The 54,440-nt window shown below is 70.6% G+C and carries 56 protein-coding genes and 1 tRNA gene (1 of these 57 running past the window's edge); 23 read left to right on the top strand and 34 right to left on the bottom strand.

The genetic code is table 11. The features are described 5' to 3' along the window. Nucleotides 1–297, top strand: partial view of a hypothetical protein gene (locus ACIBQ1_RS55330; RefSeq protein WP_397290953.1) — the end only. Its footprint begins 348 nt before the window's first position; the window shows 297 of its 645 coding nt (coding positions 349–645); the start codon falls outside the window, past its left edge; its stop codon occupies nt 295–297. 7 nt (nt 298–304) lie between these two features. Beyond that, nucleotides 305–1,897, top strand: coding sequence for a hypothetical protein (locus ACIBQ1_RS55325; protein WP_397290951.1), 1,593 nt, complete (start codon nt 305–307; stop codon nt 1,895–1,897). Between the two features lie 21 nt (nt 1,898–1,918). Here ACIBQ1_RS55325 and ACIBQ1_RS55320 read toward each other — a convergent pair whose 3' ends face one another. Beyond that, entirely contained in the window at nt 1,919–3,166 is a 1,248-nt protein-coding gene (locus ACIBQ1_RS55320; RefSeq protein WP_397290949.1) for a hypothetical protein, read from the bottom strand. Nucleotides 3,167–3,371: 205 nt separating this feature from the next. On the opposite strand from ACIBQ1_RS55320, the gene ACIBQ1_RS55315 reads away from it, so the two are divergent. Further along, complete coding sequence (locus ACIBQ1_RS55315) at nt 3,372–3,920, top strand: helix-turn-helix domain-containing protein (RefSeq protein WP_397290947.1); 549 nt, start codon at nt 3,372–3,374, stop codon at nt 3,918–3,920. On the opposite strand, the gene ACIBQ1_RS55310 is transcribed toward ACIBQ1_RS55315, so the two are convergent. From ACIBQ1_RS55310 to ACIBQ1_RS55265, 10 genes are all read right to left on the bottom strand, one after another. Beyond that, entirely contained in the window at nt 3,902–4,681 is a 780-nt protein-coding gene (locus ACIBQ1_RS55310) for a methylated-DNA--[protein]-cysteine S-methyltransferase (protein ID WP_397290945.1), read from the bottom strand. The two genes, ACIBQ1_RS55315 and ACIBQ1_RS55310, sit on opposite strands and share 19 nt — an antisense overlap. Continuing rightward, nucleotides 4,678–5,238, bottom strand: a complete 561-nt coding sequence (locus ACIBQ1_RS55305; protein ID WP_397290943.1) for an RNA polymerase sigma factor — start codon at nt 5,236–5,238, stop codon at nt 4,678–4,680. Before ACIBQ1_RS55305 ends, ACIBQ1_RS55310 begins: the two co-directional genes overlap by 4 nt. 86 nt (nt 5,239–5,324) lie before the next feature. Next, nucleotides 5,325–5,627: a DUF1416 domain-containing protein gene (locus ACIBQ1_RS55300; RefSeq protein ID WP_355391046.1), complete on the bottom strand. Its 303-nt coding sequence runs from the start codon at nt 5,625–5,627 to the stop codon at nt 5,325–5,327. Then, entirely contained in the window at nt 5,627–6,466 is an 840-nt protein-coding gene (locus ACIBQ1_RS55295; RefSeq protein ID WP_397290941.1) for a sulfurtransferase, read from the bottom strand. The genes ACIBQ1_RS55300 and ACIBQ1_RS55295 overlap by 1 nt, the downstream gene beginning before the upstream one ends. Then, on the bottom strand, nt 6,463–6,876 hold the full coding sequence (locus ACIBQ1_RS55290; RefSeq protein ID WP_397290939.1) for a DUF4395 domain-containing protein: 414 nt from the start codon (nt 6,874–6,876) through the stop codon (nt 6,463–6,465). Before ACIBQ1_RS55290 ends, ACIBQ1_RS55295 begins: the two co-directional genes overlap by 4 nt. A gap of 171 nt (nt 6,877–7,047) precedes the next feature. Beyond that, nucleotides 7,048–7,497: a thioredoxin family protein gene (locus ACIBQ1_RS55285; protein ID WP_397290937.1), complete on the bottom strand. Its 450-nt coding sequence runs from the start codon at nt 7,495–7,497 to the stop codon at nt 7,048–7,050. A 28-nt stretch (nt 7,498–7,525) separates the two neighbouring features. Continuing rightward, entirely contained in the window at nt 7,526–8,365 is an 840-nt protein-coding gene (locus ACIBQ1_RS55280; RefSeq protein ID WP_397290935.1) for an anti-sigma factor family protein, read from the bottom strand. After that, a complete protein-coding gene (locus tag ACIBQ1_RS55275) occupies nt 8,362–8,874 on the bottom strand; it encodes a sigma-70 family RNA polymerase sigma factor (RefSeq protein ID WP_397290933.1) in 513 nt (170 codons plus the stop codon). The genes ACIBQ1_RS55280 and ACIBQ1_RS55275 overlap by 4 nt, the downstream gene beginning before the upstream one ends. A 37-nt stretch (nt 8,875–8,911) precedes the next feature. Continuing rightward, on the bottom strand, nt 8,912–9,577 hold the full coding sequence (locus ACIBQ1_RS55270) for a DUF2993 domain-containing protein (protein ID WP_397290931.1): 666 nt from the start codon (nt 9,575–9,577) through the stop codon (nt 8,912–8,914). A 72-nt stretch (nt 9,578–9,649) separates the two neighbouring features. Beyond that, the gene (locus ACIBQ1_RS55265; RefSeq protein ID WP_397290929.1) at nt 9,650–9,901 is read right to left on the bottom strand and encodes a MoaD/ThiS family protein; all 252 of its coding nucleotides are present in this window, start codon (nt 9,899–9,901) and stop codon (nt 9,650–9,652) included. A gap of 176 nt (nt 9,902–10,077) precedes the next feature. Here ACIBQ1_RS55265 and ACIBQ1_RS55260 point away from each other — a divergent pair, with 176 nt between their 5' ends. From ACIBQ1_RS55260 to ACIBQ1_RS55250, 3 genes are all read left to right on the top strand, one after another. Further along, the gene (locus ACIBQ1_RS55260) at nt 10,078–10,770 is read left to right on the top strand and encodes a response regulator transcription factor (protein ID WP_355391069.1); all 693 of its coding nucleotides are present in this window, start codon (nt 10,078–10,080) and stop codon (nt 10,768–10,770) included. A 99-nt stretch (nt 10,771–10,869) separates the two neighbouring features. Continuing rightward, nucleotides 10,870–14,331, top strand: coding sequence for a tetratricopeptide repeat protein (locus ACIBQ1_RS55255; protein ID WP_397290927.1), 3,462 nt, complete (start codon nt 10,870–10,872; stop codon nt 14,329–14,331). Nucleotides 14,332–14,433: 102 nt separating this feature from the next. Further along, nucleotides 14,434–14,802, top strand: a complete 369-nt coding sequence (locus ACIBQ1_RS55250) for a hypothetical protein (RefSeq protein ID WP_397290925.1) — start codon at nt 14,434–14,436, stop codon at nt 14,800–14,802. Nucleotides 14,803–14,893: 91 nt separating this feature from the next. Here ACIBQ1_RS55250 and ACIBQ1_RS55245 read toward each other — a convergent pair whose 3' ends face one another. Then, nucleotides 14,894–15,562, bottom strand: a complete 669-nt coding sequence (locus tag ACIBQ1_RS55245) for a 2'-5' RNA ligase family protein (protein WP_397290923.1) — start codon at nt 15,560–15,562, stop codon at nt 14,894–14,896. Between the two features lie 261 nt (nt 15,563–15,823). Here ACIBQ1_RS55245 and ACIBQ1_RS55240 point away from each other — a divergent pair, with 261 nt between their 5' ends. After that, nucleotides 15,824–16,423 carry a dienelactone hydrolase family protein gene (locus ACIBQ1_RS55240; RefSeq protein WP_397290921.1) on the top strand — a complete coding sequence of 200 codons (600 nt, stop codon included), beginning with the start codon at nt 15,824–15,826 and terminating at the stop codon, nt 16,421–16,423. A 109-nt stretch (nt 16,424–16,532) separates the two neighbouring features. Here the strand turns inward: ACIBQ1_RS55240 and ACIBQ1_RS55235 are convergent, their stop codons facing one another. The 3 genes from ACIBQ1_RS55235 to ACIBQ1_RS55225 form a co-directional block, all read right to left on the bottom strand. Further along, nucleotides 16,533–17,228 (bottom strand): zf-HC2 domain-containing protein, encoded by a 696-nt coding sequence (locus ACIBQ1_RS55235; protein ID WP_397290919.1) that lies wholly within the window; start codon nt 17,226–17,228, stop codon nt 16,533–16,535. Nucleotides 17,229–17,375: 147 nt separating this feature from the next. Continuing rightward, complete coding sequence (locus ACIBQ1_RS55230; protein ID WP_397291041.1) at nt 17,376–17,873, bottom strand: sigma-70 family RNA polymerase sigma factor; 498 nt, start codon at nt 17,871–17,873, stop codon at nt 17,376–17,378. Nucleotides 17,874–18,069: 196 nt separating this feature from the next. Continuing rightward, entirely contained in the window at nt 18,070–18,450 is a 381-nt protein-coding gene (locus ACIBQ1_RS55225; RefSeq protein ID WP_397290917.1) for a VOC family protein, read from the bottom strand. 84 nt (nt 18,451–18,534) lie between these two features. Between ACIBQ1_RS55225 and ACIBQ1_RS55220 the strand changes: the two genes are divergently transcribed. Beyond that, entirely contained in the window at nt 18,535–18,993 is a 459-nt protein-coding gene (locus ACIBQ1_RS55220; RefSeq protein WP_397290915.1) for a MarR family winged helix-turn-helix transcriptional regulator, read from the top strand. Nucleotides 18,994–19,006: 13 nt separating this feature from the next. Here the strand turns inward: ACIBQ1_RS55220 and ACIBQ1_RS55215 are convergent, their stop codons facing one another. Together ACIBQ1_RS55215 and ACIBQ1_RS55210 are read right to left on the bottom strand one after the other, a co-directional pair. Beyond that, nucleotides 19,007–19,396 (bottom strand): hypothetical protein, encoded by a 390-nt coding sequence (locus ACIBQ1_RS55215; protein ID WP_397290913.1) that lies wholly within the window; start codon nt 19,394–19,396, stop codon nt 19,007–19,009. Nucleotides 19,397–19,866: 470 nt separating this feature from the next. Beyond that, entirely contained in the window at nt 19,867–22,749 is a 2,883-nt protein-coding gene (locus ACIBQ1_RS55210) for a helix-turn-helix transcriptional regulator (RefSeq protein ID WP_397290911.1), read from the bottom strand. 173 nt (nt 22,750–22,922) lie between these two features. Between ACIBQ1_RS55210 and ACIBQ1_RS55205 the strand changes: the two genes are divergently transcribed. Continuing rightward, nucleotides 22,923–26,648: a S8 family serine peptidase gene (locus ACIBQ1_RS55205; RefSeq protein ID WP_397290909.1), complete on the top strand. Its 3,726-nt coding sequence runs from the start codon at nt 22,923–22,925 to the stop codon at nt 26,646–26,648. Between the two features lie 64 nt (nt 26,649–26,712). Here ACIBQ1_RS55205 and ACIBQ1_RS55200 read toward each other — a convergent pair whose 3' ends face one another. Beyond that, nucleotides 26,713–27,138 carry a MarR family winged helix-turn-helix transcriptional regulator gene (locus ACIBQ1_RS55200; protein ID WP_397290907.1) on the bottom strand — a complete coding sequence of 142 codons (426 nt, stop codon included), beginning with the start codon at nt 27,136–27,138 and terminating at the stop codon, nt 26,713–26,715. A gap of 62 nt (nt 27,139–27,200) precedes the next feature. Between ACIBQ1_RS55200 and ACIBQ1_RS55195 the strand changes: the two genes are divergently transcribed. Then, entirely contained in the window at nt 27,201–27,836 is a 636-nt protein-coding gene (locus ACIBQ1_RS55195; RefSeq protein WP_397290905.1) for a maleylpyruvate isomerase family mycothiol-dependent enzyme, read from the top strand. Here the strand turns inward: ACIBQ1_RS55195 and ACIBQ1_RS55190 are convergent. Next, nucleotides 27,799–28,395: a histidine phosphatase family protein gene (locus ACIBQ1_RS55190; RefSeq protein WP_397290903.1), complete on the bottom strand. Its 597-nt coding sequence runs from the start codon at nt 28,393–28,395 to the stop codon at nt 27,799–27,801. The genes ACIBQ1_RS55195 and ACIBQ1_RS55190 overlap by 38 nt on opposite strands. Nucleotides 28,396–28,427: 32 nt before the next feature. On the opposite strand from ACIBQ1_RS55190, the gene ACIBQ1_RS55185 reads away from it, so the two are divergent. The 3 genes from ACIBQ1_RS55185 (at nt 28,428) to ACIBQ1_RS55175 (ending at nt 32,663) form a co-directional block, all read left to right on the top strand. Beyond that, nucleotides 28,428–29,396 carry a DNA polymerase domain-containing protein gene (locus ACIBQ1_RS55185; protein WP_397290901.1) on the top strand — a complete coding sequence of 323 codons (969 nt, stop codon included), beginning with the start codon at nt 28,428–28,430 and terminating at the stop codon, nt 29,394–29,396. 109 nt (nt 29,397–29,505) lie between these two features. After that, nucleotides 29,506–31,005, top strand: coding sequence for a M28 family metallopeptidase (locus tag ACIBQ1_RS55180; RefSeq protein WP_397290899.1), 1,500 nt, complete (start codon nt 29,506–29,508; stop codon nt 31,003–31,005). 158 nt (nt 31,006–31,163) lie between these two features. After that, nucleotides 31,164–32,663 (top strand): M28 family peptidase, encoded by a 1,500-nt coding sequence (locus ACIBQ1_RS55175; RefSeq protein WP_397290897.1) that lies wholly within the window; start codon nt 31,164–31,166, stop codon nt 32,661–32,663. A 101-nt stretch (nt 32,664–32,764) separates the two neighbouring features. On the opposite strand, the gene ACIBQ1_RS55170 is transcribed toward ACIBQ1_RS55175, so the two are convergent. The 5 genes from ACIBQ1_RS55170 to ACIBQ1_RS55150 all read right to left on the bottom strand — a co-directional run bounded on the left by ACIBQ1_RS55170 (nt 32,765) and on the right by ACIBQ1_RS55150 (nt 37,087). Continuing rightward, nucleotides 32,765–33,376 carry a hypothetical protein gene (locus tag ACIBQ1_RS55170; protein WP_397290895.1) on the bottom strand — a complete coding sequence of 204 codons (612 nt, stop codon included), beginning with the start codon at nt 33,374–33,376 and terminating at the stop codon, nt 32,765–32,767. A gap of 67 nt (nt 33,377–33,443) precedes the next feature. Then, nucleotides 33,444–34,118 carry a hypothetical protein gene (locus tag ACIBQ1_RS55165; RefSeq protein WP_397290893.1) on the bottom strand — a complete coding sequence of 225 codons (675 nt, stop codon included), beginning with the start codon at nt 34,116–34,118 and terminating at the stop codon, nt 33,444–33,446. A gap of 133 nt (nt 34,119–34,251) precedes the next feature. Continuing rightward, the gene (locus tag ACIBQ1_RS55160) at nt 34,252–35,259 is read right to left on the bottom strand and encodes a hypothetical protein (RefSeq protein ID WP_397290891.1); all 1,008 of its coding nucleotides are present in this window, start codon (nt 35,257–35,259) and stop codon (nt 34,252–34,254) included. Next, the gene (locus tag ACIBQ1_RS55155) at nt 35,256–35,777 is read right to left on the bottom strand and encodes an RNA polymerase sigma factor (RefSeq protein WP_397290889.1); all 522 of its coding nucleotides are present in this window, start codon (nt 35,775–35,777) and stop codon (nt 35,256–35,258) included. The genes ACIBQ1_RS55160 and ACIBQ1_RS55155 overlap by 4 nt, the downstream gene beginning before the upstream one ends. 89 nt (nt 35,778–35,866) lie before the next feature. Then, entirely contained in the window at nt 35,867–37,087 is a 1,221-nt protein-coding gene (locus tag ACIBQ1_RS55150; RefSeq protein ID WP_397290888.1) for an MFS transporter, read from the bottom strand. A gap of 274 nt (nt 37,088–37,361) precedes the next feature. On the opposite strand from ACIBQ1_RS55150, the gene ACIBQ1_RS55145 reads away from it, so the two are divergent. From ACIBQ1_RS55145 to ACIBQ1_RS55135, 3 genes are all read left to right on the top strand, one after another. Beyond that, a complete protein-coding gene (locus ACIBQ1_RS55145; protein WP_397290886.1) occupies nt 37,362–37,901 on the top strand; it encodes a hypothetical protein in 540 nt (179 codons plus the stop codon). A 96-nt stretch (nt 37,902–37,997) separates the two neighbouring features. Further along, nucleotides 37,998–38,384 (top strand): hypothetical protein, encoded by a 387-nt coding sequence (locus tag ACIBQ1_RS55140; RefSeq protein WP_397290884.1) that lies wholly within the window; start codon nt 37,998–38,000, stop codon nt 38,382–38,384. A gap of 302 nt (nt 38,385–38,686) precedes the next feature. Next, on the top strand, nt 38,687–40,339 hold the full coding sequence (locus ACIBQ1_RS55135; protein WP_397290882.1) for an FAD-binding dehydrogenase: 1,653 nt from the start codon (nt 38,687–38,689) through the stop codon (nt 40,337–40,339). A gap of 329 nt (nt 40,340–40,668) precedes the next feature. Here the strand turns inward: ACIBQ1_RS55135 and ACIBQ1_RS55130 are convergent, their stop codons facing one another. Then, nucleotides 40,669–41,652 carry an NAD-dependent epimerase/dehydratase family protein gene (locus ACIBQ1_RS55130; protein WP_397290880.1) on the bottom strand — a complete coding sequence of 328 codons (984 nt, stop codon included), beginning with the start codon at nt 41,650–41,652 and terminating at the stop codon, nt 40,669–40,671. Between the two features lie 180 nt (nt 41,653–41,832). Between ACIBQ1_RS55130 and ACIBQ1_RS55125 the strand changes: the two genes are divergently transcribed. Together ACIBQ1_RS55125 and ACIBQ1_RS55120 are read left to right on the top strand one after the other, a co-directional pair. After that, entirely contained in the window at nt 41,833–43,200 is a 1,368-nt protein-coding gene (locus tag ACIBQ1_RS55125; RefSeq protein WP_397290878.1) for an ATP-binding protein, read from the top strand. Between the two features lie 41 nt (nt 43,201–43,241). Beyond that, a complete protein-coding gene (locus ACIBQ1_RS55120) occupies nt 43,242–43,547 on the top strand; it encodes a pyrophosphatase (RefSeq protein WP_397290876.1) in 306 nt (101 codons plus the stop codon). Between the two features lie 101 nt (nt 43,548–43,648). On the opposite strand, the gene ACIBQ1_RS55115 is transcribed toward ACIBQ1_RS55120, so the two are convergent. Beyond that, nucleotides 43,649–45,436: a bifunctional metallophosphatase/5'-nucleotidase gene (locus tag ACIBQ1_RS55115; protein WP_397290874.1), complete on the bottom strand. Its 1,788-nt coding sequence runs from the start codon at nt 45,434–45,436 to the stop codon at nt 43,649–43,651. A gap of 162 nt (nt 45,437–45,598) precedes the next feature. On the opposite strand from ACIBQ1_RS55115, the gene mshD reads away from it, so the two are divergent. Further along, nucleotides 45,599–46,537: a mycothiol synthase gene (mshD, locus tag ACIBQ1_RS55110; protein ID WP_397290872.1), complete on the top strand. Its 939-nt coding sequence runs from the start codon at nt 45,599–45,601 to the stop codon at nt 46,535–46,537. Here mshD and ACIBQ1_RS55105 read toward each other — a convergent pair. The 3 genes from ACIBQ1_RS55105 to dcd form a co-directional block, all read right to left on the bottom strand. Then, nucleotides 46,512–47,516: an anion permease gene (locus ACIBQ1_RS55105; RefSeq protein ID WP_397290870.1), complete on the bottom strand. Its 1,005-nt coding sequence runs from the start codon at nt 47,514–47,516 to the stop codon at nt 46,512–46,514. The genes mshD and ACIBQ1_RS55105 overlap by 26 nt on opposite strands. An 8-nt stretch (nt 47,517–47,524) precedes the next feature. After that, a complete protein-coding gene (locus ACIBQ1_RS55100; RefSeq protein WP_043625094.1) occupies nt 47,525–48,142 on the bottom strand; it encodes a DUF47 domain-containing protein in 618 nt (205 codons plus the stop codon). A 171-nt stretch (nt 48,143–48,313) separates the two neighbouring features. After that, the gene (gene dcd, locus ACIBQ1_RS55095; RefSeq protein WP_397290868.1) at nt 48,314–49,003 is read right to left on the bottom strand and encodes a dCTP deaminase; all 690 of its coding nucleotides are present in this window, start codon (nt 49,001–49,003) and stop codon (nt 48,314–48,316) included. Here dcd and ACIBQ1_RS55090 point away from each other — a divergent pair. Then, nucleotides 48,989–49,062, top strand: a tRNA-Gly gene (locus tag ACIBQ1_RS55090). The genes dcd and ACIBQ1_RS55090 overlap by 15 nt on opposite strands. A gap of 101 nt (nt 49,063–49,163) precedes the next feature. On the opposite strand, the gene ACIBQ1_RS55085 is transcribed toward ACIBQ1_RS55090, so the two are convergent. Then, nucleotides 49,164–49,793 (bottom strand): site-specific integrase, encoded by a 630-nt coding sequence (locus ACIBQ1_RS55085; RefSeq protein ID WP_397290866.1) that lies wholly within the window; start codon nt 49,791–49,793, stop codon nt 49,164–49,166. A gap of 290 nt (nt 49,794–50,083) precedes the next feature. Here ACIBQ1_RS55085 and ACIBQ1_RS55080 point away from each other — a divergent pair, with 290 nt between their 5' ends. Next, on the top strand, nt 50,084–50,431 hold the full coding sequence (locus ACIBQ1_RS55080; RefSeq protein ID WP_397290864.1) for a hypothetical protein: 348 nt from the start codon (nt 50,084–50,086) through the stop codon (nt 50,429–50,431). A gap of 792 nt (nt 50,432–51,223) precedes the next feature. On the opposite strand, the gene ACIBQ1_RS55075 is transcribed toward ACIBQ1_RS55080, so the two are convergent. Next, on the bottom strand, nt 51,224–51,736 hold the full coding sequence (locus ACIBQ1_RS55075) for a hypothetical protein (protein WP_397290862.1): 513 nt from the start codon (nt 51,734–51,736) through the stop codon (nt 51,224–51,226). Nucleotides 51,737–52,211: 475 nt separating this feature from the next. Here ACIBQ1_RS55075 and ACIBQ1_RS55070 point away from each other — a divergent pair, with 475 nt between their 5' ends. Beyond that, nucleotides 52,212–52,442, top strand: coding sequence for a DUF433 domain-containing protein (locus ACIBQ1_RS55070; protein WP_103961631.1), 231 nt, complete (start codon nt 52,212–52,214; stop codon nt 52,440–52,442). After that, nucleotides 52,439–52,807, top strand: a complete 369-nt coding sequence (locus ACIBQ1_RS55065; RefSeq protein ID WP_188195486.1) for a DUF5615 family PIN-like protein — start codon at nt 52,439–52,441, stop codon at nt 52,805–52,807. The genes ACIBQ1_RS55070 and ACIBQ1_RS55065 overlap by 4 nt, the downstream gene beginning before the upstream one ends. 295 nt (nt 52,808–53,102) lie before the next feature. On the opposite strand, the gene ACIBQ1_RS55060 is transcribed toward ACIBQ1_RS55065, so the two are convergent. The 3 genes from ACIBQ1_RS55060 to ACIBQ1_RS55050 all read right to left on the bottom strand — a co-directional run. After that, nucleotides 53,103–53,516, bottom strand: coding sequence for a type II toxin-antitoxin system VapC family toxin (locus tag ACIBQ1_RS55060; protein WP_397290860.1), 414 nt, complete (start codon nt 53,514–53,516; stop codon nt 53,103–53,105). Next, complete coding sequence (locus tag ACIBQ1_RS55055) at nt 53,513–53,773, bottom strand: CopG family transcriptional regulator (RefSeq protein WP_397290858.1); 261 nt, start codon at nt 53,771–53,773, stop codon at nt 53,513–53,515. Before ACIBQ1_RS55055 ends, ACIBQ1_RS55060 begins: the two co-directional genes overlap by 4 nt. A 424-nt stretch (nt 53,774–54,197) precedes the next feature. Next, nucleotides 54,198–54,440, bottom strand: a 243-nt coding sequence (locus tag ACIBQ1_RS55050; protein ID WP_397290856.1) for a helix-turn-helix domain-containing protein, incomplete at its 5' end; no start/stop codon positions are given.

Raw genomic sequence — 54,440 nt, 5'->3', positions numbered from 1 at the left:
GCCCAGCCGGTGCTGCTGACCGCCGACGGGAAGCGGTTCGACGCCACCGACCGGGTGAACAACGACCTCACGATGGCCATGTCGTGGATGCAGCCGGACATCTGGCGGAGCGGGCGCTTCTTCTTCGAGGTGCCGCCGTCCGCGCTGCCGGGGGCGCACGTCGAGTTCGGGCTGAACGAGGGGTTCGTGGTGGAGCCGTACCAGCCGGAGGTCGAGGTGGATCTCGGCCTGGACGACGAGGGCGCGCGCAAGCTCGTGGCCTCGCCTCAGGACGTCTACTCGACCGACAAGAAGTGATCGCCAGATGAGCACGAACGAGCGCGACTGGTTCTCGCCCAGGAACGACCCGCGGCGCGAGGACGATCAGGCACCGCCCCCGCCCAGCGTGGAGCCTCCCCCTGGCCTCGCCGCCCCCTCAGGCCACGGCAACCCGCCGCCCGCCCAGGGGCAGCGCTCCGGGCACGGCCTGCCTCCCGTGCACGACCCGCGCCTGGATGAGGAGCCGTCGCCCGAGACCGCGCCGATCCCCCGGGTGCCGTCGGCGGGTGACCTGCCAGGCCACCACGGACGCCATGGCGGCCGCGGAACGCCGCCTCCGAGCCACGACGCGCTGGAGGGGCGGCCGGGCGGGCCGCCGGTGGCGATGGGCCGGCCGGACGCGCCCCACGAGCCCATGGGCTGGCCCGGCGCACACCAGGAGGCCACGGGCCGGCCCAGTGCGCCTCAGGAGGCCCTGGAGTGGCCCAGCGCGCCGCAACAAGGCCCGGCGCACGCCCAGAGCCCCCAGAGCCCCACGCACGCCCAGGGCCCCGCAGACGCCCAAGGCCGGCCGTACGCCCCGGGCCCGGCACACGCCCAGGGCCCGGCGCAAGGGCACGGCCCGGCGCACGCCCGAGGCCCGGCGCACGACCAGGGCCCGGCACATGCGCAAGGCCCGGCATACGACCAGGGCCCGGCACACGCGCAAGGCCCGACGCACGACCAGGGACCGGCGCATGCGCGAGGCCCGCAGCGGCGGCCGGGGTTGCCGCCTCGCCCCACCCCGCAGCAGCCGCGTGCCCGGCACGCCGCCCAGGCCGACCAGCAGGTGTGGCCCCCGGCCTCCCGCGAGCCCGTAGGCGGCGCTACGCAGCCCCTGCCGGCCGTCCAGGTCCCCATGTCCATGTCGCCCCAGCAGGGCGCCACCACGCCGGTTCCTCGACACCAGAACCCCCTTCCGCCCGACCGGGCGCCGCAGGAGGCCCACGAGGCGCCCGGGCCGGAGACGGCGTCCGGCGCCCCGCAGGATTCCCCGCCCGGGGAGCGGCGGGAAGCCGCCCCCGGGGGACGCAGGAAGCGCACGGTGCTGGTCGCCGTGGCCGCCGTCGTCGTGTCGCTGGTCACCGTGGGCGTCCAGTCGTACGACGGCTACCTCTTCTTCGAGAAGACCACCACCAAGGAGACCAAGGAGACCGTCGTCCCGGTCGGCCAGGCGGCCAGGGTGAAGAACATCGAGTGGCGGGCCACGGTCACGCGCATCAAGATGCCCGAGGGCCTCCCGTACGGCCCCGAGGTGACCGCGCTGCGGGTGGACATCACCAAGAAGGTCCTCGACGCGGGCAGCGCCACCAAGACCGGCCTGTTCACCGAGGCCAAGCTGGAGGACCGGACCGGCCGCACCTGGGTCGTGAACATCGACCAGCAGACCTCCGATCGGCCGACGGACCGGCTGGAGGTCGGCAAGGAGTACAAGATCCTGGCGGCGGCGGTGGTGCCGACCGCGGTGGCGAACGAGGTCGAGCTGTCCTTGAGACCCAGCAACTACCGCTCCGACACGCCCACGGCGGACCTCTTCAAGCGGGACACCGTGAGCAAGCTGGAGGGCGACGTGGACGTCCTGCGGTTCAAGCGGCGCTGACCGGCCGCCCCGGGGACGGGCTCAGACGTCGTCGAACGGCTCGCCGTTGAGGCGGGCCCTGGTGGCCGCGATGTCGTACGTGGCCGCCAGCAGCGCCATCGTGAGCACGGCCACGATCATCTCGCGCACGAAGCTCAGCGGCGGCCCCTGGAACATCCACACCCACTCCTGCTGGGTGCCGATGAGCCAGCGCAGCCCGCGCTCGGCGTACTCCCCGGCCACCAGCAGGCCCACGTAGCACAGGCACATCATGCCGAACAGCGGGGCACCGGCCTTGACCACCATCCGCAGGGAGTTGGCCAGCGGCAGCCAGCGGTCCCTGAACCCGCCGGTGAGCTGGTCGAACGACTTCTGCGTGAGGTCATGGGAGCCCTCCAGCCGGTCCACGCTCCTCTCCAGGCGGGTGCCCTTGACCAGGGCGCGGGTCTCGTCGGAGTAGGAGCCGAAGACGAGCATCGCCACGGTGAGCCAGGCCAGCGGGACGGCGACGGCGTCGAGGAAGAACGGCCAGACATCGCCGAAGAAACCGGTGACGTTCTCCCACAGCGGCACGTTCTTCTGCGCCTCGGCCCAGAGCTCCTCCGTGCCGGCGACCACGTTGCGGTGCGCGACCCAATCGGAGCGCGCGGTGCCGATGTAGAGGGTGGCGTTCAGGCCGTAGAAGACGAAGGCGAACTCCGAGAAGGCGGCGCAGAAGCCGTAGAACCTACCCTTGCCCCCGGTCTTCTCCAGGAGCTTGGCGAAGAGCAGCTTCAGCCCGAACATGGCGGCCATCGCCCCCAGCGACACCCGCCAGTCAAGGTCCGTGAGCCCCCGGCCGACCTGGGACTGCTCCCCGAAGAAGGACTGGTCCAGCTGGTCGTAGATGTGGTGGAACATGTCCATCTGGTAGACGTCCCTGGCGTCCTCCCTCTGGAACCCCCACGCCAGGTAGAGCACGGCGAAGGCCGGGGCCACCCGGTCGAGCACCCGGAAGAAACGCTCGTCCCGCATGCCCTCCCCGGTCCTCGCGCGCATCTCCCACAGGGCGTTGCGCAGGGAGTACAGCATGCCGGCGGTGACCGTCATCACCGACAGGATGATCAACGTGAGGAACGTCATCACGAGGACCAGGCGGATCTGCCGGAAGTCGCCGTAGGCGACCTCCGTGGCGGCGTACAGCAGGGCGTAGCGCGTCAGCTGGCCGGCGGCGTACCAGAGGATCAGGGGCAGGGCGCATTTCCCCGCCAACCGGAGGGCGTGCAGGGGAAGCGAGTACGGCGACGGCATCCCCTGAGCCGACGTTGGCCCAGGTCGGGGAGGTGCCGCCACACCTGTCGAACCGGACATCTGCAGAATCGTAGCGGTCTGTCCCTTGTGTCGCAGCAGCAACCCCAGAAAGCGCGTTTCAGTGCGGGTGTGGTCCCTGGGCAGTGACAAAAGAATTATCGGCGGGGAAATGGCGGTCACGAGGCGCGGCGCGTGCCATTGCACTATGGAGCCGCGGCCCGCACTCGACGCCGATCCCCACGTCGTGGGAGATCGCCTCCGGCGGTTGCGGCACGAGCGCGGCGTGTCGCTGTCGGAGCTCGCCAGGCGCGCGGGCATGGACAGGGACGTCCTGTCGGACCTCGAAACCGGCAAGATCGACGCGTCGGCGGAGGTGCTCTGGGCGATCACCGCCCAGCTCGGGGTGCCGATCGGGGCGATACTCGACGCGCCGCCCGAACAGCAGATCATGCGGGGCCGGGCGATGGAGGCCGAGCTGCTGGAGGTGTTCGAGGACGACCGGGTCACGTACGAGCTCTACCGGGTGATCGTCCCGCCGGGCCTCACCCAGACCTCGCCCGCCCACCACGAGGGCGTGAGCGAGCACGTCACGGTCTTCACCGGCACGCTCAGCGCGGGCCCCATGCGCGAGCCGCTCACGGCCGGACCGGGCGACCACATCTCGTGGATCTCCGACGTGCCGCACGGCTACCGCGCGCACGGCCCCGACGTCGTACGCGCCACCCTCCTCATGCGCTACCCGATCAAGCCCTGAGCGCCGGCGGGCCGGCACGTGCGGCACGGCCGGTAGCCGGCGGCCCTGGCCTGGGCGACTGTGCGGAAGCCGTGCCGGTGCCGCGGCGTGATGCGCCGGGCGTTGTGACAGGTCGGGAAGCAGACCACGCCCGTGGTGTCGCTGGCCAGGTAGAACACCCGGTCCCCGGCCAGCTCCCGCACCCGCTCCAGGTCGGCGCCCTCGGCCAGCAGCAGCCGTTCCTTGGCCGCCGGGCCGAACACGTAGTCCCCCACGACGCCGTCCGACCGCGTGACGCGGTGACACGGGATGAGCAGCGGCACGGGGTTGCGGCCGAGCGCCGTGCCCACCGCGCGCACCGCCCCGGGCCGGCCGATCCGCTCCGCGATCCACGAGTACGGCCTGACCTCGCCGCGCGGGATCGTCCGGGCCGTCTCCAGCACGTCGCGCTGGAAGTCGCTCAGCCCGCGCAGGTCCAGCCGCACCTTGCCCAGGCGGCCCGTGCGCAGCGCGGGCAGCAGCCCGGCGGGCGGACGTCCGGCGGGCAGCAGCGGGCGGGCGAATCGCCTCCTGAACGCCTCGGCGAACCCGTCACCCGAGTGCACGTAGGCCACGCCCTGGTCAGTGAACGCGACCCGCAGCTCCCCTATCGGGCTCGGGACGCTCACCCAGCGGGCGGCGATCCGGTCGAGCAGCCCTCCGGGCGCGTCGGCGGCCAGGGCCGCCAGCCCCGCCAGCAGCCCGTCGGACGCCCGGCCGGTGGACAGTGGATCGTGGGTCATCGGGCACCTCCCAGTGCGCGTAGCCGCCGCAGCCCCCGCGACACGTGCGACTTGACCGTGCCCTGGGGGATTTTGAGCACGGTGGCGATCTCGCTGACCGGCAGGTCGACGACGTGCCTGAGCACCACCGCGACCCGCTGCTCCTCGGGCAACTGGCCGAGCAGCCCGGCCAACTCGTCGCCGGTCTCGCGCAGCACCGCGGCCTCCTCGACGTCCTGACCTGGGTCGGCCTCTTCGACCGGCTGGTCCTGCAGCTCCGGTGGCGGCTTGCGGGACCTTTTCCTGGCGCAGTTGCGCCAGATGTTCATCAGGATCGTCATCAGCCAGGCGCGCGGCTGGAGCGTCGCGATGCGGTCACGCTCGTATCCGGCCAGCGCCCGATAAGCGCGCAGGAACGCCTCCGCGGTGAGATCCTCGGCGTCGGCCCAGCGCCCGCTCAGCCGCAGCGCGGTCGAGAAGACCAGGCCGCGGTAGGCGCCGTACAGCTCGGCGAACCCCTCGTCGAGGTCGTCGAGCAGCGCCTTGCGCACCGGGTCTGGACAGTCGGTTTCTCTCACACCGGCTACAACACCGCCGCGCCCGGATCCGTTGCAGCCAAAAGACCCGCGTCCGGCAGGACGCGGGTCTTTTTACGTCAGCGGGCTCAGACGGCGACCGCGAGCGAGGAGACCTCGCCCAGCTTGGCCTCCACCTTGATGTCCCTGGTGACGCCGCCGCCCGCGATGATGCGGACGGTCCAGTCGCCGGGGGCGGCGAAGAAGCGGAAGACGCCCTCGTCGGACACCACGACTTCGCCGGTGAACTCGCCGGAGTGGTCGAGCAGACGCGCGTACGCCGTGCCGGCGCCGGTCACCACGCCCTGGATCACGGCCTGGGTGGACAGGTCGATCCCGGCGGGCAGAGCGATCGTCTGCTCCGGCGCTCCGCAACCCTGTGCAGTCGTCATCAGCGGGCCTCTCCCAGCTCGATCGGCACGCCCACGAGCGAGCCGTACTCGGTCCACGAACCGTCGTAGTTCTTCACGTTGTCCTGCTCGAGCAGCTCGTGCAGCACGAACCAGGTGTGCGCCGAACGCTCGCCGATGCGGCAGTAGGCGATGGTGTTCTTGCCGAAGTCGACCCCGGCCTCGCCGTAGAGCGTGCGCAGGTCGTCGTCGGACTTGAACGTGCCGTCGTCGTTGGCGGCCTTGGACCACGGGATGTTGCGGGCGGTGGGCACGTGGCCGGCGCGCTGCGCCTGCTCCTGCGGGAGGTGCGCGGGAGCGAGCAGCTTGCCGGTGAACTCGTCGGGCGAGCGCACGTCGACCAGGTTGAGCTTGCCGATGGCGGAGACCACGTCGTCGCGGAAGGCGCGGATCTTGGCGTCCTGCTCCTGCGCCACGTACTGCGTCTTGGCCCGCTCCGGCACGTCACGAACCAGCTCGCGGGAGTCGAGCTCCCACTTCTTGCGCCCGCCGTCGAGCAGCTTGACGTTCTCGTGGCCGTAGAGCTTGAAGTACCAGTACGCGTAGGCGGCGAACCAGTTGTTGTTGCCGCCGTAGAGCACGACGGTGTCGTCGTTGGAGATGCCACGGTCGGACAGCAGGGCCTCGAAACCGGTCTGGTCCACGAAGTCGCGGCGCACCGGGTCCTGCAGGTCCTGTCGCCAGTCGACCTTCACGGCGCCACGGATGTGGCCTTTGTCGTAGGCGCTGACGTCTTCGTCGACCTCGACGAGGACGACCCCGGGGGTGTCGAGGTTGGCCTCGACCCAGTCGGCGTCCACCAGGGCGGCGGAGCGGCTCATTTGGAAACCTCCATTTTGGCGGCGGGCAGTAGACGGCGAATGAGCAGGTACATCTCGCAGCCAAGGCAGAATCCGAAGGCTGCGTTGAGGAAGGCGGCGAGGAGAGCCGCAGCCGTGGCCACGAGGGCCAGCGGCGTGATCCCGGTGAGATATCCGACCAGGCCCGCGACCGCGAAGACCAGCCCCACCGCCTGCGCGAAACGCGGCGGGCGGGCATCCTCGGTCTCCTTGGGCGCGCTCTTGACGAGCGAGCGGAAGAGCATCGTGTACGGCGAGCGCGACACGACTCCGAGTGCGAAGACCACCGCCTGGACGGCGAGGAGCCAAACACTCCCCGTCACCAGGACGAGGGCGAGTACCAGGGTGGTGATGGCCGCGCCGAGGCGCAGCGCTCTAGGGTCGGCACGCATCGCGGGATGCTCCTGAAGGGTCGATGGGGCGGACCGGATGTCCGCGGGATCGTCCTCAGGCAGCGCGACAGAGCGCGGTGGTCACGCGGCAGAAATCAACCGCGCGCCGCTTCGTGAGCAGCTCTGTCGTTGGGTTCATGCCGAAGACACTACTCGGCGTCTCGTCATCTGTCACATCTCGTCCGGTTGCTGAGACGATTCGTGAGACGGCGGCGGCGACACGGCGGCGGCGAGGGCCGCCAGGACGTCCGCCTTGCGGGGCTGGCCGGCGGCCCTTTTCACGATCTTTCCGCTGGTGTCGAGCACGAGGACCGTCGGCGTGCGCATGACGTCCAGCCGCCGTACGAGGTCCAGCCGGGACTCGGCGTCGATCTCGACGTGGGTCACCCCCGGCACGATCCCGCTGACGTCGGCCAGGATCCGCCTGGTCGCCCGGCACGGCTGGCAGAACGCGGTGGAGAACTGCACCAGCGTCGCCCGCTCGCCCAGCCCGGCGCCGAGGTCGGCCTCGGACAGCCGGTCGCCACCCGTGTCACGCACCCGTCCGTCGCGGCGCAGGCGAACCACCCCGATCACAGAACCGAGCGCCAGGGTCGCCAGCGCCACCCACCAACCAGTCATCGACTCATGCAACCACGCGAGCCCGCGTTTACTTCCGCACCGGGATCTTGATGAGCACCTTCTCCTTCTGATCGACCACGTAGAACGCGGCGATCTCCGACATCGGCAGCGTCGTCGACCGTTTGAAGACGGCCTTGTCCTGGTACGCCTCCCGGCTGACCGTCCAGCTCTCCGTCAGGTCGCGCCGCCCGTCGGCGGCCACGACGAGGAGGCTGCAGGTCGAGTCGACGGGCACGCCCCGCACGCTCACGTCCAGCTCCGTGCCGCCGTCGCCGGGCCAGGCCGACACCGTGGCGTGGTAACCCTCGGCCCGGTTCACGCCGGAGAACTTCAGGCCCTCCGCCGTCTTGAACGGCGACGCGCTCGGGGCCTTGGTGGGCCGCTTGGGCATGGCCGACGGCTCGGCCAGGCGGCTCAGCGGCGCCTGGTCGCTCTGCGCGGCCGAATCCCGCGCACCCTCCGGTGACCCGGTCTGCGCGCTTCCCGCCTCCTGGGTGGACATGGGGGCCGCCGCGGCGGACGTCTGCTGCTGCTGCGCGCTGCTGTTCACGACCGTCACGATCGTGCCGCCGAGCGCCAGCACCGCGACGGAGGCGGCCGCCACCAGCAGCAGCCGGCCGCGCCTGTTCCGTTTGGCGCGGGCGTTCAGCAGCCGGTCGAGCACCTGCCGCGGCGGGCTTGCCACCAGCTCCACGTCGCGTTCGGACACCTTGCCAAGAAAGGAGGCCACGCCTTCGAGGTCGAGCAGCTCACGGCCGCACTCCTCGCAGGTCGCCAGGTGGTGGTCGATCTCCAGCGCCTCGTCGGGGTCGAGCGCGCCCAGCGCGTGCGCGCCCAGGGCGAGCCTTACCTCCTCGCACGTCATCATGGCGCCAACCCCCGCTCTTCGAGGGCCAGTTTGAGCGCCCGCAACGCGTAGTAGGTGCGCGATTTGACCGTGCCCGGCGGTATGCCCAGCGTCGCCGACGCCTCCTTCACCGATCGCCCCCGATAGTAGACCTCCAGCAGCACCTCACGGTGCTCCTGCCTGAGCGCGGCCAGCGCCTCGGCCACCGCCCACGACTCGACGGCGCGTTCCAGGTCGTCGTCCGCCGGCAGGACGGCCAGCGCCTCGTCCCCGGTCTCCTGCGGTCTGGCCTTCTTGGCCCGATGCTGGTCGACGACGAGATTGCGGGCCACCGTGAACAGCCACGCGCGCACCGGCCGCCCCGTGAGGGCGTCGGGATGTCGCCAGGCCCGCAACAGGGTCTCCTGCACGACATCCTCCGCCCGCATGGAATCACCGGTCAGCCGCAGGACGTAGCCGTAGAGTGGCCCGGCATGCTCGTCGAAGAGGGTCCTCACGAGTTCCTCGTCCGCGGTGCCGGCTGTGCTCACACCCTCTTCACGTACATCCGGCCGGACCGGTTCAGAGTCATCCACGGATCGGCACGTCAGACGCTTCGGCCGAGAACTCCAATCCATCGGCCACGCTTTTGACCCCGGTCACCTTCACGTCGAAGGGCAGCTTGCCCTTGAACGGGATCGTGTAGGAGACGAGCTGCGCGAGCTGGTCGGGCACGCCCTCGATCTTCTCGGCCCGGATCTTGATGCCGCCGTCGGCCAGCTCGACCCGCATCTCGGCGTTGAACTTCACCTTCTGCACCCCGACCGTCACCTCACCCGACGCCGTGAGCCGGTTCCCGTTGCCGCCGATCTTGACGCCACGGGGGGCGTACTTGTCGATCGTCGCCCTGGTCAGGGTGCCGCTGACGGTCACGCGCCCGGCCTTGATGTTGGCTCTGTTCTGCAGGACGTCCGCCAGGGGCGCCGTCACGTCATAGGCGGCGCCCCGGAGGTTCTTGACCGGCACGCCACCATAGGTGAAGGTGCCGAGATCGAACCGTACCTCGGGATAGCGCCCGGAGACGGCCTGAGTGAGAAAAGGGATGCCCTCGATCGTCACGGTCGGCTTGCCCGAAAGGTCGGACGCGGCCGCGATGCGGTTCGCGAGGTCGCGCTCCACCCCGGCCACGGCGACCCGGTCGACGGCGACAAGGAGAATGACCAGCACGATCAGGAAAATGATCAGCTTCCGCATGGGGCTCCCTGTCTGTGGCGGGGGTCAAGAGCCTATCGACTGGCCTCCCTCATTCCCCCACGAAGCGGTTCCTCACCCGCCGGCGAACGGCGGCAGCACCTCCACGGTCGCCCCGTCCGCGAGAACGACCTCGTCATGAGGGCGTCTGCCGACCGGGGAGCCGTCCACGAGGAACGAGCAACGCCTCACCACACGTGCCAGATCTGCATGGTTTTGTGTGATTTTCGTCATGAGTTCACCAAGAGTGGCCGCGTCGAACGGCTCCTCCGCCACCCCGGCCGCCTCCTTCGCCGCAGCCCAATAACGTACTTTTCCCGTGGCCATGGGCACCTCACAATCGCTTTCCGGTCTATTGTGCGTCGCCCTTAACAAGGTTGTTTCGGGAGACGCGCTGTTCATCTGCTGGACGCGCAATGGACGCCACTTACTCGTGGGATATCCTCACCTACGGGACCTGGGCGACGTAGCCCCCGGGTCCTTGCGTGTTTGAGGAGGCCGTAATGAGCAACCTGCTCCTGCTGACCAACGCCCTCGAGCCGTCCGCCGAGGTGCTTCCGGCGCTGGGCTTGCTGCTCCACTCGGTCCGGGTCTCGCCCGCTGAGGCGTCCGCGCTGATCGACACCCCTCCCGCCGACGCCGTCCTCGTCGACGCGCGGAAGGAGCTCGTGCAGGCCAAGAGCCTGTGCCGGTTGATCCGCACGACCGGCATCGACTGCCCGCTCCTGGTGATCGTGACCGAGGGCGGGCTGGCCGCGATGACCGCCGAGTGGGGCGTGGACGACGTGCTGCTCGACAGCGCGGGCCCGGCCGAGGTGGAGGCGCGCCTGCGCATGGCCACGGGCCGCATCTCCCAGGCCGCCACGGAGGACGTGCCCGACGAGATCCGCAGCGGCGACCTGTCGATCGACGAGGCCACCTACACCGCGCGGCTGCGCGGCCGGGTGCTCGACCTCACGTTCAAGGAGTTCGAGCTGCTGAAATACCTCGCCCAGCACCCGGGCAGGGTCTTCACCCGCGCCCAGCTGCTGCAGGAGGTCTGGGGTTACGACTACTTCGGCGGCACCAGGACGGTCGACGTCCACGTGCGGCGGCTGCGCGCCAAGCTCGGCACCGAGTACGAGTCCCTCATCGGGACGGTCCGCAACGTCGGCTACCGCTTCGTCCCCGACCGGCAGGACAGCGCCGCCGTCTGATCGTTGACAGAGGCGCCCGGCGATGTGACAAATGGTCGTTGAGGCTGTTTCACGTCTGTCATACGAGGACACCGCCGTCCCCGGATTGGGGGTGTCGGGGTGGGTCTGTTCCGGTCGTTGGTGGACGAGGGCGCCAGGCCCCGCGTGTTCCGGCGTAACGAGACCATTTGCTCGCCGTTGCGGCCCGCCAACCGGGTTTACCTCATCGACTACGGCTACGCCCGCGAATACACCCCCGCGGGCGAGCGCGAGGCCATCCACGACCTGCGCGGCGACGGCGACCTCATCGGCGAGCTGGCCTTCTGGAACCCGGCCGAGCGCGCCAAGGTCGACGCGCTGACCGAGGTGCGGGCCTGGCCCATCGACATGCGCCGGCTGCGCGAGCACGCCGCCGCCAGCCCGGCCGTGGCCACGGCGATGGTGCAGGAGCTGTTCGCCAGGAACGTGGCCGCCCGCAGGCACGAGTCGCTGGCCCGCGCCACCGTCGGCGCCCGGCTGGCCGTCTGGCTGCTGCACCTGGACGAGCGTTACGCGCTGGCCTCGGAGTCGGCGCCGCCGCTGTCCATGGAGACGCTGGCCGACCTCGTGGGCAGCTCCCCCGACGTGGTGCAGCGCCAGCTCATGCAGTGGGTCCAGCGGGGCTGGCTGGTACGGCCCGGCTACCGGCGGCTGCGCATCGAGGACCCGTCCGCGCTGCGCGCCCTGGCGGGCGGCTGGGAGCACCTGTCCCAGCCGTGGCAGGGGCGGGTGACGCCGTTCCTGACCAGGCCGGGGGCGCTCGCGGAGCCGCTGCCCGTCGGCGAGGTGCCGAAGCCGCGCCAGCTCCCCGCCGACGTGCCCGACTTCACCGGGCGGCAGCAGAGCCTGGACCTGCTCACCGCCTGGCTGGAACGGCCCAGGCGGACGAACACCATGATCGTTCAGGGACTGCCTGGTGTGGGCAAGACCGCGCTGGTGACGCACTGGGGGCACCTGCACGCCGACCGGTTCCCCGACGGGCAGATCGTGATCGACCTGCGCGGGCAGTCGCCGAGCCAGCCGCCGATGTCGCCGGCCGAGGCGCTGGGGCAGATCCTGCGCTCGCTCGGGGTCGGCGAGCACATGCCCGCCGACGACGAGGCCGAGCTGACGCTGCTCTATCGCAGCCGGATCGCCGGGCGCAGGCTGCTGCTCATCCTCGACAACGCCGCCGACCCGGCGCAGGTGCGGGCGCTGCTGCCGGGCGGCAAGGACTGCGTGGTGCTGGTGACCAGCCGCACGCGGATGGCGCCGCTGCGGGCCACCGGGCACGCCGACCTCATGGACCTGCCGGTGCTGGACCCGGGCAACGCGGTGGCGCTGCTGGTGGCCGTACTCGGGGAGCACTCGCCGCGGGCCGCCGACCGGGACGCGCTGGCCGAGCTGGCCAGGGTGTGCTCGTACCACCCTTTCGCGCTGCGGATCTCGGCGGCCAAGCTGGCCGAGAACCCCGGGCTGAGCGTGCAGCACCGGGTCCAGGAGCTGCGCAGGCCGGGCACGCTCCTGGTGGGCGATCCGGAGGAGGCGTTCAGGTCGGCGCTCGACCTGGCGTACGAGTCGCTGAGCCCGGGGCAGCGGCGGGCGTTCCGGCACGTGGGGCTGCTGCCGGGCCGGGACTTCACCCCCGAGGTGCTGGCCGCGGCGCTCGGCGCCCCGGTCGGCGAGGCCGTGGCGGCGGTGGAGGGGCTGCACCGGGCGTACCTGGTCGAACCGCTGGCCGGGCCGCGCTACCGGGTGCACGACCTGGTCAAGCGGCTGGCCAGAGAGCTGGGCAGGCACGCCGAGGCCGGCGTGCGGGAGGCCAGGGCGCGGCTGCTCGACCACTACCTGGCGGTGGCGACCGACCCCGCGACGGCGCCCGAGTGGTTCGAGGCCGAGCGGCGCTCGCTGGTCTCGGCCGTGCGGCTGGCCGAGGAGAGCGGCGCCCAGGGGATGGCCTGGCGGCTGGCCGAGGCCGTGTTCGAGCCGTTCAGGAAGCTGCGTTACAACGAGATCAACCTGGAGATCCAGCAGGCCGGGCTGACCTCGGCGACGCAGGTGAGCAACCGGCGGGCCATCGCGCGCATGCGCAGCAACCTGGGCTCCATCCACCGGGACATCGGGCCCTCGACGCTCGCGGCGAGGTTCATCGGGGAGGCGCTGGAGGAGTTCGCCTCGCTCGGCGACGCGGAGGGACAGGCCCGCGCGCTCAACGACCTGGCCGAGGTGCACGGCATCGCGGGTCACAACGAGGAGGCGCTGAAGTGCGCGGGCGAGGCGCTCGACCTCTACCGCGAGATCGGCGACCTGGCCGGGGTGGCGAGCTGCCTGCACACCATCTCGCAGCTGCACGTGACCCAGGAGCGGTACGAGCCGGCGCTGCAGCACGCGGGCCAGGCCCTGGAGGTACGGGAGGAGCTCGGCGACCGCAGGGGCACCGCGCAGAGCCTGATCATCCTGGCCACGGTGCAGCGGAACCTGGGCGAGCCGAACGCGGCGCTGTCCGAGGGCCTGGAGGCGCTGTCGATCTGCCACGAGCTGGGCGACGAGCACGCCGAGGCCGAGACGCTGCTCTGCCTGGCCGAGATCTACGACCTGCTGCGGCTGCCGCACGACGCGCAGCGGGACGCCGAGCGGGCCCTGGCCGGGTACACGGCGACGGGCGACCAGCACGGCTGCGGGCGCGCCCTGTGCGCGCTCGGCCGGATCGCGCGCAACGGCTCCCGGTACGACGAGGCCCTCGCCTACTACGAGCAGGCGCTGGCCGTGCAGGTGGAGCTCCACCACGAGCAGGGCAAGGCGGAGACGCTCGGGGACATCGGGCTGGTGCACTGGCGGCTGTCCGACTACCTGCGGGCCGACGACTACCTCAACCAGGCGCTGACGATCAGCCGGGTGATCCGCGACGAGCCGGTGGAGGCCCGCATGCTCAACCGGCTCGCCAGGGTGCGGCGGCGGCAGGGGCTGCCGCACGTGGCGTTCGTGTACGCGCTCGAAGCCCTGGACATCGTGCAGGGCCTGGGGAACCGGCGGGCCGAGGCGGACGTGCAGGAGACGATGGCGAACACGTACCTGTCGCTGGGGCAGCACCGGCCCGCGCTGCGGGCGGCCAAGGCGTCGCTGGCGATCAGGGAGGAGCTGCGGGACAACCGGGCCAGCGCGCTGCTGTCGATGGCGCAGGCGCTGCACACGGCGGGCAAGCCGCAGGAGGCGCTGAAGCTCGCGTGGGAGACGGTCGAGCTGCAGAACGAGACCGGCACCAAGGACCGGTGGGCGGCGGCGCTCACGACGCTGGCCATGGTGCTGCTGGACCTGGATCTGGCCGAGGAGGCGCTGGTCTACGCGCGGCAGGCCAGGGACGTCCATCTGGAGTGCGGGACCAGGCGGGATCTGGGGTGCGCGCTGCGGGCGCTGGGGCTGATCTCGGCCAGGCTGGGGAACCGGGGCCCGGCCGGCGGGCATCTGCGGGAGGCGCTGCGGCTGCTGGAGGAGGTGGGGGACGTCTTCGAGGTACGGCGGGTGTCGGAGGATCTTCGCGAGCTGGGGGCCAGCCTCACACCCTGAAATGTCGCTAAAAGTCGTGAAATCTCGGGTGTGAGGTCGCAGATCTTCTCCGGAAATTTCCGTTAGCTGGTGCGACCAGCTACTCCAACGGGGGTGATCCGGATGCTCAAGAACCATCTGCGTCGAGACCTTCAGTGGCTCAAACGCCAGGCGCGCAAGGACAGGCGGATCACTGTGGTCCTGCTCACCGGCGTGCCGGCCGCCTGGGCACGCCAGCTCCCGCCGCCGGACCTCATGGACGGGTCCCCGATCCTGCTGGCGCTCTCGCTGGGGCTGCTCGGCGGGTCGGGGGCGGCCTGGGTGATGTCGGCGTACTTCGTCACCAGGTCCCTCAAGGCGCGCAGGGAGCCGGCGGAGGAGCTCCGGTGGATCTCCAGGATCAGCCGGGGCAAGGAGTGGGCCTTCTGCGCGCTGAGCGCCTATGTGGCCTGGCACCTGCTGCAGTTCGTCACCGCGGTGGTGCTGGGCTGATCCGGACGACGGCGGGGCGCCACCCTTGGATTGGGGCCGGGTGGCGCCCCGCCGTCATGCCCGTGGATTGGGGCCGGGTGGCGCCCCGCCGTCACGCCCGGCCCAGCCGGGCCTCCTCCAGCGCCTTGACGTGGATGCCGGAGTCCGCGAGGGCGAACTGCACGATCTCCGCCGTGTCCAGCTCGGCCAGGCCGAGGTCGGCGTCGGCGTGGGCGTCGCACCACTCGACGATCCGGCGGGGGTTCGCGAGCGGGCCGGCGAAGTGGACGAGGCTGACGTACCAGCGGTCGCGTACGCGTCCGTGCTCCAGGTCCCGCACGCCGCGGGCGGCCATCGCGCGGGCGAACCGCTCCCACAGCCTGGCCAGCGTGTCGTCCTCGGGGTGGCCGCAGACCAGGACGCCGCCGGGATGGGGGCTCACGCCCGCCAGCCGTATCCGTGCGGGCCGGACGCCCCGCGCGGCCTCGGCCAGGGCGTCCCGGTAGACCGCGCGGAGCGGGTCGCCGGCCGGGATCCGGTCGCGGTAGGGCTCCAGGGACCTGAGCGTGACGTGCAGGGTCCGCCGGCCGTGCACCCAGTGTCCCGGCGCCTCTATGGTCCCGGCCAGCGCCGCCAGCCGGTCCAGCACCTCGCCCGAGGGGCGGAGCACGGCCGCCGCTCCCCACCGCCGCGCGCCCTCCACCATGGGACTGTCGTGGGTCGCCCGGCCCGCCAGCAGCGCCGCCCGCCCCTTGATCTGAAAGTCGGCGAAATCGGACATCCGTGCAGTATGCCTGATCACGCCATACTGTCGCGGTGGAAACGTGGTGCGAGAGGTGGCTCGGGGCGGTCCCGGTCCGGGAGCTCTTCCGGGCGGGACACCTGTCGGCGGTCCGGGGGCTGGAGCTGTCGGACGGGCGCCGGCCCGGGAGAAGGCGGCTCGGTGCGAGATAGAGCCGGGCTCAGGCGGGAAGTGGCAGGTGGACGGCAGTCGCGGGCGGGGGCCCTTGAGCGGGCCGTCGCCGGCAGAAAGGTGGGGCACGTGTCCGGCGATCTGGTCGTTCCTGACGCCGCTCGTGGAGTGGTGGTGTTCGCGCACGGCAGCGGCAGCAGCCGGCTCAGCCCGCGCAACCGTTACGTGGCCGCGGCGCTCAACCAGGCGGGGCTGGGCACGCTGCTGTTCGACCTGCTCACGCCCGCCGAGGAGGCCGACAGGGCGAACGTCTTCGACATCGGGCTCCTGGCCGAGCGGCTGCTGGAACGTACGGAACGGCTGCGCGGGCAGGAGGAGGCGGCGGGGCTGCCCATCGGCTACTTCGGGGCCAGCACCGGCGCGGCGGCGGCGCTGTGGGCGGCGGCCGAGCCGGACAACGCGATCTCCGCGATCGTCTCGCGCGGCGGCCGGCCCGACCTGGCGGGGCCTCGACTCGCGGCGGTACGCGCGCCTACGCTGCTCATCGTGGGCGGCCGGGACCCGATCGTGGTGAAGCTGAACGAGGAGGCTCGGCAGCGCCTGCGCGCCGAGAGCCGGATCACGGTGGTGCCCGGGGCGACCCACCTGTTCGAGGAGCCCGGCGCGCTGGAGGCCGTGGCCGGGCACGCCAGAGACTGGTTCACGACCCATTTCATGGGGCCGGGATGAGCGGGACGCCCAGGTTCAGGTGGTCGACCGTCTGCCTGGAGGCGCTCGACGAGCCCGCGCCGGCCGCCTTCTACCGCGACCTGCGCGCGGGCCTATCGGCACTGTGAGGTCACACTGGGATGGTGGCCAGGCTCCTGCCGTCGAAGGTCTCTACCGTGAAGTGGTTCAGCTCCGACTCCGGGAGGCTGGTGCCGCCGTGCAGCAGCAGGGGGTCGGGGGACCCGGGCACGCCGTACCCCTTGTCGGGGACGCCCCAGCTCGCCACCACCTCGGAGCGGCCGTCGTTGCCCACGGCCAGGAGGCGGCACTGCAGCGGGCCCTTGACGCCCTTGAGCTCCAGCGCGACGTGGCTGCCCCATCCCTTGTCCTCCAGGCCGACGAGGGCGGACACGCCGGTGGCCTTGTCGGTGGCGGAGTAGGTGTGGCCGGTCATGAGGAGCGCGCGGGCCGGGCTGTGGATGCTGTCGGGGTTCGGGCCGCTGGTCAGCGAGCTGACCGCGAGGAAGACGCCGGCCGCGACGAGCACGCTGGCGGCGGCGGACATGAACGTGCGGTGCAGGCGCCGGCGGCGGCGTTCGACGGCCGCGCGGTGCACCAGGAGGGATTCGACCTCGGGTTCGGGCGGGTTGGGCAGGAGGTCGTCCGGGTGGACGGTCTTGATCAGCTCCCCCATCGCCGCGAACCCCCCGGCCTCTGCCGAGCAGCTCGGGCAACCCCGCAGGTGGCGCTCGAACTCGGCCTTCTCCTCCCCGCTGAGCAGGCCGAGCGCGTACGCCGCGACGTCCTCGTGACGCACCTCGTTCATGGCCGCGTCACCCCCCTTTCGGCGTGACGCGGCTCCCTCATGAGCGCGTCACCCCCCTCGCGGTGGCTTTCGTAGTGACGCGCCTCCCACGTCATGGCAACGTCACCCCCCTTTCGCTGTGACTCTTGTCGTGACGCGCCTCCCACGTCATGGCAGCGTCACCCCCCTTTCCTCCAGCGCCACGCGTAACGCGCGCATGGCGTAGTACACGCGGGACTTCACGGTGCCCACGGGCACCCCGATCGTCTCCGCCGCCTCCTGGAGCGAGCGGTCCAGGAGGAACGTCTCCGTGAGCACCTGGCGATGGGCCGGCGACAGCGACATCATCGCGTCGGTCACGACGATCTCGCGCAGCAGCCGCTCGTCCTCGGCGGCCACCGCGTTGACGCGTTCCGGCACGTCCTCGACGGTGTCGAGCGGGCGCGAGCCGGAGCGGCGCCGGTTGTCGATGACGACGCGGCGGGCCACCGTCGCCAGCCAGGGCATCAGAGAACCGGACTCGGTACGCAGGTCGGGGAGGTTGCGCCAGGCGCGCACCAGAGTCTCCTGCACGACGTCCTCGGCCCAGCGCCGATCGCCACCCGTCAACCGGACGGCGAAGGCCATCAGGGGGGCGCCGTATTCGCGGTACAGGGCTCGGACCATGGCCTCATCGGTCACGCGGTGATTCACCCGCGACTCCTCGCACTGCGGATACCAGGGAATATCCCGCCGATATTGGAACCCTCACTCTAGCCACCCAAGGGGGCCAGGTGATGGCACTTTGCCCTTCTCACCGCACCACAGGATTTACCGGCTAAATCATGCTTTGCCCACGGGCGGCGCGCCGGCAGCCGGTGACTCAGCGATCTTCGGGCACGGCGGTGAACAGCTCGTAGCTGTGACCGTTGGGATCGCGCACGTAGACGCCCCGGCCGCCCGCCAGGTGGTTGATGGCACGGTCCCAGCCGTTCATGGGGCCGGAGCCGTAGTCGATCGCCGGGTCCTTCCCGAGCCGCTCCATGACCGCGTCGAAGGTGGCGTCGTCGACCAGGAAGGCGTAGTGGCCGGGGTGGGGCTCGCGGCGGTCGTCGAAGTCGAGCGTGAGGTCGTCGTTGACGCCGACGGGCGCGAACGGCCCGGCGGGCGGGCCGACCCGCAGCCCCAGCAGGTCGGCGAAGAACGTGGCCGCCGCCTCGCGGTCGGCGGCGGGGACGATCAGGTGGTTCATGACGATGGCCATGACGGCATCCCTTCCGAGAAGTTGCATGCGAATCGCACATAATCATACGTGCGATTCGCATGCAAGCTGCCGTAGGGTGAGGGTATGAGCGAAGATCCCGACGGGGGGCCGGCGCTGTTCCGCCTGGTGCGCTTCTGGTCCCGCCGGTGGGCCGGGCGGGCGTCGGAAGAGCTGACCGGGGAGCTGCGTCACGTGCAGCACATCCTGGTGGTGGAGGCCGTGCACACGACCGCGCGCGCCGGCGGGGGCGCGCCCGAGCCGCCCACGGTGGGCACCGTCGCGCACCAGCTCGGGCTCGATCATTCGGGCGCCAGCCGCATGGTCAGGGACACCGTCGAGGCGGGCTACCTCGCCCGCGACACCTCCGAGCGCGACCGGCGCCGCGCCTCCCTGCGGCTCACCGAGAGCGGGCACGCGCTGCTGGCCGGGTCCAGGCAGTGGCAGCGCCGGGCCTTCGAGGAGCTGACCGCCTCCTGGGACGAACCTGACCGGCGGCAGTTCGCGACCTACCTGCGACGGCTGGCGGACGACCTCGGCGCCTGAGCCTCTGGCCGGCTCAGGCGCCGCCCGGCTCCAGCAGCCGATCGAGCCTGAGACCGAGGTCGATCATCTCGCAGCGCAGCGAGTCGATCTTCCCGAGCAGGTCCGACCGAACGGTCTTGAAGTTCTGGTTCATCTGCAGGCGGAGGCCGGCGACCTCCACGATCAGAGCCTCGAAGTCCTGGCTCACCTCGGTGCGGACGTCCGCGATCTCGGCCCTCAGCTCGGCGGCGTCGATCGACGCCTGCGTGACGTGGGGCGGCAGGTCCCGCCGATGGGGGCCGGACTGGGCAGGGACGATGTCGTTGTGCCGGGGGCGTCGGTCAAGGCTGCCGTCGGAGCGCAGGGTCGCTTCGAGAGCTTCCACCCGGAGCTTCAGGTCGAGGATCTCCGCCTCTACGTTCACGCACTCCTACCTTCGCTGCGGTCGGAAGGATCCCGTCCTGGGCGGCCGGGGCCCTGCTTCGTGTGAGCACATGATGGCAAGCCGTTCATGATCAGGGGCGATCGATCGTTGAAGCGGGTACGGTTTTTTCCCCGCCGGCAGGTGTGCTGTCCTCCCGAGACGTGCAGATTCGACCCCGTTCGCAACGGTGATGCCGGAATGGTGACGGCCATCGCATGGACGCTCCCGCGAAAGAGCCACGTTTCACGTTCGCGGAGAACTGGCGATGGCCGCACGCAACAGTCTGCTGTCCGGCCGATCCCCGGTGAAGGCTCACCGTGACCGGTGACTCCTACTTGTTGGGCCCGCACCGCATGACCGTACTTTCGGCCGGTGTGGCGGGCGGGTGGCGGCTCCTGGCCTGGGCGGCCTGCGCAACCGGGTCGAGATCGTCGCCTGGGCCTGGGAGCGCCGCCTGGTGGACTGAGCCGTCACAGATCGGCCGGACGGCCCTCGGCCAGGGCCCGGAGCTCCCTGCGCGACGGGAGGCCCAGCTTGCGCAGCGCGCTGGCGATGTGGCTCTCCACCGTCCGCCTCGACAGGAACAGCTCGGTGGCGATCTCCTGGTTCGTCTTCCCCTCCGCCGCCAGCAGCGCCACCTCCCGCTCCCGTGACGACAGCGTCTGCCCGTGGGACGGCCGTCCGCCCCGCCACGGATAGGGGATCGGCACCCCGTTCTGCCGCATGATCCGGGTGATCCGGGCGATGTCCCGGTCGGCCCCCATCGCCGCGTACAGGCGCAGCGCCGCTTCGAGCAGGGGCCCGCCGTCGCCCGTGCCGCGTTCGCAGCGCCACCGGCCCAGGCGCTCACCGGCCTGGGCCTCCTCGTAACGCAGCCCGGCCTCCTGGAGGGTGGCGAGCGCCGCGTCGAGCAGCCGGTCGGCCTCCGGCGGGTCCTGGGAGACGACGGCGCGGGCGGTCAGCAGCGCCGCCCGTGCGATCGGGGCGTCGGCGCCTTCGAGGCCCGCGCTCAGCTCGTCCACGAGCTCCACGGTCCCGGATGTCCGGCCGAGCGCGTCCACCAGGCACAGGACGGTCTCCGCGCCCCACACCCAGTTGCCCTTGGCCCGTACGAGGGAGAGCGCGGCGGTGGCGTGTGCGGCGGCGCCGGCGACGTCGTCCAGGGTCAGCAGGAGGCGGGACAGCGTCATCTTGGCGGGGATGAGCGGCCACACGGCGCCGACCCGCTCGGCGACGGCGATCACCTCGCCCAGGCACGCCACGGCCTCCTCGGCCGGGCCCGTCGCCGCCAGCAGCGCGCCGCGCAGCAGCCCCGCCTCCATCGACGCGGCCGGGAAGGCGGCCGTCCCCGAAACCGGGGAGGCGGCCCAGCCCGGCGCGCCGCCCAGGCGGCGGACCCGGGCCTCCAGGCCCTCCCACCGCCCCGCCGCCCGATCGACCGCGGCCGTGACCAGCTCCACGACCTCGGCCACCCGCAGGTACTCGGCCTGGTCCGCCACCCGGCGACCCTCCGCCAGCAGGGCCTCGGCGCGCTCCAGCCGCCCGATGTGCAGCGCGCCCTGGGCCCAGTTGAGGCAGGCGCGGGCGTGCTCCCGGGGCACGCCGCGGAGCCGGTCGTCGCGCAGCAGGTCGTCGATGAGCCGCAGGCTCTCCGGGTCCCCCTGCTCCAGCAGCAGGGACGCCCGCGCGATGCGTACCGCGATGTCCACGTCGGGGTCCCCGCTGCGGCGGGCGGCCCGCTCGGCCTCGTCGCACCTCGCGGCGTGCTCGCTCACGTGCCGGTCCACGACGGTCTCGGGCGCGGCGAGCACCGCCAGCGCGCGCCCCAGCAGCGCGGGCCGGTCGCCGAGGTCGCCGACCGCGCGTTCGATCTGCAGGTGGCCGGCCCGCGCCTCCCCCTGCTGGCGCAGCAGCCGGCCGAGCGCGAAGCGCAGCTCTCCGCGCAGGTGGGCCGGCAGCGGCTCGGTGGCGAGGAGGCGTTCGAGCATCGGTACGGCCTCCGCGTGGGCCAGGCCGTCCACCGCCACCCGGCCCAGCTTGACGGCCAGCCGCACCCGCGTCTCCCGGGGCAGCGAGCCGACCTCCAGCGCCTGGAGCAGGAAGCGGGCCGCCGTGGCGTCGTCCCCGTGGGACAGGGCGGTGCCGGCGGCGGCCTCCGCGTTCGCCACGAACTCCTCGGTGCGGCCCGCGAGCCGGAAGTGGTGGGCGAGCCGGGCCACCGGCCTGGGATCCGGCCCGGCCTCCAGGGCCTGCGCGGTCCTGAGATGCAGCCACCGCCGCTCCGGCGCGGTCACGAACTCGTACACGATCTGCCGCGCCAGCGCGTGCCTGAACCGGGACCGCCCGTCCTCCTCGTGCAGCAGCCCCACGGCCTGCGCCGACGCGAGGGCCTTGACGATCTCCAGGGGGCCGCGGCCGGTGACCTCCGCGAGCAACCGGTCGTCGGGCGTCGTGCCGATGACCGCGGCGGCCCCGAGGATCTCCCGCGCGGGGCCGTCGAGGGAGGACAGGCGCTGCAGCACGACGTCGCGCAGGACGGTGGGTACGGCCAGGGCGGCCAGGACGTCGGGGCGGCCGGGGATCTCACCGGCGGGCAGGTGCTCGAGCAGCGTGCGGAGCACCTCCTCGACGACGAACGGGATGCCGCCGGTCTTCTCGTAGAGCAGGGCGGCGAACGTGCCGGGGAGCTCGGCCTTCAGGATGCTCCGCGCGAGCTCCTCGACCTCGGGCGGGCTGAGCGGCGTGAGACGGACCACCCGCGCCGGGCCGGACGGCGCGCGGGCGAACGCCTCGCGGATCGGCAGCGCCCCCGACCCGGTGCGGACCGTGAGGATCACCGAGACGTCGCGGGGCTGGTGGGCGGCCAGGAAGGCGAGGAAGTCGTGCGTGCCGCCGTCGGCCCAGTGCACGTCCTCCAGCACGAGCACCAGCGGGCTGAGGTGGTCGAGCAGGGCCACGGCCGCCCTGAACACCCGGTGCCGCTCGGCCCGCTGGTCCGGTAACGGGGGCAGCGGCGGCGGCAGGCGCTCGGCGAGCTCGGGGAGGAGCGGCGCGAGCGCCCCCACGACCGGGCTGACCGGCCGGGACGTGGTGAGGTCGCCCGCCAGGCGGAAGGCGTCGAGCAGCGGGGACAGCGGCAGGGGCTCCTGGAGCTGCTCGCACTGCCCCACGAGCCGGCGCGCGCCGGACGCGGCGAGCAGCTCCCCCACCAGGCGGCTCTTCCCGATACCCGCCTCCCCCTCGATGAGGGCGAGCGAGGGCGGAGCGGCGATGACGGTACGGAGGAGCGCGAGCTCGGAGCGCCGCCCGATGAGCACGTCGGAGAGGGAACCCGAGGGGGCGACGAGGGGCATGCGGACAACCCCCTACCTGCCGATATATCAGAGAAAAACAGGCTACCGGATCTCCATCTCGCGATAGGTGCCGCCCAAAAATCCGTATGCGGTACGGATGTCCCTCTCGTCCGTCCTCATTAGCGTCGGCGATCGTTCCGCGTGATCAGCGGGCGATGCACAGAGGGGCGACGATGGACCTGTCCGAACCTACGCGTGGCCGCCGCTTACTCGTAGCGGCGACCGCGCTGATCGCGGTGGCCTGGCCGGGCGCGGCCGAGGCGCAGACCGCGCCCGAAGAGCAGAAGACCTACATCGTGCAGATGTCGGCGGACCCCGTCGCCACGTACGAGGGCGACGTGGCCGGGCTGTCCACCACCAAACCGGCGCAGGGCGAGAAGATCGACCCGGGCTCGGCCGACGTGACGAAGTACGTGGACCACCTGCGCGGCCGGCACGACGCCGCGCTCAAGAAGGTCGGCGGCGGCCGGAAGCTCTACGAGTACGTCTACTCGTACGGCGGCTTCGCGGCCGAACTGACCGGCTCCCAGGCCAGGGAGCTGCGGGCGATGCCCGACGTCGTGGCCGTGACCGAGGACAGGAAGGTGACGGTCCAGACGTCCTCGACGCCGCACTTCCTGGGCCTCGACACCCGCGGCGGCCTCTGGGACCGGCTCGGCGGCCCCACCGGCGGCAAGCACGGCAAGGGCGCCGGCGACGGCCTGGTCATCGGCGTGATCGACACCGGTGTCACGCCGACCGCCAAGAGCTTCGCCAACCCCGACGGCAGCGGCAAGCCGTACAAGCCGATCCGCGGCTTCCACGGCGCGTGCCCGCAGGCGAGCCCGGCGGTGTGCAACGGCAAGGTGGTCGCGGCCCGGCACTTCGACGCGGCATGGGGCGGCGACGCCGGCGTGAAGGAACTGCTGCCGTGGGAGTTCACCTCGCCGGTCGACTACAACGGGCACGGCACGCACACGGCCTCGACGGCGGCCGGCAACCACGCCGTGCCCGCGACGGGGCCGGCGGCGGCGTTCGGCGCGATCAGCGGCATCGCGCCGCGCGCGCGGGTGGCCGTCTACAAGGCGCTCTGGTCGGCGCAGGACTCCTCGACGGCCAACGGCTACTACTCCGACCTCGTCGCCGCCGTCGACCAGGCGGTCGCGGACGGCGTGGACGTCATCAACTACTCGGTCTCGGGCACGAGCACGGACTTCCTCGACCCGGCCGAGATGGCGTTCCTGGCGGCCGCGCAGGCCGGCATCTTCGTCTCCGCCTCCGCCGGCAACGACGGCCCCGCCGCCTCCACCGTCAACCACCCCTCCCCGTGGGTGACCACGGTGGCGGCGGGCACGCACAACCGCGGCACGCAGGGGTCGGCGACGCTCGGGAACGGCACGGCGTACAGCGGGGCCTCGCTGGCGGCGGCCAAGGCCGGCCCGGCGCCGCTCGTCGATGCCACGGCGGCAGGGCTGCCCGGCGCCGACCCGACCATGGTGGCGCAGTGCTACGCGGCCAGGAACAACGGCGGCAAACCGGTCCTCGACCCCGCCAAGGTGCAGGGCAAGATCGTCATCTGCGACCGCGGGGTGACGCCGCGCGTCGACAAGAGCCTGGCCGTGGCCGAGGCGGGCGGCGTCGGCACGATCCTCGTGAACGTCGACGAGAACTCGCTCAACGCCGACTTCCACCCGATCCCCACCGTGCACCTCGCGGTGAAGGACCGGCAGGCGGTCAAGGACTACGCCGCCGCGGGCGGCGCGACGGCCACGGTCGACCAGGCGAAGATCACCGACGACGTCCCGGCGCCGTACCTGGCCGCGTTCTCCTCCAGGGGCCCGCTCAGCGCGGGCGGCGGTGACCTGATCAAGCCCGACCTGACCGCTCCCGGGCAGGACATCCTGGCCGCGACGGCGCCGCCGGGCAACAACGGGGCCGAGTTCGGCCTGTCCAGCGGGACGTCCATGTCCGCTCCGCACGTCGCCGGGCTCGCCGCGCTGCTGAAGGACCTGCACCCGGGCTGGTCGCCCATGGCCGTCAAGTCGGCCCTGATGACCAGCGGCACCGACGTCCTGGACGGGCCCGGCACGGACCCGAAGGTGATCTTCGGTCAGGGCGCCGGCCACGTGGCCCCGAACAGCGCCGCCGACCCCGGCCTGGTCTACGACAGCGGGGTGAAGGACTGGGCGGCGTTCCTCTGCGGGACGACCCAGGGCATCGACCCGAAGGTGTGCGACGCGCTGAAGAAGAAGGGGTACTCGCTGGACCCCAGCGACTTCAACGGCCCGTCGATCTCGGTCGGCCGGCTGCCCGGCACGCAGACCGTGACGCGCTCGGTGACCAACGTCGGCCGCTCGACCGCCACGTACACGGCCTCCACCGCCGGGCTGGCCGGGATCACGGCCAAGGTCACGCCGAGCCGGCTCACGGTGCGGCCGGGGCAGACGAAGTCGTTCACGGTCACGTTCACGCGGACCACGGCCCCGATGAACGCCTACACGGGCGGGCAGCTCACCTGGAAGGACGGGCGGCACAGCGTACGCGTGCCGGTCCTGGTCCGGCCGGTGCCCGAGAGCTGGTCGGCCACGTACGGGGCCGCGGGCGGCTCCGACTCCGCCGAGTTCATCGCGCTGGCCCCCAAGGGTGAGCGGGTGTACGTGACGGGCGCCAGCTTCGGGACGTCCCCCGGCGCGCTCAGCCCGAGCATCGCCACCGTCGCCTACGACGCGGCCACCGGCGCCCGGCTGTGGAGCAAGGGCTACAAGGGCCCCGCGGGGACCTACGACGAACCGGCGGCTATCGCGATCAGCCCCGACGGGAGCAAGCTCTTCGTCACCGGCATCAGCGCGGGCACCGACACCGGCAACGACGCCGTCACCATCGCGTACGACACCGCCTCGGGCGCGCAGCTGTGGGCCGCCCGGCACACCGGAACCGGCAACCTGTCGGACTTCGCCAACGCGGTCGCGGTCAGCCCGGACGGGAAGAGCGTCTACGCCACCGGCATGAGCACGCTGGCCGAGGGCGGCAAGGACGACTACTTCATCGTCGCGTACAACGCGGACAGCGGAGAGCGCACCTGGCTGCGGTACTACGACGGGCCCGGGGCCGGCACCGACGACGCGAGGGAGATCGAGGTGACCCCGGACGGGTCCAAGCTCTTCGTCACCGGCCAGAGCCAGGGCGTCTCCGGCACGGGCTTCTCCGACTGGGGCACCGTGGCCTACGACACGGCCACCGGCGACCAGCTCTGGACCGCCCGGCACAACGGCCCCGCCAACGGGATGGACATCCCCTCCGGCATGGCCGTGGACGGCAAGGCCGTCTACGTCACCGGGTCCAGCGAGGGCCGGGGCACGCAGACCGACCTGGCCACGGTCGCCTACGACGTGGCCACCGGGAAGGAGCTCTGGACGGACCGCTACGACGGGCCGGCCCACGGCAGCGACACCCCGCACGCCATCACCCTCGCCGCCGGCAAGGTGTACGTGACGGGCAACACGGAGGGCGAGGGCACGAGGTCCGACTTCACCACGATCGCCTACGACCCGGGCACGGGTCAGCGCGCGTGGGTGCAGCGGCGCGACGGGCAGGCGAAGGGCGAGGACTACGCCTGGGACGTCGCGGCCACCCCGGACGGCTCCAGGGTCGTCATCACGGGCGAGAGCGCCGATGACGAGGCTGGAGGCAGCGACTACGTGACGGTCGCGTACGACTCGGCCACCGGCCAGGAAGTGTGGACGGGGCGCTACGACGGGGCGGCCGGGGCGTCGGACCGCTCGCACGCCCTGGCCGTGGACGCGGCGGCCGGCATCCGCATCTTCGTCACCGGGGCCACGGCCACGGCGGGGAGCGCGATGGGCTCGTACGAGATCGACTTCGGCACGGTCGCCTACTTCAACCCCTGGAAGAAGCCCTGACCCTCGCGCCTGCCGGGCTGATCCCCACCCGGGAGGAGCGGGAGACGATGGCGAAGTCGGCCCCCTAGAACGCGTTGACGACGCGGCTCAACGTGGTGTTCAGCTCGGCGAGGCCGTCCTCGCCGAGCAGGACCGCCAGGCGCCGCTCGACGTCGTCGATCGCGGCGTAGCCGACCCGCAGCGCCTCGTCGCCGCGCTCGGTGAACTCGATGAGCTTGGCGCGGCGGTCGGCCGGATCGGGCACCCTGCGCAGGTAGCCCAGCTCCTCCAGGTCGTCGACCAGCGCCCCCATCGCCTGCGGGGTCATCTGCGCCTTCTCCGCGAGCCTGCCCAGCCGGATGCCGTCGTGCTCCATGTGGAAGAACACCGCCGAGTGCGCGGGCCGGATGCGGGCGTCATACGTCCTGCCCGCGTCGAGCACGACGTCCTGCAGCCGCAGGTACGCCTCGTAGAGCAGGGCTATGACGTGCGGTGGATGCGTGGCGGCCAAGGCTCTTCTCCAATTGCTCAGGAAGCCTTATATTAAAGCCACCTTAGCAATTGGGGGTTGCGATGAACCAGGAAGACATCTGGGCCGCCCTCGAGATCGAGCGACGCGGCGTGGCCGACCTGCTCGGCTCGCTGTCCGCGGACGACTGGGAGCGGCCGTCGCTCTGCGCGGGCTGGCGGGTCCGCGACGTGGCCGCCCACCTCGCGCTGGCCACCAGGGTGAGCCTCCCGCGGGCGATGGTGGACTTCGTCCGGGCGCGCGGGAGCTTCGATCGCTTCGTCCGCGACACGGCGATCCGCCACGCCAGGCTGCCGGTCGGCGAGATCGTCGCGCAGGTGCGCGAGTCGGCCACCTCGCACCGCAGGGCGCCGTCGACCAAACCGCTCGACCCGCTCTTCGACGTGCTGGTCCACGCCCAGGACATCGCCGTGCCGCTCGGCCTCGACCGGGCCATGCCGCCGGAGGCGGCCCGCGCCTGCGCCACCCACATCTGGGAGCGCGGGTTCCCCTTCCACCCGCAGCGGCGCCTGCGCGGCCTCCGGCTCGTGGCCACGGACGTGGACTGGTCGGCGGGCGAAGGGGACGTGGTCGAGGGGCCCGTACAGGCGCTGCTCCTGCTGCTCAGCGGGCGGCCGGCCGCGCTGACCGGCCTGCGAGGAGCTACGGACGCAGCTCGGGCGGGAATCCGGTCCACCTGAGCTCGGGCGGCAGGTGTGCCATGTCGTTGTAGAAGAGCAGCGCGGACGGGCGGTCCGGCGCGTACCGGATGACGGTCAGGGCGGCGTTGCAGTGGTTGAGCCCGAGCCAGCGCCAGCCGGGGGCGTCCAGCGCGGCGCGGACGAGCCAGCCGATCAGGAAGTTGTGCGTGACGACGAGCTCGTGGCGCTCCTCCTCCACCGGCCCCGTGAACAGCTCCTCGGCCTGGCGCACGAGCTTCGCGCCGCCGTCCGCCGGGAACTGGCCGAGGAAGCCCAGGAACCGGTCCGCGTGCTCCGGGGGCAGCTCGCTCCTCGCCGGCACGTACGGGAGGTAGTCGCCGGCCGCCTCCGAGACGCGCACGGGCACGCCGGGAAGGTGCTCGGCGATCAGGCGCGCGGTCTGGGCGGCCCTCGGGAGCGGGCCGTGGTGGACGGCGGAGAGGGGGACGTCCTTCAGCCGCTCGCCGAGCAGCGCGGCCTGGCGGCGGCCGTTCGCGCTCAGACCGGTCTCGTCCGGCGTCGCCTCTCCGTGGCGGGCGAGGTAGAGGTAGCGAGTCATCGGGCTCCAGTTGTTGACCTCGGACACACGTCATGGGCATCGTAGGGCGGGTGGCCGGCGATGAGACGCGCGACGGGGTGTCGCTCACCAACCTCAACCAGCCCCTCTTCGACGGGGCGGGTGCGACCAAGCGCGACCTGGTCGACTATCTCGACGCGGTCGGCGACCGGATCATCCCGGTCCTGCGCGACCGGGCGCTCTCGGTCATCCGCGTACGGCCGGGGCAGGAGCCGTTCGTGCAGAAGAACCTGCCCAAGTACGCCCCCGAATGGGTGCGGTCGGTCTCCGTGTGGGCCGAGGCGTCGCGCAGGCAGGTGACGTACGCGCTCTGCAACGAACGCAGGACGCTGCTCTGGTTCGCCAACCAGCGGGCGGTGGAATATCACCCGGGGCTGTTCGTGGGCTCTCATCCCACCCACATGATCCTCGACCTCGACCCGCCGGACGGCAGCGACTCCTTCGAGCTGGCCGTGCGCGGGGCCTTCCTGGTGCGCCAGGCCCTGGACGACGCCGGGCTGACGGGCGCGGTCAAGACCAGCGGGGCCAAGGGCGTGCACGTGTTCGTGCCCGTGGCCGAGGGAACCGGCGTGGAGGACCTGGCCGCGGCCACGCGCGCGCTGGCGGCCCGCGCCGAGCGGGTGGACCCGGCGCTGGCCACCACGGCGTTCATCCGCGAGGACCGCGCGGGCAAGGTGTTCATCGACTCGACCAGGGCGGGCGGGGCCACGGTGGCGGCCGCGTACAGCCCTCGCATCCGTCCCGGCGCGCCGGTGTCGTTCCCCGTGGCGTGGGAGTCGCTCGATCAGGTCGTGCCCGCGGACTTCACCGTCCACACGGCCGCCGCGCTGCTCAAGGACGCCGACCCGTGGGCCGAGTCCATGCCCGAGCCGCAGCGGCTGCCCGCCGACCTGGTCGAAGAGGGGCACACGATCCCGGTCGCCCGCGTACAGGCGATGCACGAGGGCAAGCGGCGCGCCCGCGCCCGCCGCTCATCTTCGTGATTTGTCCGGATATTGACGCACTAGTGGGCCTTCTCAGTGATCCCCTGCCGGGTTACGTTCACGTGGCGGCTCGGGGGAATCATCGCATTCGTCCACCAGGGGAACCCTTATGCGTCGAATCGCCATCGCACTGATCACCGCGCTGGCCCTACCGTTGGCCATGACCACCCCGGCCGGCGCCGGGGGCCTCGACGACCTCTTCGCCAAGCTGCTCGTCAAGCAGGTGAAGGGCCCGAACGCCAAGAAGCACCTCAACGCCCTTCAGGCGATCGCCACCGCCAACGGCGGCACGCGCGCCGCGGGCACCCCCGGCTACGACGCCTCCCGCGACTACGTGGCGGGCAAGCTGCGCAAGGCCGGATACAAGGTCACCCTCCAGCCGATCAACTTCGTCGAGAGCTGGACCGAGAACTCCCCGCCCACGCTCAACCTCACCGCGCCCGGCTCGAAGACGTACGTGCCGAACGAGGACTTCTTCTCCTTCCAGCCCTCCCCCGCAGGTGACGTGACCGCGCAGGTCCAGGCCGTGGACCTGACGCTGCCGCCGACCCCGACACCCACCTCGACCAGCGGCTGCGAGGAGTCCGACTTCGCCGGCTTCGTGGCCGGCCGGATCGCGCTCATCCAGCGCGGCACCTGCGCCTTCGCCCTGAAGATCCGCAACGCGGGGCGCGCCGGGGCGTCCGGGATCATCGTGTTCAACGAGGGCCAGCCGGGCCGGACCGACGCGTTCCCGCTGGACATCGGCGAGTGGCGGGCCGGGGTCCCGATGGTCTTCGCCGACTTCGCGGTCGGCAACGAGCTGGCGGCCACGGCCGGGGCGACCGTGCGGCTCAAGATGGACTCCACCCTCGTGCTCGGCACCAACGACAACGTGATCGCGGAGTCCCGCTTCGGCGACCCGCGCAACGTGGTGATGGCCGGCGCCCACCTCGACAGCGTGCCCGCCGGGCCCGGCATCAACGACAACGGCTCGGGCTCCGCGTCCATCCTGGAGGTCGCCGAGGAGATGGCGCACTTCCCGGTGAAGAACAAGGTCCGCTTCGCCTTCTGGGCGGGCGAGGAGATCGGGCTGCTCGGGTCCGACCAGTACGTGGCGTCGCTGTCCGAGGCGCAGCGGGACCGGATCCGGGTCTACCTGAACTTCGACATGGTGGCCTCGCCCAACTACGCGTACAAGCTGTACGACGGGGACAACTCCGACAACGAAGGCTCCCCGGCCGGGCCGCCCGGATCCGCCGAGATCGAGAAGCAGCTCGAAGCCTTCTACGGCTCGCGCCACCTGCCCACCGTCGGCACCGACTTCGACGGGCGCTCCGACTACGGCCCGTTCATCGACGTCGGCATCCCGGCGGGCGGGATCTTCACCGGCGCCGAGGGCATCAAGACGGCCGAGGAGGCGGCGATGTTCGGCGGCACGGCGGGGGTCGCGTACGACGTCTGCTACCACCAGGCGTGCGACACGATCGCCAACATCAACGACACCGCGCTGGACGTGGACCTGGACGCGATCGCGGACTCCGTCGCCCGCTTCGCCTTCAACCTGCGCTCCATCCCGCCGCGAACCGCCGCCGCGGCGGCGCCCCTGGCCGCGAAGACGGCCAACTGACGACTCCCATCCCGGGTGGGCAGCCCCCCTGCCCACCCGACCACCTTGCACGGCACCACCTTGCACGGCACCACCGCATCAGATGGAACCTCCTGCTGGTTCCATTGAGCACCATCTCGGGATCTTCCACCCTCGACCTCGGATGGAGGCGCCGCATCATGCGATCGATCATCGTCGCGGCAATCACGTTATCCCTGGCCATCACCACCCTGACGGGCCTGCCGGCCCAGGCCGCCGCAGCGGCCCCGAACATCTCCGTCACCAACGTCAAGGCCCACCTCACCCAACTCCAGTCCATCGCCACCGCCAACGGCGGCAACCGGGCGCACGGCCGCCCCGGCTACCTGGCCTCCGCGAACTACGTGCGCGGCCAACTGGACGCCGCGGGCTTCACCACCACGCTCCAGTCGTTCACCTACAACGGCGCCACCGGCTACAACGTCATCGCCGACTGGCCGGGCGGGGACCCGAACGACATCCTCATGATCGGCGCGCACCTCGACAGCGTCACCGCCGGTCCCGGGATCAACGACAACGGCTCGGGCAGCGCGTCCATCCTGGAGACCGCGCTCGAGGTGTCCCGCCAGGCCCTCCAGCCGGCCAAGCACCTGCGCTTCGCCTGGTGGGGCGCGGAGGAGCTGGGACTGCGCGGGTCGCAGTTCTACGTGAACAACCTGCCGGCCGCGGACCGGGCGCGGATCAAGGGGTACCTGAACTTCGACATGGTCGGCTCCCCGAACCCCGGATACTTCGTGTACGACGGCGACAACTCGGACGGCACCGGCTCCGGTCCCGGCCCGACCGGCTCCGCCGAACTGGAGAAGGTCATCCAGGACTACTTCACGTCGATCGGCGTGCCGACCCGGGGCACCGACTTCGACGGGCGTTCGGACTACGGCCCGTTCATCGCTGTCGGCATCCCGGCGGGCGGCACGTTCACCGGCGCCGAGGGCATCAAGAGCTCGGCCCAGGCCACGCTGTGGGGCGGCACCGCCGGACAGGCGTTCGACGTCTGCTACCACCGCTCCTGCGACACGACGTCCAACATCAACGACACCGCGCTCGACAGGAACGCCGACGCGATCGCGTACTCGGTGTGGACGATCGCCACCGCCGTACCGCCGGTCGTGGTCTGGCAGGACACGTTCGAGACGGCCACCGGCTGGACGGTCAACCCGTCGAGCACCGACACCGCCACCACCGGCCAGTGGGAGCGCGGCGACCCCGAGGCCACCACCTCCAGCGGCGCCAAGCAGCTCGGCACCACGGTGAGCGGCACGAACGACCTGGTCACGGGCCGCCTGGCGGGCACCGCCGCCGGTGACTTCGACCTCGACGGCGGCATCTCCTCGATCCAGTCGCCGCCGATCACGCTCCCGGCCACGGGGCCGCTGAACCTGTCGTTCTCGTGGTACCTGGCGCACGGCTCGAACGCCTCCAGCGCCGACTACTTCCGGGTCCGCGTGGTCGGCAGCACCACGACCACGGTGTTGAACCAGGCGGGCGCCGCCACCAACCGCAACGGCGCCTGGGCCACCGCGACGGCCGGCCTGAACGCGTTCGCGGGCCAGACGGTCCGCATCCTCATCGACGCCGCCGACGCCTCGGGCGCCTCCCTGGTGGAGGCCGGCGTGGACGACGTCAAGATCACCCGCTAACAGTTCGAGGCGGGCCGGGTCGCACCAGACCCGGCCCTCGCCCCCCGCGGGCCGGGCCCATCGCGACCCGGCCCGCAGCGTCCCCGTCCCCCGGTCCCCGATCAGGCAGGCTCCGCAGTCCGGTCGCCACGCAACGCCGCCATGACCTTCCCCGGCTCATCCGCGAAGAACCGGATCAAGGTCGCCTCACCCCGGCCCCCGAACGGGCGCACGAAGGCAACGGGCTCGCTCAACTCGACCGTCATGTTCGTCTGCGAGGAGACCGCCACGCTGAGCCGCCCGTCCTTGACGGTGACCATGCTGCTCTCGTTGTAGTTGCGACTGGTCCGCACGGCCGCGATCCGCTCGACGGGTACGCGCACGTCGAAGTACACGCCGAACCGGATGCGCAACTCGCCAGGGGTGATGACATGCGGCCTGGTGGCACAGGCGGCGGCCAGCATGACCCCGAACAGGAGCCCGTACACGTCGGCGATCAGCACCGTGAACCGCAGCAACGCCGGCACGTCGAGCGCGACCAGCAGCAGATCGACCACCACGGTCTCGACCGCCATCGCGAACAACATCAGCGACAACATGAACGTCTGCGCCTTCGTGTACGTCACGACGGTCGCCCCCGCGGGCACGCCATGACGGCGCCGCACCAGCCACTGCCCGATGGCGAACAGGCCCTTCAGCTCGAACACCACGATCCGCAGCACGGCTCTGACCATCGGTCCCCCACTCTCAGCTCTCCGGGCTCGGTCAACCCCCATTGGACACGTTGACGTCGCGTCAAGGTCAAGCCGATGTGATCCGGTGAGCGCTGCCGGCAAGCCCGCGTGCGTGCGCGGCGGCGTGGCGCAGTGAGCGGCAGGTCACCACGGCCCAGGCGGCGACGAGCAGCGCGTAGAGGGCGACGGCGGCCCAGACGAATGCTTGCGAGCCGGTACGCGCGGCGAGGGCGCTGGTGCCGGTGACGCAGGCGCCGAGGGGGAAGATGAAGGACCACCAGGTGGGCGCGAAGGGTAGCCCCGCCCGGAACTCCCGTACGGTCAGCGCCGCGGCGAGTGCCAGCCACAGCATGGCGAAGCCCCACACCCCGACTCCGGCCAGCAGCGCGAAGACCGCCGCGCCGTGCGCGTACGGCGCGGGCAGCGCGGTCGGCGCCGCTGTGGCCAGTGCCCCCAGCCCCGTCACGACCTGGCCCAGCGCCCCCAGGCCGATCCACACCGTGGGCACCGTCGCACCAGTGGGCGCGTCATGGTGCACCAGGCGGCTGTAGATCATGGCCAGCACCAGCAGTGCCGCCACCAGGCCGAGCCCGAACATCGCGTAGCAGCCCAGCAGCAGGGCCAGCCGCAGCTGCACACGTGCGGTGCCGATGTCGAGACGCGGGTCGTCTGCGCGGCGTGCGGCGAACCTCTTGAGGGAGGCGGACTGGTGACCGTGCTGGAGGACGAACCCGTCCGGCATTGAGGCCGGCTCCGACGGGTCCCCAGTTCGGTGGAGCCGCGTCGGCCTCGCCGGTTGGCTTGCGGAAAGCCTCGGCGATGCCCGGACGTGCGCTCCGCGCTCGCCGCGCCGCGATCCAGCGCGCGTGTTCTAGCTAGAGCCGGGCCGTACAGCGGACGCATTTGGCAGGCGGCACCGGCCGCACATCGCTCCAGCCCACCTTCCTTACGATCTCGGCGCGGTCGGCATCGCCCCCGGGAGTCAGCCAATGCCTCCCGAGCAATTGGCCGGTCCTGCGGTCGATCACGATCTGCACTACGATCTGCCCCGCCTTGTATTGGAGGGCCAGCCCGTCGAGCCCGAACGTCCCGGGGATGTCGTCGACCACCTTGACGCCCGGCGCATTCGCCAGGAGAAGGTAGGCGGCGGCCCTGGTGCCAGGCGTCGCCGGTGAGTCGATGAGCCGCGAGGCGGCCCCCTGGAGCCAGGGCTCGCGCTCGGCGACCACCTGCGGGTTGTAGCTGTCCAGCAGCCGTGCCCTGAGCGCCGCCGGCTCCTTGGGGAGGTTCCGCAGCTCCGTCAGCGTCGGCTTCAGCCCATCGGCGAGCTCCAGCCCCAAATCCAGGTCCACCGAGGCGTATGCGGGCATGTTCTTGTCGCACCCCCGAGCGGGGCACAGCTTGGGGGAGCCGTCCCGTCGCCACGCTTTCAGGCCCTCGACCGTGTACGGCTTCGACGACACCGGCTCGCGCCAGCCGTAGACCTCGCGGCTGGGCCCGAAGCCGAGGACCTCCATGGCCCGTTCCTCAACCTCGTAGTCATTGACGCTCTTCGTCCGCATGATCTGCTCGGTGTCTCGTCGCCAGTAGCGACCCTTCGCCTCCGGTGTCGCCGCCAGCCTGGATGCCGCGGCTTCCAGTTTCTGCATGGGCGTGACCGCGACCGGCTCCACCGCGGGTCGAGGTACGAGGGCCACCACCGCGCCGACCACGAGCGCGACGGCCGCCGCGACGAGCGCCATCCCCGTCCACGACCTCCTGCCCGCCCGCACAGGAGGTATCCGTGTACCTGCGAGTACCCGCTCCCGCGCCGCCGCCACCTGGTCGGCCGACGAGGGCGGCGCATCGGGCATCACCGAGTCGATGACCTGGAACTCGTTCATCCCAACACCTCACGCAGCTTTGTCCTGGCCCTGCTCAACCGGGACGCGACCGTCCCCGAGGCGATCCTGAGCGCCGCCGCCACCTCGTCGTAGCTCAGCCCGCCGTACGCGATGAGGAGCACCACGTCGCGCTCCCCCTTCGACAGCCGCGCCAGCGCCCCCGCCAGCCGGTCAACCGTCACGCTCGCGCTGAGCCTGTCCACGATCCGCTGGTCGTGTCCTTCGTCGTCAGGTGGCGGCCCCGTCCTGGCCATGGCGCGGTACCTGCGCACCTCGGCGCGCCGGTGGCGGCCGATGAGGTTGGTCGCGATCCCGTACAACCACGGCCTGACGCCACCGACGGCCGAGTCGAAGCGTTCACGTTGCCTGAAGGCGATGAGGAACGTCTCCGCGGCGAGATCCTCGGCCACGTCGGGGGCGAGCCTGCGCCCGATGTAGCGCCGGATCTCCTCGTAATGGGCTTCGAAGACTGCCTCGAAGACGTCAGGAGCAGTGATCACACCCTTGTTTGCCCGCAAGCATGCGATTCTTCCTGAAAATCTTGGTTGGCCGTCGCAGAGGACAACCCCCGACCGCCAGAGGTGCCGGTGCCCCGGTGCCGTTCGCGTCAGGCGCCCGGGGCGGCGACGGCGTCGGGTGGGAGGCGGCGTGAGAGGTGGAGGAGGGTGAGGCTCGCCAGTGCGAGCAGGACGGTGAGCGTGCCCCACAGCAGCGCGGGCGCGGCGCCCAGCAGGGCCGAGAAGGCGGCCGGGGCGACGACGTTGCCGATCGCCCAGGTCTGCTGGTGGATCGCCAGGTAGCGGCCGCGGAGGGCGGGTGGTGCCGTGGCCACGGCCAGGGCCCAGGACGGGGTGGCGTGCATCAGCTCGCCCGCCGTGAAGACGAGGGTGGCCGCCACCAAGGCGATGACGCGCGGTGGTCCGGGAGGAAGCGCGGCCGCCGCGGCGTACAGGACGCACGACACGATCAGGGCCGCCCCGCCGAGGGCCATGGCGTGGGTACGGCGGGCGGCGCGCTGGCGTCGCCGGACCGCGAGCTGGCCCACCGCCACCAGGATCGTGTTGAGCGTGTACAGCAGGCCCAGCAGCCAGGCGGGGGCGCCGAGCACCGTGACGGCGTACACCGGCAGCGCGATCGGAAGGACCATGCGCGTCAGCGTGAACGCCTGCTCGGCCGCCACCAGCCCGACGAAGGGCCGGTCCGCCAGCACTCGCCGGTACCCGCCCCGCTCCGGGGGCGTCGGCTCCACCGGCGCGCGCCGGCCCGACAGGATCAGGCACCCGGTGGCCACGACGAAGCTGGCCGCGTTGACCGACGCGATGATCACGAAGCCGGTCGTGCCGCCCAGCGACACCACCCCCGCCGACAGCAGCCCGCCCAGGCCGAACGCGACGTTCCTGGCGGTCGACATCAGCGCGTACAGCCGGTCCCGGTCCGCGCCCGTGGCCAGGACCGAGACGTAGCCGCCGGAGGCGGGATAGTAGGCCCGGTCTCCGACCGCGACCAGCGCCGCGACCACGATCAGCGCGGCGAAGCCGTCCACGAACGGGTACGCGGCGAAGCTCAGCGCGCGCAGCACGTACGTCCCCATCAGCACGCGACGTGCGTCGAACCGGTCGATGAGCACGCCGGCCACCGGGTTGGCGGCCAGCCCCACCGCGGCCGCCGCCGTCACCCCCAGCCCGACCACGGTCATGGGCAGGCCCGTGACCCGGTGGATGAACAGCAGGGTGAGCGGGTAGTACAGGCCGCTGCCCAGGGCGTCCACGAACATTCCGACGAGAAACGGCCGCACGCCGGACTGGCGCTCCACGGAGGCGATCGACATGACCAGGAGTATCAGCACACGCGAGGCCGCCCCGGGATCGGTCAGCGGCCTTAGACGTTCTACGCCGATGGTCCTAGCACCCGGCGGCACTCCCCCGCACCCGGTGAGCGTCGCTCCCACGCCCGGGTTCGCCTGATCCACGTAAAAGGCCAGGTCAGGAACGGTACGACACGCCCTATGGGTGAATGAGGCCCACACCTCGCGGGTATCGGTCGCATGCATCTCCGGCAACACACCCTGGTGTGCCTATCACCATGCCTGAAAGGGAACTCAGATGACCCAGACCGCAGAGCGTACCGAGACGACCGAGCGCGAAACCGAAGAGCGGGAGGCGTTCGAGTCGCTGATGTTCGCCGCGCTCGCAGCGCGCCGCGAGGAGAGCACCGAGATGGGCATCGAGCATCCGCTGCTGCTGGCAGCGCTCATGCGCCGCCGCAGGGAAGGCGGGACGAGCATGATCGAAAACCCGCTGATGCTCGCCATGCTCATGCGCCGCCGCACGGAAGGCGAAGAAACCGGCATCGAACACCCCCTCCTCCTCGCCGCGCTCATGCGCCGCCGCAGGGAAAGCGGGACGAGCATGATCGAACACCCACTCCTGCTCGCCATGCTCATGCGCCGCCGCACAGAAGGCGAAGAAACCGGCATCGAACACCCCCTCCTCCTCGCCGCGCTCATGCGCCGCCGCAAGGAAGGCGGGACGAGCATGATCGAACACCCACTCCTGCTCGCCGCGCTCATGCGCCGCCGCACAGAAGGCGAAGAAACCGGCATCGAACACCCCCTGATGCTGGCCGCCCTTGCCTCCCGATAACCGCGCCCGCCGGACCGCAAGGAAGAACGCCGTCTCCTGGTTTCCCGGCAGCGGGAACCAGGAGACGGCTCACACCAACCCGTAAAGGAGCACCTCATGGCGCCGGAGCAAACCGGTAACTCCTCCGAGCACAACCCTCTGGAGTCCATGATCGACGACCTCATCCGCGACATCCTCAGCGAGTCCGGCCAGACCACCAAGGCCCGCGCACGCGGCGTGGACCCCATGGCGAGCCTGATCGAATCGGCCCTCGCGTCGACATCGCGCACGGCGTCGAAGGCGTCGCCGATGGAAAGGCTCCTGCTCACGCAGGTGCTGTCGTCCGCGCTGGCGGACGCTCTCGCGCCCGCGCTGGCAGACGTCCTGGCACCCGAGATCATGAAGTCGCTGGAACATCATCTCTCCCCCAGCCCGGCCAGTGGCGTGGCTTCGACGCGCAGCACGGCGGCCAAAGGGGGAGCGGGGAGCAGAAGGAAGACCTGAACCTCCGCCGCGGCGCCGGGCGATCGGCAGGGCTGTCCGGGTGACCGCCCGCCGGGCCGGTGCGGCGGCACACGTACGGAGCCCGGTGTCCTGGGCAGCTTCACCGGGACGCCGGGCAAGGGCGGCCGGGCGGCTTCACCGGGACGCCGGGCAGGGGTGGCCCGGAAGGCTTCACCGGGACACCGGGCAGGGGTGGCCCGGAAGGCTTCACCGGGATGCCGGGCGCGGCGGCCACGGCACCGGGCCGAAATCAGCAGCCGGGTGCCTTATGGTGCGAGCTGGTCAGATGGAATCATCGGCCCATGAACGCTGACGTCATCGTCGTCGGGGCCGGTCTGGCCGGTCTGGTGGCGACCTGCGAACTGACCGCCCGGGGCAAGAAGGTCGCGGTGGTCGACCAGGAAAGCGCCGCCAATCTGGGCGGCCAGGCCTTCTGGTCGTTCGGGGGCCTGTTCCTCGTCGACTCCCCGCAGCAGCGGCGCCTGGGCGTGAAGGACTCCTTCGAGCTGGCCTGGAACGACTGGCAGGGCAGCGCCCAGTTCGACCGCCTGGAGGACGAGGACTCCTGGGCCGTGCGGTGGGCGCGGGCCTACGTCGAGTTCGCCGCCGGGGAGAAGCGGCCCTGGCTCGACAGCCTGGGCATCAAGTTCCTGCCCACCGTCGGCTGGGCCGAGCGGGGCAACCTGCGCGCGGACGGGCACGGCAACTCCGTACCGCGCTTCCACGTCACCTGGGGCACGGGGCCGGGCGTGCTGAAGCCGTTCGTCCGCAGGGTCCTGCACGCGGCCGACAGCGGGCTGGTCACCTTCCACCACCGCCACCAGGTGGACGAGCTGATCGTCAGCGGCGGAGCCGTGCAGGGCGTGCGTGGCACGCTGCTCGCCGAGGACGACTCGCCGCGCGGGGTCGCCTCCAACCGCGACAGGATCGGCGAGTTCGAGCTGACGGCCCCGGCAGTGATCATCACCAGCGGCGGCATCGGAGGCAACCACGACCTGGTACGCCGCTACTGGCCCGAGCGGATGGGCAGCGCGCCGGAGAGCATGGTTACGGGCGTGCCGGCGTACGTGGACGGCCGGATGCTCGACATCGGCGCCGAGGCCGGGGTGCGACTGGTCAACCGCGACCGCATGTGGCACTACACGGAGGGCCTGCGCAACTGGGACCCGATCTGGCCGGGCCATGGCATCCGGATCCTGCCCGGCCCCTCGTCGATGTGGCTCGACGCGCTGGGGCGGCGGCTGCCCGACCCCTGCCTGCCCGGCTACGACACGTTGAGCACGCTGCGGCATCTGCGGGGCACCGGCCACGACCACTCCTGGTTCGTGCTCACCCAGAAGATCATCGAGAAGGAGTTCGCCCTGTCGGGTTCCGAGCAGAACCCCGACATCACCGGCAACGACCGCAAGGCGTTCCTCCGGGAGCGGCTCCTCGGGAAGGGCGCTCCGGCCCCGGTGGAGGCGTTCAAGCGCAACGGCGCCGACTTCGTCGTGGCCGGCACCTTGGACGAACTGGTCGCCAAGATGAACCAGCTGACGCTCGAACCCCTGCTCGACGCCGACCTCATCCGCCGCCAGGTCGAGGCCCGCGACCTGCAGATCGCCAACCCGTTCAGCAAGGACTCCCAGATCCAGGGCATCCGCAACGCCCGCCGGTATCTCGGCGACAAGCTGGGCCGCACCGTCGCCCCGCACCGGATCCTCGATCCCGCCGCCGGGCCGCTGATCGGGGTCATGCTCCACGTACTCACCCGCAAGACGCTCGGCGGCATCCAGACCGACCTCGACTCCCGCGCCCTGGGGCTGGACGGCGAGCCGATCGACGGGCTGTTCGCGGCGGGCGAGATCGCGGGCTTCGGCGGCGGTGGCGTGCACGGCTACAACGCCCTGGAAGGCACCTTCCTCGGCGGCTGCATCTTCTCCGGCCGCCAGGCCGGCCGCGCCGCGGCCCGCTGACCCGCGGCCCACTGCCCCGCCGCGGCCCGCTGACCGCGGCCCGCTGAGCGGCATCCAGCCAGCCGCCCTCGGGGAAGGCCCAGCCCTCCGGCTGGGCCTGGCGGATGATCCGCTCGGCTTCGGACCGCTGCCCGGAGAACTCCAGCCAACCGCGTATGTAGACCCATGCACTCATGACCACATGATGGCTTGCGGGAAGTCGAGAGCATTTGTCGGATTTGGCTGCGGCGGTCACCTCCCGGACGGCAGACTGTGGTTTGCGGCCATCACGTGCCTACCTTCGTTCTCTGACGAGAGCCCGCGAAGGGAGCCCGGGGTGGCCGTCACCATTACGCCTGTCCCAGCAACCGGGCCTCCAGCTCCGGGGCGAGGCCGACGCTCGGCCGGTCCGGGCGCATCGGGGGATGGCCGCCGATGCTCTGGAGCCACCGCCACGTGTCGGCCACCGTCTCCTCCAGCGGACGGCACCGCAGGCCCGCCGCCACCGCCTTGGACACGTCGCCCCCGTGCATGAAGTCGTAGTCCTCGCCCACCAGCCAGATCGGCAGGTCCGTCCACGGTGTCACGCCCGCCGCCAGGATCTGCTCGGCGGCCACCCAGCGCAGCTCGGCGGCTGACCCGGTCACCTTGACGCAGGTCTCCAGCAGCTGCCCCATCGTCGCGAACCCCGGCGGGCTCACCACGTCGTACGCCCCGCCGAGCCCGCGCCGAGCCGCCGCCAGGCACCACACGGCCAGGTCGCGGGCGTCGACGTACTGCAGGCCGAGGTCGCGCGGCTCCGGGGCGAGCACCGGGCCGCCACGGGCGATCCTGCTCAGCCACCAGGGCAGGCGCCCGATGTTCTCGTGCGGGCCCAGGATCAGGCCCGCGCGGGCCAGCAGCGCCCGGTCGCCGAACGCCGCGACCGCCCCGAGCTCCGCTCCCGCCTTGTTCTTGGCGTAGTCGTCGTCGCCGTCGTCCGCCGACACCTCCACGACCGGGGCGCCCTCGTCCGCGCCGAACGGCACCGGCGGCGCGTACACCGACCGGCTGGACACGTAGACGTAGTGGCCCGCCCGGCCGGCCAGGAGCGATGCGGCCTCCCCGACCGCGGACCGCGCCCACGACCAGGTGTCGACCACGACGTCCCACTCCCCGCGCTCCAGCGCCGCCAGCCCGCCGGGGGCCGTCCGGTCGCCGCGCAACGCCGTCACGCCGGCCCGCGGCTCGTGGGTGCCGCGGTTGAACGTCGTCACCTCCCAGCCCAGCGCCACCGCCTCGGCGACGAACGCCTGTCCCACGAACTCCGTGCCACCCAGCACCAAAAGCTTCATGGCATCCACCTTGGCCCGGCGGGTCCCGGCGCGGTAGACGGGCACGCCCTCAGCGGAATCGCCACCAGCGAAAGCCCCGCCTGATCGGCCGTACGGCCTCCCCTGCCGCACGCTCCGTCATGTTGCGATGGCCGTGCGCGGGTAAATGTCACAGGCAGTGATGTAGTCGGTACGAGACGGATGGTGAGACGGCTGATTCCACGCTCGATCCGCGCACGCCTGACCACGCTCGCGACGTTGATAGCGGCCCTGGTCTTCATCGGGGCCTCCGCCATCACGCTCGCCACCGTGCCGGAAAACCTGCGCGGCATGGTTCAGACGAGGGTCGAGCTGGCCATACGGCGGGTCGCCGCCGAGGCGAGCACGGGTCGCCTGCCCCGGGTGCTGGCGACCCCGTCACGCGTTCAGATCCTCCAGGTGATCTCGGAGGACGGCAGGATGCTCGCGAGGAGCCCCGGCGCGGGCGAGAGCCTGCTGGTGCCGGACCTCGAGCCCACCACGCCGGGGACCGTCCGCGTCGCCGAGCGGACCGTGTCCCGCGGCCCCGACGAGCCCAAGACCCACTACCTGGTCATGGCGCTGAGGGCGCGGACCTCGCAGGGCCCGGTGACGATCTACGGGGCGTCCTCGCTGACCGACGTGGACCGAGCGCTCAAATGGATATATGTCCTGGTGTTCATCGGCACTCCGCTCGTCCTGCTGAGCGTGGCGGGCATCACCTGGGTCGCGGTCGGATCCGCGCTGCGCCCCGTGGAACGCATCCGCGCCGAGCTGGCCGAGATCACCGGCCAGGACCTCAGCAGGCGCGTGCCCGTCCCCGAGACCGGCGACGAGATCAGCCACCTGGCCGCCACCACCAACGACACCCTCGACCGCCTCGAACGCTCCGCCGAGACCCAGCGCCGCTTCGTCGCCGACGCCTCCCACGAGCTCCGCAGCCCGATCTCGGCCCTGCGCGCCCAACTGGAGGTGGCCAACGCCTACCCCGACGACACGGACTGGCCGGCCACCGGCGAGCGAGCGCTGGACGCCGCCGACCGCCTGGCCGGCATCATCGACGAGCTGCTGATGCTGGCCCGGCTGGACGCCGGCGCGGCCGGTGAGCGCCGCGTGGTGGACGTGGCCCGCGTGGCGATGGACCAGGTCCGCCGCCGCGAGGGCAACCGGGTGCCCATCATCCCCGACGTCTGCGCCGCGGCACCCGTCCACGGCTCACTCATGCAGCTCGACCGCCTGCTGACGAACCTGCTCGACAACGCCACCCGGCACGCCGCCAGCCGGATCGACCTGGAGGTGGCCGTGGAGGGCGACAAGGTGATCGTCGCGGTGACCGACGACGGCGAGGGCATCCCACCGCCGGACCGGGAGCGGGTCTTCGAACGCTTCACCCGCCTGGCCGGCGCCAGGGCCAAGGACAAGGGCGGCAGCGGCCTGGGCCTGGCCCTGTCCCGCGACATCGCCATGGCCCACGGCGGCACGCTCACCCTCGCCGAGCACTCGCCGGGCGCCCGCTTCGTGGCCTCCCTTCCCCTGTACGGGGATCCGTGACGGACCGGAGTCTGTCGTAGGCGGTCCGTACACTCGCGGGCATGGATCTGCACCAGCTCGCCGCCGAGATCGAGCCCATCTCCAGCCGATACGCGGACAAGCTCGGGATCGAGCGCGACGACGCCTGGTTCCTGCTCAAGCTCCAGGAGGAGCTCGGCGAGCTGACCCAGGCGTTCCTCATGCGCTCGGGCCTGGCCAGGACCAAGGGGCGCACGCGGGACGAGCTGGAGGCGGGCTTCCGGGAGGAGCTGGCCGACGTGCTGTGCCACGTGGTCCTCATGGCCCACCATCACGGGGTGGACCTGGAGGCGGAGATCGCACGCAAGTGGCTGGTCTGGAAATCCTGAGCCGCCCGGTTCGCCGTCGCGACGGCCGTCTCCTTTTTCGCGCAGGCGCGAAGAAGAGCGGCCCGCCCGAGAGGAAACGGGCGGGCCGGAGGGAAAGCGGGTCAGTCGACGGCGGTGATCCGGTTGGTGGCGGGCGGGGCGATGGGGTTGTCCCTGCCGAGCTGCTCGACGAAGGCGTCGATGTCCAGCGGCCCGCTCCACAGGTCGGTGCCGTCCCTGAAGGCCACGAACGCGTCGCCGCCGCCCACGAGGAAGTTGTTGGCCGCGACCCGGATCGACTGCGTGTCCGTCACCGGCACCCCGTCGATCTTCATGTTCGACACCTTGGAGCCCCAGGCGGCGCTCCGGCTGTAGGTGTAGGTGAAGTTCGACGACGGCTGCAGGATCTTGGTGAACGCCTGGTTGTTGGGCCCACCGGTGAACTGCTGCTCGAGCACGGTCTTGAGCTGGGCGCCCGTCAGCGTGACGACCTGCATGAGGTTGTTGAACGGCTGCACGGTGAACGCCTCGCCGTAGGTGACGACGCCGTCGCCCTCGTTCGCCGGGGACGTCGCGTACGTCAGGGACGCCCGCACGCCGCCCGGGTTCATCAGGGCGATCTGGGCGTTGCCGCCGGTCTTCGTGGCGGCGAGCTGGCCGTCGGCGATGAGGTCGCCGAGCGCGGACTCACCGGACGGCACGGCCGTGTTGGTGATGTCCGTGGTGATCTTGCCGACGGCCCTGTTGGCGACGGGCGCGACGCGGTCCTTCCACGTCTGCACGAACGTTGAAATTTCGGGATCCGGGGTGACTGTTCGGGTCACGACGTGGTTGTCGGCGACGACCGACGAGCGGTCGATGTCCCGCGTCTTGAGGTTCACGTTCAGGTCGACCTGCGTGATGACCCGCCCGAACGAGCCGCCCTGCGAGTAGACGCGGTCGTTGCCCGCCGGGTCCTTGACCTTGCACAGGTACGCCTGGTGCGAGTGCCCGCTGAGCACGACGTCGATCTCCGGGTCCACCTGCGTGGCGATGCGGTTGCCCGCCCCCGGGACGGCGCTGCACGCGTCGGGCGACTGGCCGGCGTTCACCTGGTCACCCTCGTGCACCAGTACGACCTGCGCCTTCACCCCGACGAGCTTGAGCAGCTTCGAGGCGACGTTCGCGGCCTTCACCTCGTCCACGAACTTGAGATCCTTGATCCCCTCGGCCGTGACGATGCTCGGCGTGGTCTGCGTGACGAGGCCGATGAAGCCGATCGGCACGCCGTTCATCCACTTGATGCTGACCGGCGGCAGCGCGGGCACGCCCCAGTCCGACAGGACCTGCTTGACCTGCGCCGAGTTCGAGCCGCCGAGGGCGGCGAGCGCGTCGGTCTTCTCGTTGCGGTTCTTGAACAGGACGTTCGCGCCGACGTAGTCGAACTTCGCGCCCCTCCATGGACCGGCGGGCGAGCAGCCGTCCACCGGGTGGCAGCCGCCGTTCATGATGCGCCGCAGCTCGGCGTAGCCCTCGTCGAACTCGTGGTTGCCCACCGCGGCCACCTTGAGCCCCAGCTTGTCCATGAACTCGATCGACGGCTCGTCGTGGTAGGCCGCCGAGATCAGCGGCGTCGCCCCGATGAGGTCACCCTGGGCCACGGCGATGGTGTTCTGGTTCGCCAGCGCCTTCATGTGCGTGGCGACGTACGCGGCACCGCCGGCTTCCACGGTCTGGCCGTTCTCGTCCACCATGCGGCCGGAGGAGCCGGTGGGGGGTTCGAGGTTGCCGTGGAAGTCGTTGAGCGCGAGCAACCGTACGGGCACCGTACGAGGGGCCTTGCTCGCGTCCGCCGGGAGCGTGGCGAGCATCACCGCACCCGAGGCGACAGCTCCGGCCAGCGCCAGCCGGAGGAAGGAACGAGAGGTCATGGCCCAAGACGTTACGTCGGTAACCTATGCAGCCAATGGCGCAAAGGTAACGATTTGCCAGGTTGTCACATGGCGTTATTTGCCAGTCATACGCCTAGAGTTCGTTCTGTGGGCGAACGATGGGGATGGCGCCGCGTGATCGCTCACGGCGAAGGAGGGCCTGTGGGTGGGCATGTGAAGGTCAGGGAACGGCTCGATGACAGCGAGATCGCCGAGGTGCTCAGCCTGGTGGGGGCGGCGACGGAGGCCGACGGCGTCCGCCCGCTCAACGAGCACGTGATGCTCCATCTCCGCTACGGCGGCGACCCGCAGGCCCGATCCCTGCTCCTGGAGGCGGACGGCACGCTGGTGGGCTACGCCCACGTCGACCCGACGGACGAGGTCGAGGGCCCGAGTGCCGAGCTCGTCATCCACCCCGGCCACCGGCGCCGGGGGCACGGCGCGCGCCTGCTGAGCGCGGTCATGGAGCTGGCGGACGGGCACCCGCGTCTGTGGGCGCACGGCGACCACCAGGGCGCCGGGGCGCTGGCGGCCGCGTTCGGCTTCGAGCGGGTGCGCTCGCTCTGGCAGATGCGCCGCTCCCTCTTCGCCCCTCTTGAGGCTTCCGACCTGCCCGACGGGGTGCGGTTGCGCACGTTCGTACCGGGCCAGGACGAGGAGGCCTGGCTCAAGGTCAACGCCGCCGCCTTCGCCCACCACCCCGAGCAGGGCGCCTGGACGATGGACGACCTGCTCCGCCGCGAGCAGGAGCCCTGGTTCGACCCGGAGGGGTTCTTCCTGGCCTTTCGCGGCGACCGGCTCGCCGGCTTCCACTGGACGAAGATCCACGGCTCCTCCTCCCACGGCCACGAGCCCCTGGGAGAGGTGTACGTCGTGGGCGTGGACCCCACGCAGCAGGGCACCGGCCTGGGCCGGACACTGACCCTGGCCGGGCTGTGCCACCTGCGCTCGCGCGGCCTCGCCCAGGCGATGCTGTACGTGGACGAGGCCAACACGGCGGCGATCAGGCTGTATGAGTCCCTCGGCTTCAACCGCTGGGACGTGGACGTGATGTACGCGCCCTCCGGGGAGACGGCTACTCCACGACCCAGTGAAGGATGAAGTAGGAGAGGGCGGCCACCAGGGCGGCTGCCGGAATGGTCAGGATCCAGGCGGTCACGATGTTCCCGGCGACCCCCCACCGTACGGCGCTGAGCCGCTTGGTGGCCCCCACACCCATGATCGCCGTGGTGATCGTGTGTGTGGTGGAGATCGGCGCCCCGAACCCGATGGCCGCCACGTACAGGACCGTCGCCGCCGCGGACTCCGCGGCGAAGCCCTGGGGCGGGTCGAGCGCGATGATGCGCCGGCCCAGCGTACGCATGATGCGCCAGCCACCCGCGTACGTCCCCAGCGAGATCGCCCCGGCTGCGGCCAGGATGACCCACTGCGGGATGGGGTCGGACGGCGCGGCGAGCCCGCCGACGGTGAGCGCCAGGAAGATGACGCCCATGGTCTTCTGCGCGTCCTGCAGCCCGTGCCCGAGCGCCATGGCGGCGGCCGAGACGGTCTGCGCGTAGCGGAAGCCCCGGTTGGTCTTGCCGGGCTGGCTGTTGCGGAAGATCCAGTAAATTGCGATCATGATCAAGGCCGCCAGCGTGAACCCGACCAGCGGTGACAGCACCATCGGGATGACGACCTTCTCGACCACGCCGTCCCAGTGCACCACGCTGGCCGAGGCCAGGGCGGAGCCCACCAGGCCGCCGATGAGGGCGTGACTGGAGGAGGAGGGCAGGCCGAAATACCACGTGATCAGGTTCCAGGAGATCGCACCGATGAGCGCCGCGGCCACGACGACCAGTCCGTGTGAGCCGTTCGGAGCGTCGATGATCCCCTTGCCGACCGTCTGCGCGACCTGGGTGCCCAGGTGGGCGCCGATGAAGTTCATGGCGGCGGCCATGAACAGCGCGGCCCTGGGGGTCAGGGCCCGGGTCGAGACGGAGGTTGCGATGGCGTTCGCCGCGTCGTGGAACCCGTTGGTGTAGTCGAACACCAGAGAGATGACGACCACGCCGATGACGAGGGCGAGCGTGAGGTCCACTACTGGGCCTAGCTTTCCTTGACCGCGATCGACTCGACGGTGTTGGCCACGTGCTCGAAGGCGTCGGCCGCCTCTTCCAGGGCGTCGACGACCTCCTTCATCTTCATGACGGTGAGCGCGTCGTACTCGCCGCTGAACAGCTTGGCCAGCAGCCTCCGGTAGACCTGGTCACCCTGGTTCTCCAGGCGGTTGACCTCGATCCAGTACTCGTTGAGGTTCTTCATGGACCGCAGCCGCGGCATCGCCTCGGCGGTCAGCTCGGCGGCCCGCTCCAGCACCTCGACCTGCCTGACCACGTCTTTCGGGAGGTGGTCGAGCTGGTACAGGACGATGAGGTCGGAGGCCGCCTCCATGGCGTCCATCACGTCGTCGAGGTTGGACGCGAGTCGGTAGATGTCCTCACGGTCGAACGGAGTGATAAAGCTCTCATTGAGCCGGTTCATGATCGCGTGGGTGCGTTCGTCCCCGGCGTGCTCGCAAGCACGCATCTTCTCGGCCAGGGCTTCCCTGTCCGATCCGTCACTAATGATCTCTACCAGCAAACGGGATGCGGTGACCAGGTTGTTCGCGGAGTCCGCGAACAGGTCATAGTAGCTGTCCTCACGTGGCGTGAGACGCAGGCGCACGTCGTACTCCAGATGTGCGGGGATGGTCCGTGGAAAGGGTACGGGCTACCAGGCGAAATGCGAACTTCATGTCCCCTTCTCCTACTGGTTACCCTGCGTATGTTGTGCGACACCCGGGACAGAGGGTACTTTGATATCTTTTTTGCCCACTTACCGGGGGACCTTCAGATATCAGACCTTGGTCCGATGGAAGTCCCGGAACGACCTGGACGGCGTCGGCCCCCGCTGCCCCTGATACCGCGACCCGTACTTCTCGGACCCGTACGGATGCTCGGCGGGCGAACTGAGCCGGAACACGCACAACTGACCGATCTTCATCCCCGGCCAGAGCTTGATCGGCAACGTGGCCACGTTCGACAGCTCCAACGTGACATGCCCGCTGAACCCCGGATCGATGAACCCCGCGGTCGAATGCGTCAACAACCCGAGCCGCCCCAGCGAGCTCTTCCCCTCCAGCCGCGAGGCCAGATCATCCGGCAACGTCACCACCTCATAGGTGGAGGCCAGCACGAACTCCCCCGGATGCAGGATGAACGGCTCATCCCCGTCGGGCTCGACCATCCGCGTAAGATCCGGCTGCTCCACCGAGGGATCGATGTGCGGGTACCGATGGTTCTCGAACACCCGAAAGAACCGGTCAAGCCGTACGTCGATGCTGGAGGGCTGGATCATGTCCAGGTCGAACGGATCAAGCCCGAGTCGGCCGACTTCGATCTCAGCAAGGATGTCACGGTCAGATAGCAGCACGGTGAGCAACTTACCGCCCGACCGGAAACTCTGGGGGGTTGGGATTGCTGTTGTACGCCAAGTTTCCGCTACAGTGGTGGACGCGGCTTCGAGCCGTACGCGGGTGTAGTTCAATGGCAGAACATCAGCTTCCCAAGCTGACAGCGCGGGTTCGATTCCCGTCACCCGCTCCAACTGGTGAGGCCTAGGTAGGGACCTGAATCCCGACCCGGGCCTTGATTGTTTCCGGACTGGTTCGATCTTCGCGGGCCATTAACGGGCCATTAGCTCTTGATCACCCTGTCGGGATCAGTGCGCCCGCCGTACCCTCGTCATCGTCGTCGTTCCGCGCTTCGAGCTGCCGGTCTATGGCGTTCGTGATGGCCTCGTCAGCACCTCTGACGGCGTGCTGGTAGATCATGGCCGCCCGGACGTTGTCGTGCCCCATGCGGGCCATGAGGTCCTTCAGCCCTGCGCCGGACTCTGCGGCCAGCATGTTGCCCGTGTGCCTCAGGTCGTGGAAATGGAACCCATGCAGCCCCATTTCCGTGACGACGTCCACCCAGCGCGTACGGGTGTTGAAGCCGCTCCGGCGCATCGGGCCGCCCTTGGCGCCGGGGAACATCAGAGCGTCGGGGCGGTCCTGTACGTACGTGTCCATGTGCTCCTTGAGTATGGGGACGATGCTCTGCGGGATACCGATCGTTCGGCGTCCGGCCTTGGACTTCGGCGGCCCGAGCACGAGACCACCTGTCGATCGCTCGACGAACGCGACGCGGACGCGGACGGTACGCGCCTTGAGATCGATGTCCATCCGGCGCAGTGCGCTGACCTCACCCCACCGCAGGCTAGCGAACGTGGCCAGCAGCACCATCGCGCGAAAGCGTCGGTCCTGGGTTGAGTCGGCCCTCTCCTCGGCGGCCATCCTCCACAGTGCTCGCTCGGCTTCCGCCCGTGTGAGAAAGACCTCTGGATGAGCCCGCATCTCGCCGTGCCGGCGCTCCTGCGGTTCAGAACATTCGCCTCGCTCAGCAGTACCTACCAGCCCAGGGGAACAACGCCACCCGCGCCTGGCTTCTGGCCCGCGAAGCCGAAGAACTCGCCGGCCTCGGCGACCGACAAGCGCTCATCCGCCTGGAGCAGGCGAAGGACGCCTATGGCGACGCGCGTCCCCAGCGCGAACGAGCCTGGACACGGTTCCTGGACCCAGGCCGTATGGCCGCCTACCGGCTCTCGACTTACGTCAACCTCAGCGACGAACACCGCGTCATCGACGAAGGCCAAGCCGCCCTCAACGCCCTCTCCCACGAGACCGACCACAAGAAGATCGCCGCCGTCCACGCCGACATCGCCGCCGCCCAACTCCGCATCGGCGACCTCAACGAAGGCATCACCAGCGGACGCCTGGCCCTGGAAACCGCCCAACGCACCGAATCCCGCTGGGCCTTCCAACAACTCGCCGGAGTAGAGAACGCCCTCACCGGCAAGCGAGACACCTCAGCCCGCGAACTCCTGGCCGCCATCAACTCAGCACACCGCAGCCTGAGCCAACCGTCCGCCTGATCACGGCAGAGATGCGGCCACGCACTGCCGAATTGTTCATGTAGGTATCAAGCGGCGGCGCGCCGCGCCGCCGTACAGCGGCCCGTCGCTTGCCCGCCGCCCGGGCATGCGGCCTGGGGGCCGGTCCCGGGCGGCAGCAGCACGGACCGCCACGCCGATCGTGGCGCCCGCCGTACTGAGCAAGCTCACCGACCCCAGCGTCACGCCGCCGCACGAATGCAGCCCTACGATCGCCACGCGTGGGCTGGCCTCAGGTAGTGGCTGGGGGCGATCGACGATCCGGTGCTTCGTTCCTCAGCACCGGCTCACCGGATAGCGGTGTCCTCAGGTCGCGAAGCCAAGCATGTGGCTGATGACTCGGTCGTGTCGTCGTAGGTAGACAGCGAGACAGCGGATCGTCTGTGCGCCCTTTCGGGATTTGACTGCTGCCCATACTCTGTGCCCTAGCAAGAACGATCATGCATCGAAAGCGGGAAACCCATGCATACCTGGGTCAGCACCGCAGGAGGTCCGCTAGGGCCTGTGTTGAGTCGTGATCATTGGAGGCTGCGCATCCAGATCACTGCTCCTCGCAGGTGGAGGCCAGCAAGATCGCTCTCGGGCATCTTGTCGTAGCGGCTCGCGATGCCGTGCCACTCCTTCAGCCCAGGACGCGGAACACAGCGAAGCTCCCGGTCGGCGATCTGCTGGCTGGCAGGCCGTCGGCCGGGAGCTTCGCTGTGGTCTTCTACCGGGCTGGGCTGGCGTTCTCCGCCAGAACCCGGTGAGGAGCTGAATGCCCTACGGGTCAGCTCAGCAGCCGTACCACCCGGCGTAGGCGTCCCACTTGCCGTTCTTGGTGAATTCTGCGCTCTTGCCCTTGTTGATCGTGGTGCACTTCGAGTCGGGCATAAAGGCCCCCCTCCAGTCCACCTTGAGCTTCTTCTTGCTGGCGCAGTTGTTCGTGATCTTCACCCAGTGGTGATAGTACTTTCCGAAGGCGGTCTCCTCGTAGAAGGTCCTCCCATGCTGGACATTGACGCAGGAGGGCGCGGCGTTGGCCGCCGGAGCGGCGGCGGCCGGTGTGGCGACAGTCATGGTGAGCACAGCTGCCGCCACAGCTGCGGCTCGGATGAAGGCACGGGAATCCATCGTTCTCCTTGGGGATATCGCGGCGATTTTGGATGCTGCCGGTTGGGCAGCAAGAAACGCCCGCCACATGCGGGTTGTTGACACGGCCAACGCTAGCGAGGGGCGGTATATCGCGGGTATGGCAGTGATTCGGGCAAGGCCAGGCCGGATACCCGCTTCGTCGACCTCGACCACGCTCAACCGCTACACGCACGCGTCGCCCGAGGGTCTGTAGCGCCGAGTCAACAATCGCCTCTGGAGTGGATCTCCAGCTCAGGGAGGGGGAAGTGCTCAAGGTCGGCGGGTCCTAATGGGGCCGAGGCGGGCGGGGTGCGCGCAGTGCGTTTCAATCCCAGGTCGGAGAGCTGATCCTCGTGCCAGATGCGTGCCAGAACGAACGGCAGGTCAAGGTCATTCAGGGCCACTCACGGCCACTCGTCGCGGTCTGACCAGGACCCCCGTTCTCCCCGCTCAGGACACCAAGATCAGTAGCCGGTTCCCAAGCTGACAGCGCGGGTTCGATTCCCGTCACCCGCTCCACAGAAAGCTCAGCCAGGCCTCTGGCACTGGCCGGTTTCCTTGATCTTCCTCATCTCTCTTCATGTCGCCGTGGTATCGCGGTCGCTAGCACAGGTGCGAGCTGGCAGTATCGAGATGGAGGGGAGACACCATGAACTTCGATCGGATCACTGTCGAGCCCGACAAGCTCGAAGGCAAACCGACCATCCGAGGGCTGCGGATCACCGTGGAGACGGTGGTACGGCTCGTCGCGGCTGGATGGACCTTCGATGAGATCTTGTCGGACTACCCCGACCTCGAACGCGAGGACATCAAGCAGGGGCTGGAATACGCAGCGGCCTCCACGAACGTCCACTTCTACCGCCTCCGAGAGCCGGCGTGAACTTCCTGATTGATGAGAACCTCTCACCGCGCGTCGCTGAACTGCTGGCGAAGGCCGGTCACGATGCGGTGCACGTGCGCGATCTCCAAGCGACGAGTGCGCCGGACTCCACGATCATGGCCCTTGCCATGGCGGACGACCGGGTCATCGTCTCGGCGGATACAGACTTCGGCGCGCTTTTGGCTCAGGCCCGTACCACCAAGCCCTCGGTCATGCTTGTGCGGGAGATCCTTGAGCTTCGACCGCCTGAGCTGGTGAATATCATCCTTAACCACCTTGATGTCCTCGACCCTCACCTGTCTACGGGTGCGATCGTGGCCTTTGCCCCCGCAGGCATCAGAGTGCGAGCGCTCCCGCTCCGTTGAACAAAGAGCATTTGACCGCCGTGCCATTAGCGTGCCATTAAGCGCGGTGACGAGGGGTCAACCACGGTCACTCACGGCCGGCCTCAGTCGCAGGTCAGCGCGTCCACAAGCCAAGATCCCTGCAATTCCCAAGCTGACAGCGCGGGTTCGATTCCCGTCACCCGCTCCAAGCGAGAAAACCCAGGAAGCCAATGGATTCGGTGCCTGGGTTTTGTTGTTATCCAGGGTTCTTGAACCCCGCGTGTCATTAGGCCGGATGATCACCCTGTCGGAGCCAGCGGGCCAGGAGTACGACTCAGACCTTGATGACAGTAACGCGTGCGCCGCACAGGGCGGTGAGGTCCTCGGGGTCGGACGTGAGGACCGTGACGGGACCGAGGGCAGCGAGGGCGGTGGCACTGAGCATGGCATCGATGGCGTACTTGTGCCCGTGCAGGCTCGCGTCAGACAAGAGCGTGGCGGCGTGGCGGGCGATCGGTTCGGTGACCGGCTCGATGACAAGGCGGGATAGCGTCCACTCCAGGGCCGGCCGGTTGACGCGGGGGTGGACCACCTCGACGAGGGTGGCGGCAGAGGTGATGACCCGAAGGTCGTCGGCGCGGGCGAGAGCGAGCCATGCGGTGACCGTACGGTCACGCAGGACGGCCTTGGCCAGTCCCTCGCTGTCGAGGACAAGGGTGCCGCCAGGAGCAGCGGGAGAACGGGTCACGCGGCCGCCCCACCATGGGCCTGTCCCCGCCGGACCTGGTGGAGCTGGTCGCGCAGCGCTTGAACCTCGTCGTCGGTGATGGGGCCGTGCTCGGCCTCGGCGACCTGGATGAGTTCGTTGAGATTGTCGCGCTCGATCTGGCGGGCGACGGCGGCGGCGACGTAGGCGGACAGGCCGGAAGGGCCGCTCCGGGACCGGGCAGCCTCGGCGATGTCACGCGGCATGGTGATCGAATACTTGCCGGTAGGCTCACTCATGCCCTCTATCCTACCTCGCATCCTCCTGCGGTGTCGCGACCGCTTTGTTAGGGTCTGGAGGACCGCAGACCGGTCCGGGTGTCTGCGTCACGCGAGAAGCACAGATCGCGAATGATCGCCGGGCCATTAGCGGGCCATTAAGAGGGGTGAGGAGAGGTTAACCACGGTCACTCAGGACCGGCTCACTGCCGAGCTCAGCGTCCCAGCGGGTCGTGATCGATGCAGTTCCCAAGCTGACAGCGCGGGTTCGATTCCCGTCACCCGCTCATAAGAAAGCCCGAGTGAGGGCTTGTGCCTGGGCTGACATGGTCGAAGCCCTGAACTACTTGGCCGCAGATTGGTGCGCCCCTCAGGCGACTTTCCAGGTTCGGTCACCGAGCGTAGCTACGAGATCCAAGTGGCCCCCGAGTGCGGCGATGTACTCTCATACGACGTCGATGCCAGATACCTCGCCATGTTCGATCTTGGAGATGCGAGCTTGGCTGACTCCCAAGATGTCGGCGAGTTCAGCCTGGGTGGCACCGGCGGCCTGACGGATCTCGGAGAGCTGGAATCCGCGGACGTACGCTTCGCTGGGCTTCCCCTCGTAACGTGGAGACCGAACCAAGAGAGGTTTGGTCGTGGCAGGAACCACGAGACGCCGTTTTGATCCGGAGTTCCGAGCCGG

Source organism: Nonomuraea sp. NPDC050153 (genome assembly GCF_044460125.1).
GTDB lineage: Bacteria > Actinomycetota > Actinomycetes > Streptosporangiales > Streptosporangiaceae > Nonomuraea.
Note: the sequence above shows the minus strand (reverse complement) of the source record. Positions and strands in the feature narration are given on the sequence as shown.

Excerpts from the sequence above, each read along its gene's own strand:
- ACIBQ1_RS55325 (WP_397290951.1), top strand. The coding sequence starts at position 305 with ATGAGCACGAACGAGCGCGACTGGTTCTCGCCCAGGAACGACCCGCGG.
- ACIBQ1_RS55320 (WP_397290949.1), bottom strand. The coding sequence starts at position 3,166 with ATGCCGTCGCCGTACTCGCTTCCCCTGCACGCCCTCCGGTTGGCGGGG.
- ACIBQ1_RS55315 (WP_397290947.1), top strand. The coding sequence starts at position 3,372 with ATGGAGCCGCGGCCCGCACTCGACGCCGATCCCCACGTCGTGGGAGAT.
- ACIBQ1_RS55310 (WP_397290945.1), bottom strand. The coding sequence starts at position 4,681 with ATGACCCACGATCCACTGTCCACCGGCCGGGCGTCCGACGGGCTGCTG.
- ACIBQ1_RS55300 (WP_355391046.1), bottom strand. The coding sequence starts at position 5,627 with ATGACGACTGCACAGGGTTGCGGAGCGCCGGAGCAGACGATCGCTCTG.
- ACIBQ1_RS55295 (WP_397290941.1), bottom strand. The coding sequence starts at position 6,466 with ATGAGCCGCTCCGCCGCCCTGGTGGACGCCGACTGGGTCGAGGCCAAC.
- ACIBQ1_RS55290 (WP_397290939.1), bottom strand. The coding sequence starts at position 6,876 with ATGCGTGCCGACCCTAGAGCGCTGCGCCTCGGCGCGGCCATCACCACC.
- ACIBQ1_RS55285 (WP_397290937.1), bottom strand. The coding sequence starts at position 7,497 with ATGACTGGTTGGTGGGTGGCGCTGGCGACCCTGGCGCTCGGTTCTGTG.
- ACIBQ1_RS55280 (WP_397290935.1), bottom strand. The coding sequence starts at position 8,365 with ATGATGACGTGCGAGGAGGTAAGGCTCGCCCTGGGCGCGCACGCGCTG.
- ACIBQ1_RS55270 (WP_397290931.1), bottom strand. The coding sequence starts at position 9,577 with ATGCGGAAGCTGATCATTTTCCTGATCGTGCTGGTCATTCTCCTTGTC.
- ACIBQ1_RS55265 (WP_397290929.1), bottom strand. The coding sequence starts at position 9,901 with ATGGCCACGGGAAAAGTACGTTATTGGGCTGCGGCGAAGGAGGCGGCC.
- ACIBQ1_RS55260 (WP_355391069.1), top strand. The coding sequence starts at position 10,078 with ATGAGCAACCTGCTCCTGCTGACCAACGCCCTCGAGCCGTCCGCCGAG.
- ACIBQ1_RS55250 (WP_397290925.1), top strand. The coding sequence starts at position 14,434 with ATGCTCAAGAACCATCTGCGTCGAGACCTTCAGTGGCTCAAACGCCAG.
- ACIBQ1_RS55245 (WP_397290923.1), bottom strand. The coding sequence starts at position 15,562 with ATGTCCGATTTCGCCGACTTTCAGATCAAGGGGCGGGCGGCGCTGCTG.
- ACIBQ1_RS55235 (WP_397290919.1), bottom strand. The coding sequence starts at position 17,228 with ATGAACGAGGTGCGTCACGAGGACGTCGCGGCGTACGCGCTCGGCCTG.
- ACIBQ1_RS55230 (WP_397291041.1), bottom strand. The coding sequence starts at position 17,873 with ATGGTCCGAGCCCTGTACCGCGAATACGGCGCCCCCCTGATGGCCTTC.
- ACIBQ1_RS55225 (WP_397290917.1), bottom strand. The coding sequence starts at position 18,450 with ATGGCCATCGTCATGAACCACCTGATCGTCCCCGCCGCCGACCGCGAG.
- ACIBQ1_RS55220 (WP_397290915.1), top strand. The coding sequence starts at position 18,535 with ATGAGCGAAGATCCCGACGGGGGGCCGGCGCTGTTCCGCCTGGTGCGC.
- ACIBQ1_RS55210 (WP_397290911.1), bottom strand. The coding sequence starts at position 22,749 with ATGCCCCTCGTCGCCCCCTCGGGTTCCCTCTCCGACGTGCTCATCGGG.
- ACIBQ1_RS55205 (WP_397290909.1), top strand. The coding sequence starts at position 22,923 with ATGGACCTGTCCGAACCTACGCGTGGCCGCCGCTTACTCGTAGCGGCG.
- ACIBQ1_RS55195 (WP_397290905.1), top strand. The coding sequence starts at position 27,201 with ATGAACCAGGAAGACATCTGGGCCGCCCTCGAGATCGAGCGACGCGGC.
- ACIBQ1_RS55190 (WP_397290903.1), bottom strand. The coding sequence starts at position 28,395 with ATGACTCGCTACCTCTACCTCGCCCGCCACGGAGAGGCGACGCCGGAC.
- ACIBQ1_RS55185 (WP_397290901.1), top strand. The coding sequence starts at position 28,428 with ATGGGCATCGTAGGGCGGGTGGCCGGCGATGAGACGCGCGACGGGGTG.
- ACIBQ1_RS55180 (WP_397290899.1), top strand. The coding sequence starts at position 29,506 with ATGCGTCGAATCGCCATCGCACTGATCACCGCGCTGGCCCTACCGTTG.
- ACIBQ1_RS55175 (WP_397290897.1), top strand. The coding sequence starts at position 31,164 with ATGCGATCGATCATCGTCGCGGCAATCACGTTATCCCTGGCCATCACC.
- ACIBQ1_RS55170 (WP_397290895.1), bottom strand. The coding sequence starts at position 33,376 with ATGGTCAGAGCCGTGCTGCGGATCGTGGTGTTCGAGCTGAAGGGCCTG.
- ACIBQ1_RS55165 (WP_397290893.1), bottom strand. The coding sequence starts at position 34,118 with ATGCCGGACGGGTTCGTCCTCCAGCACGGTCACCAGTCCGCCTCCCTC.
- ACIBQ1_RS55160 (WP_397290891.1), bottom strand. The coding sequence starts at position 35,259 with ATGAACGAGTTCCAGGTCATCGACTCGGTGATGCCCGATGCGCCGCCC.
- ACIBQ1_RS55150 (WP_397290888.1), bottom strand. The coding sequence starts at position 37,087 with ATGTCGATCGCCTCCGTGGAGCGCCAGTCCGGCGTGCGGCCGTTTCTC.
- ACIBQ1_RS55145 (WP_397290886.1), top strand. The coding sequence starts at position 37,362 with ATGACCCAGACCGCAGAGCGTACCGAGACGACCGAGCGCGAAACCGAA.
- ACIBQ1_RS55140 (WP_397290884.1), top strand. The coding sequence starts at position 37,998 with ATGGCGCCGGAGCAAACCGGTAACTCCTCCGAGCACAACCCTCTGGAG.
- ACIBQ1_RS55135 (WP_397290882.1), top strand. The coding sequence starts at position 38,687 with ATGAACGCTGACGTCATCGTCGTCGGGGCCGGTCTGGCCGGTCTGGTG.
- ACIBQ1_RS55130 (WP_397290880.1), bottom strand. The coding sequence starts at position 41,652 with ATGAAGCTTTTGGTGCTGGGTGGCACGGAGTTCGTGGGACAGGCGTTC.
- ACIBQ1_RS55125 (WP_397290878.1), top strand. The coding sequence starts at position 41,833 with ATGGTGAGACGGCTGATTCCACGCTCGATCCGCGCACGCCTGACCACG.
- ACIBQ1_RS55120 (WP_397290876.1), top strand. The coding sequence starts at position 43,242 with ATGGATCTGCACCAGCTCGCCGCCGAGATCGAGCCCATCTCCAGCCGA.
- ACIBQ1_RS55115 (WP_397290874.1), bottom strand. The coding sequence starts at position 45,436 with ATGACCTCTCGTTCCTTCCTCCGGCTGGCGCTGGCCGGAGCTGTCGCC.
- ACIBQ1_RS55085 (WP_397290866.1), bottom strand. The coding sequence starts at position 49,793 with ATGGCCGCCGAGGAGAGGGCCGACTCAACCCAGGACCGACGCTTTCGC.
- ACIBQ1_RS55080 (WP_397290864.1), top strand. The coding sequence starts at position 50,084 with ATGGCCGCCTACCGGCTCTCGACTTACGTCAACCTCAGCGACGAACAC.
- ACIBQ1_RS55070 (WP_103961631.1), top strand. The coding sequence starts at position 52,212 with ATGAACTTCGATCGGATCACTGTCGAGCCCGACAAGCTCGAAGGCAAA.
- ACIBQ1_RS55055 (WP_397290858.1), bottom strand. The coding sequence starts at position 53,773 with ATGAGTGAGCCTACCGGCAAGTATTCGATCACCATGCCGCGTGACATC.